This window comes from Geodermatophilus sp. SYSU D00525, assembly GCF_054050475.1.
This window is the reverse complement of record NZ_JBJGZK010000002.1, coordinates 228764-284869: the sequence shown is the minus strand read 5'-3', so window position 1 is coordinate 284869 and position 56106 is coordinate 228764. Positions and strand designations below refer to the sequence as shown.

Annotated in this window: 56 protein-coding genes (2 of these 56 only partly in view); 24 read left to right on the top strand and 32 right to left on the bottom strand. The window is 75.8% G+C overall.

The annotated features are described in order from the left end of the window. From ACI796_RS03345 to ACI796_RS03330, 4 genes are all read right to left on the bottom strand, one after another. Positions 1-305, bottom strand: the beginning of a protein-coding gene (locus ACI796_RS03345; protein ID WP_456939841.1) for a sarcosine oxidase subunit beta family protein. Its footprint begins 928 nt before the window's first position; the window shows 305 of its 1233 coding nt (coding positions 1-305); its start codon is at positions 303-305; its stop codon lies beyond the left edge, outside the window. Next, positions 302-1624: a serine hydroxymethyltransferase gene (locus ACI796_RS03340; RefSeq protein WP_456939840.1), complete on the bottom strand. Its 1323-nt coding sequence runs from the start codon at positions 1622-1624 to the stop codon at positions 302-304. Before ACI796_RS03340 ends, ACI796_RS03345 begins: the two co-directional genes overlap by 4 nt. A gap of 185 nt (positions 1625-1809) precedes the next feature. After that, positions 1810-2931, bottom strand: a complete 1122-nt coding sequence (locus ACI796_RS03335) for an aromatic ring-hydroxylating oxygenase subunit alpha (RefSeq protein WP_456939839.1) — start codon at positions 2929-2931, stop codon at positions 1810-1812. A gap of 196 nt (positions 2932-3127) precedes the next feature. Then, positions 3128-3928, bottom strand: a complete 801-nt coding sequence (locus tag ACI796_RS03330) for an IclR family transcriptional regulator (protein ID WP_456939838.1) — start codon at positions 3926-3928, stop codon at positions 3128-3130. A 125-nt stretch (positions 3929-4053) separates the two neighbouring features. Between ACI796_RS03330 and ACI796_RS03325 the strand changes: the two genes are divergently transcribed. After that, a complete protein-coding gene (locus ACI796_RS03325) occupies positions 4054-4377 on the top strand; it encodes a bifunctional 3-phenylpropionate/cinnamic acid dioxygenase ferredoxin subunit (RefSeq protein ID WP_456939837.1) in 324 nt (107 codons plus the stop codon). Further along, positions 4374-5546 (top strand): NAD(P)/FAD-dependent oxidoreductase, encoded by a 1173-nt coding sequence (locus ACI796_RS03320; protein WP_456939836.1) that lies wholly within the window; start codon positions 4374-4376, stop codon positions 5544-5546. The genes ACI796_RS03325 and ACI796_RS03320 overlap by 4 nt, the downstream gene beginning before the upstream one ends. Positions 5547-5577: 31 nt before the next feature. On the opposite strand, the gene ACI796_RS03315 is transcribed toward ACI796_RS03320, so the two are convergent. Beyond that, positions 5578-6744, bottom strand: coding sequence for an MFS transporter (locus tag ACI796_RS03315; protein WP_456939835.1), 1167 nt, complete (start codon positions 6742-6744; stop codon positions 5578-5580). 21 nt (positions 6745-6765) lie between these two features. Between ACI796_RS03315 and ACI796_RS03310 the strand changes: the two genes are divergently transcribed. Beyond that, complete coding sequence (locus ACI796_RS03310) at positions 6766-7377, top strand: TetR/AcrR family transcriptional regulator (protein ID WP_456939834.1); 612 nt, start codon at positions 6766-6768, stop codon at positions 7375-7377. 39 nt (positions 7378-7416) lie between these two features. On the opposite strand, the gene ACI796_RS03305 is transcribed toward ACI796_RS03310, so the two are convergent. Together ACI796_RS03305 and ACI796_RS03300 are read right to left on the bottom strand one after the other, a co-directional pair. Beyond that, positions 7417-9390: a BCCT family transporter gene (locus tag ACI796_RS03305; protein WP_456939833.1), complete on the bottom strand. Its 1974-nt coding sequence runs from the start codon at positions 9388-9390 to the stop codon at positions 7417-7419. 204 nt (positions 9391-9594) lie between these two features. After that, entirely contained in the window at positions 9595-9879 is a 285-nt protein-coding gene (locus ACI796_RS03300; protein WP_456939832.1) for a DUF6807 family protein, read from the bottom strand. Between the two features lie 39 nt (positions 9880-9918). Here ACI796_RS03300 and ACI796_RS03295 point away from each other — a divergent pair, with 39 nt between their 5' ends. Further along, positions 9919-10929 (top strand): glycerate kinase, encoded by a 1011-nt coding sequence (locus ACI796_RS03295; RefSeq protein ID WP_456939831.1) that lies wholly within the window; start codon positions 9919-9921, stop codon positions 10927-10929. On the opposite strand, the gene ACI796_RS03290 is transcribed toward ACI796_RS03295, so the two are convergent. Beyond that, complete coding sequence (locus ACI796_RS03290) at positions 10926-11363, bottom strand: hypothetical protein (protein WP_456939830.1); 438 nt, start codon at positions 11361-11363, stop codon at positions 10926-10928. The two genes, ACI796_RS03295 and ACI796_RS03290, sit on opposite strands and share 4 nt — an antisense overlap. On the opposite strand from ACI796_RS03290, the gene ACI796_RS03285 reads away from it, so the two are divergent. After that, a complete protein-coding gene (locus ACI796_RS03285; RefSeq protein ID WP_456939829.1) occupies positions 11259-11726 on the top strand; it encodes a universal stress protein in 468 nt (155 codons plus the stop codon). The genes ACI796_RS03290 and ACI796_RS03285 overlap by 105 nt on opposite strands. Positions 11727-11751: 25 nt before the next feature. Here the strand turns inward: ACI796_RS03285 and ACI796_RS03280 are convergent, their stop codons facing one another. Then, positions 11752-12273, bottom strand: a complete 522-nt coding sequence (locus ACI796_RS03280) for a hypothetical protein (RefSeq protein ID WP_456939828.1) — start codon at positions 12271-12273, stop codon at positions 11752-11754. 141 nt (positions 12274-12414) lie between these two features. Further along, positions 12415-13026, bottom strand: coding sequence for a hypothetical protein (locus tag ACI796_RS03275; protein WP_456939827.1), 612 nt, complete (start codon positions 13024-13026; stop codon positions 12415-12417). A gap of 241 nt (positions 13027-13267) precedes the next feature. Between ACI796_RS03275 and ACI796_RS03270 the strand changes: the two genes are divergently transcribed. Next, on the top strand, positions 13268-15025 hold the full coding sequence (locus tag ACI796_RS03270) for a GmrSD restriction endonuclease domain-containing protein (RefSeq protein WP_456939826.1): 1758 nt from the start codon (positions 13268-13270) through the stop codon (positions 15023-15025). An 80-nt stretch (positions 15026-15105) separates the two neighbouring features. Here the strand turns inward: ACI796_RS03270 and ACI796_RS03265 are convergent, their stop codons facing one another. Further along, entirely contained in the window at positions 15106-15315 is a 210-nt protein-coding gene (locus ACI796_RS03265; RefSeq protein ID WP_456939825.1) for a hypothetical protein, read from the bottom strand. A 244-nt stretch (positions 15316-15559) separates the two neighbouring features. On the opposite strand from ACI796_RS03265, the gene ACI796_RS03260 reads away from it, so the two are divergent. Then, the gene (locus ACI796_RS03260; protein ID WP_387990932.1) at positions 15560-15763 is read left to right on the top strand and encodes a cold-shock protein; all 204 of its coding nucleotides are present in this window, start codon (positions 15560-15562) and stop codon (positions 15761-15763) included. A 69-nt stretch (positions 15764-15832) separates the two neighbouring features. On the opposite strand, the gene ACI796_RS03255 is transcribed toward ACI796_RS03260, so the two are convergent. Both ACI796_RS03255 and ACI796_RS03250 read right to left on the bottom strand, forming a co-directional pair. Next, the gene (locus ACI796_RS03255; RefSeq protein ID WP_456939824.1) at positions 15833-16297 is read right to left on the bottom strand and encodes a hypothetical protein; all 465 of its coding nucleotides are present in this window, start codon (positions 16295-16297) and stop codon (positions 15833-15835) included. 74 nt (positions 16298-16371) lie between these two features. Continuing rightward, complete coding sequence (locus tag ACI796_RS03250) at positions 16372-16815, bottom strand: hypothetical protein (RefSeq protein ID WP_456939823.1); 444 nt, start codon at positions 16813-16815, stop codon at positions 16372-16374. Between the two features lie 433 nt (positions 16816-17248). Here ACI796_RS03250 and ACI796_RS03245 point away from each other — a divergent pair, with 433 nt between their 5' ends. The 3 genes from ACI796_RS03245 to msrB all read left to right on the top strand — a co-directional run bounded on the left by ACI796_RS03245 (position 17249) and on the right by msrB (position 20493). Next, positions 17249-19393 carry a sensor histidine kinase gene (locus tag ACI796_RS03245; protein WP_456939822.1) on the top strand — a complete coding sequence of 715 codons (2145 nt, stop codon included), beginning with the start codon at positions 17249-17251 and terminating at the stop codon, positions 19391-19393. Then, entirely contained in the window at positions 19377-20033 is a 657-nt protein-coding gene (locus ACI796_RS03240; protein ID WP_456939821.1) for a response regulator, read from the top strand. Before ACI796_RS03245 ends, ACI796_RS03240 begins: the two co-directional genes overlap by 17 nt. Positions 20034-20100: 67 nt before the next feature. Continuing rightward, the gene (gene msrB, locus ACI796_RS03235; protein WP_456939820.1) at positions 20101-20493 is read left to right on the top strand and encodes a peptide-methionine (R)-S-oxide reductase MsrB; all 393 of its coding nucleotides are present in this window, start codon (positions 20101-20103) and stop codon (positions 20491-20493) included. Between the two features lie 67 nt (positions 20494-20560). On the opposite strand, the gene hemQ is transcribed toward msrB, so the two are convergent. Genes hemQ through hemE form a run of 3 tightly spaced genes read right to left on the bottom strand, consistent with a single transcriptional unit; the run spans position 20561 to position 23769 of the window. Then, positions 20561-21277, bottom strand: coding sequence for a hydrogen peroxide-dependent heme synthase (gene hemQ / locus ACI796_RS03230; protein ID WP_456939819.1), 717 nt, complete (start codon positions 21275-21277; stop codon positions 20561-20563). Positions 21278-21322: 45 nt separating this feature from the next. Continuing rightward, positions 21323-22714, bottom strand: a complete 1392-nt coding sequence (hemG, locus tag ACI796_RS03225) for a protoporphyrinogen oxidase (RefSeq protein ID WP_456939818.1) — start codon at positions 22712-22714, stop codon at positions 21323-21325. Further along, positions 22714-23769, bottom strand: coding sequence for a uroporphyrinogen decarboxylase (gene hemE, locus ACI796_RS03220; protein WP_456939817.1), 1056 nt, complete (start codon positions 23767-23769; stop codon positions 22714-22716). The genes hemG and hemE overlap by 1 nt, the downstream gene beginning before the upstream one ends. A gap of 76 nt (positions 23770-23845) precedes the next feature. Between hemE and ACI796_RS03215 the strand changes: the two genes are divergently transcribed. Beyond that, positions 23846-24475: a DUF3000 domain-containing protein gene (locus tag ACI796_RS03215; RefSeq protein WP_456939816.1), complete on the top strand. Its 630-nt coding sequence runs from the start codon at positions 23846-23848 to the stop codon at positions 24473-24475. A 225-nt stretch (positions 24476-24700) separates the two neighbouring features. Then, positions 24701-25888 carry a ribonuclease D gene (locus tag ACI796_RS03210; protein WP_456939815.1) on the top strand — a complete coding sequence of 396 codons (1188 nt, stop codon included), beginning with the start codon at positions 24701-24703 and terminating at the stop codon, positions 25886-25888. 68 nt (positions 25889-25956) lie between these two features. On the opposite strand, the gene ACI796_RS03205 is transcribed toward ACI796_RS03210, so the two are convergent. The 3 genes from ACI796_RS03205 to ACI796_RS03195 all read right to left on the bottom strand — a co-directional run bounded on the left by ACI796_RS03205 (position 25957) and on the right by ACI796_RS03195 (position 29243). Beyond that, entirely contained in the window at positions 25957-27243 is a 1287-nt protein-coding gene (locus ACI796_RS03205) for a sugar ABC transporter permease (protein WP_456939814.1), read from the bottom strand. A gap of 3 nt (positions 27244-27246) precedes the next feature. Beyond that, positions 27247-28053: an ATP-binding cassette domain-containing protein gene (locus tag ACI796_RS03200; RefSeq protein ID WP_456939813.1), complete on the bottom strand. Its 807-nt coding sequence runs from the start codon at positions 28051-28053 to the stop codon at positions 27247-27249. Between the two features lie 83 nt (positions 28054-28136). Next, positions 28137-29243: a sugar ABC transporter substrate-binding protein gene (locus ACI796_RS03195; protein ID WP_456939812.1), complete on the bottom strand. Its 1107-nt coding sequence runs from the start codon at positions 29241-29243 to the stop codon at positions 28137-28139. A 241-nt stretch (positions 29244-29484) separates the two neighbouring features. Here ACI796_RS03195 and ACI796_RS03190 point away from each other — a divergent pair, with 241 nt between their 5' ends. Together ACI796_RS03190 and ACI796_RS03185 are read left to right on the top strand one after the other, a co-directional pair. Beyond that, positions 29485-30690: a thiolase family protein gene (locus tag ACI796_RS03190; RefSeq protein ID WP_456939811.1), complete on the top strand. Its 1206-nt coding sequence runs from the start codon at positions 29485-29487 to the stop codon at positions 30688-30690. Positions 30691-30763: 73 nt separating this feature from the next. Next, the gene (locus ACI796_RS03185; protein WP_456939810.1) at positions 30764-32848 is read left to right on the top strand and encodes a 3-hydroxyacyl-CoA dehydrogenase NAD-binding domain-containing protein; all 2085 of its coding nucleotides are present in this window, start codon (positions 30764-30766) and stop codon (positions 32846-32848) included. A 192-nt stretch (positions 32849-33040) separates the two neighbouring features. Here ACI796_RS03185 and dxs read toward each other — a convergent pair whose 3' ends face one another. After that, positions 33041-34957: a 1-deoxy-D-xylulose-5-phosphate synthase gene (gene dxs, locus ACI796_RS03180; RefSeq protein ID WP_456939809.1), complete on the bottom strand. Its 1917-nt coding sequence runs from the start codon at positions 34955-34957 to the stop codon at positions 33041-33043. A gap of 215 nt (positions 34958-35172) precedes the next feature. Between dxs and ACI796_RS03175 the strand changes: the two genes are divergently transcribed. Continuing rightward, positions 35173-36357, top strand: coding sequence for an ROK family protein (locus ACI796_RS03175; protein ID WP_456939808.1), 1185 nt, complete (start codon positions 35173-35175; stop codon positions 36355-36357). Between the two features lie 45 nt (positions 36358-36402). Here ACI796_RS03175 and ACI796_RS03170 read toward each other — a convergent pair whose 3' ends face one another. From ACI796_RS03170 to ACI796_RS03155, 4 genes are all read right to left on the bottom strand, one after another. Beyond that, a complete protein-coding gene (locus tag ACI796_RS03170) occupies positions 36403-36780 on the bottom strand; it encodes a hypothetical protein (RefSeq protein ID WP_456939807.1) in 378 nt (125 codons plus the stop codon). Positions 36781-36909: 129 nt separating this feature from the next. Further along, positions 36910-37137 carry a DUF4177 domain-containing protein gene (locus tag ACI796_RS03165; protein WP_456939806.1) on the bottom strand — a complete coding sequence of 76 codons (228 nt, stop codon included), beginning with the start codon at positions 37135-37137 and terminating at the stop codon, positions 36910-36912. Between the two features lie 27 nt (positions 37138-37164). Then, positions 37165-38475 carry a class I SAM-dependent RNA methyltransferase gene (locus tag ACI796_RS03160; RefSeq protein WP_456939805.1) on the bottom strand — a complete coding sequence of 437 codons (1311 nt, stop codon included), beginning with the start codon at positions 38473-38475 and terminating at the stop codon, positions 37165-37167. After that, complete coding sequence (locus tag ACI796_RS03155) at positions 38468-40513, bottom strand: APC family permease (RefSeq protein WP_456939804.1); 2046 nt, start codon at positions 40511-40513, stop codon at positions 38468-38470. Before ACI796_RS03155 ends, ACI796_RS03160 begins: the two co-directional genes overlap by 8 nt. A 169-nt stretch (positions 40514-40682) precedes the next feature. Here ACI796_RS03155 and ACI796_RS03150 point away from each other — a divergent pair, with 169 nt between their 5' ends. Then, a complete protein-coding gene (locus tag ACI796_RS03150; protein WP_456939803.1) occupies positions 40683-41348 on the top strand; it encodes a potassium channel family protein in 666 nt (221 codons plus the stop codon). Then, the gene (locus ACI796_RS03145; RefSeq protein WP_387990860.1) at positions 41348-42013 is read left to right on the top strand and encodes a potassium channel family protein; all 666 of its coding nucleotides are present in this window, start codon (positions 41348-41350) and stop codon (positions 42011-42013) included. The genes ACI796_RS03150 and ACI796_RS03145 overlap by 1 nt, the downstream gene beginning before the upstream one ends. Positions 42014-42023: 10 nt before the next feature. On the opposite strand, the gene ACI796_RS03140 is transcribed toward ACI796_RS03145, so the two are convergent. The 7 genes from ACI796_RS03140 to ACI796_RS03110 are packed head-to-tail and all read right to left on the bottom strand — an operon-like array spanning position 42024 to position 46713. Then, positions 42024-42890, bottom strand: a complete 867-nt coding sequence (locus tag ACI796_RS03140) for a DUF3159 domain-containing protein (RefSeq protein WP_456939802.1) — start codon at positions 42888-42890, stop codon at positions 42024-42026. Further along, complete coding sequence (locus ACI796_RS03135; RefSeq protein WP_456939801.1) at positions 42887-43264, bottom strand: OB-fold nucleic acid binding domain-containing protein; 378 nt, start codon at positions 43262-43264, stop codon at positions 42887-42889. The genes ACI796_RS03140 and ACI796_RS03135 overlap by 4 nt, the downstream gene beginning before the upstream one ends. Beyond that, positions 43261-44190 (bottom strand): alpha/beta hydrolase family protein, encoded by a 930-nt coding sequence (locus ACI796_RS03130; protein ID WP_456939800.1) that lies wholly within the window; start codon positions 44188-44190, stop codon positions 43261-43263. The genes ACI796_RS03135 and ACI796_RS03130 overlap by 4 nt, the downstream gene beginning before the upstream one ends. After that, the gene (locus ACI796_RS03125; RefSeq protein WP_456939799.1) at positions 44187-44936 is read right to left on the bottom strand and encodes a DUF3710 domain-containing protein; all 750 of its coding nucleotides are present in this window, start codon (positions 44934-44936) and stop codon (positions 44187-44189) included. Before ACI796_RS03125 ends, ACI796_RS03130 begins: the two co-directional genes overlap by 4 nt. 1 nt (position 44937) lies before the next feature. After that, complete coding sequence (gene dut / locus ACI796_RS03120) at positions 44938-45393, bottom strand: dUTP diphosphatase (RefSeq protein ID WP_456939798.1); 456 nt, start codon at positions 45391-45393, stop codon at positions 44938-44940. Positions 45394-45443: 50 nt separating this feature from the next. Next, positions 45444-46370 (bottom strand): hypothetical protein, encoded by a 927-nt coding sequence (locus ACI796_RS03115; RefSeq protein WP_456939797.1) that lies wholly within the window; start codon positions 46368-46370, stop codon positions 45444-45446. Between the two features lie 40 nt (positions 46371-46410). Then, complete coding sequence (locus tag ACI796_RS03110; protein WP_204693870.1) at positions 46411-46713, bottom strand: DUF4193 domain-containing protein; 303 nt, start codon at positions 46711-46713, stop codon at positions 46411-46413. 311 nt (positions 46714-47024) lie between these two features. On the opposite strand from ACI796_RS03110, the gene ACI796_RS03105 reads away from it, so the two are divergent. Together ACI796_RS03105 and ACI796_RS03100 are read left to right on the top strand one after the other, a co-directional pair. Beyond that, positions 47025-48068: a phosphotransferase family protein gene (locus ACI796_RS03105; protein WP_456939796.1), complete on the top strand. Its 1044-nt coding sequence runs from the start codon at positions 47025-47027 to the stop codon at positions 48066-48068. Between the two features lie 106 nt (positions 48069-48174). Continuing rightward, entirely contained in the window at positions 48175-48711 is a 537-nt protein-coding gene (locus tag ACI796_RS03100) for a LytR C-terminal domain-containing protein (RefSeq protein ID WP_456939795.1), read from the top strand. Between the two features lie 66 nt (positions 48712-48777). Here ACI796_RS03100 and ACI796_RS03095 read toward each other — a convergent pair whose 3' ends face one another. Beyond that, positions 48778-49590, bottom strand: a complete 813-nt coding sequence (locus tag ACI796_RS03095; protein ID WP_456939794.1) for an inositol monophosphatase family protein — start codon at positions 49588-49590, stop codon at positions 48778-48780. 60 nt (positions 49591-49650) lie between these two features. Here ACI796_RS03095 and ppgK point away from each other — a divergent pair, with 60 nt between their 5' ends. The 5 genes from ppgK to ACI796_RS03070 form a co-directional block, all read left to right on the top strand. Then, positions 49651-50394: a polyphosphate--glucose phosphotransferase gene (gene ppgK / locus ACI796_RS03090; protein ID WP_456939793.1), complete on the top strand. Its 744-nt coding sequence runs from the start codon at positions 49651-49653 to the stop codon at positions 50392-50394. Positions 50395-50641: 247 nt separating this feature from the next. After that, positions 50642-52015: an RNA polymerase sigma factor gene (locus ACI796_RS03085; RefSeq protein ID WP_456939792.1), complete on the top strand. Its 1374-nt coding sequence runs from the start codon at positions 50642-50644 to the stop codon at positions 52013-52015. A gap of 467 nt (positions 52016-52482) precedes the next feature. Continuing rightward, positions 52483-52707, top strand: coding sequence for a DUF7455 domain-containing protein (locus ACI796_RS03080; RefSeq protein WP_143108228.1), 225 nt, complete (start codon positions 52483-52485; stop codon positions 52705-52707). Positions 52708-52850: 143 nt separating this feature from the next. Beyond that, positions 52851-55130: a VanW family protein gene (locus tag ACI796_RS03075; protein WP_456939791.1), complete on the top strand. Its 2280-nt coding sequence runs from the start codon at positions 52851-52853 to the stop codon at positions 55128-55130. A gap of 82 nt (positions 55131-55212) precedes the next feature. Then, positions 55213-56106, top strand: partial view of a YihY/virulence factor BrkB family protein gene (locus ACI796_RS03070; protein WP_456939790.1) — the 5' portion only. The gene runs 177 nt beyond the window's last position; only the first 894 of its 1071 coding nucleotides appear in the window; its start codon is at positions 55213-55215; the stop codon falls past the right edge of the window.

Here is a 56106-nt window from a genome sequence, read left to right as displayed (position 1 = left end):
CCGAGGTCCTCCTCGAGCCCCTCCCACAGCTGCAGGGCGTGCTCGTAGATCGCCGAGCTCTCGTCCCACAGGTAGTTGGACCGGATGATCGTGGTGTTGCGGGCCATGTTGCCGCCGGCCAGCCACCCCTTCTCCAGCACCGCGACGTCCGTGATGCCGTGGTCCTTCGCCAGGTAGTGCGCGGTCGCCAGGCCGTGCCCGCCGCCGCCGACGACGACCACGTCGTAGGAGCGCTTCGGCTCGGGGCTGCGCCAGAGGACGTCCGGGTGCTCGGGCAGGTCCGCGCCGGGCGTGCGGGGGCTCATCGCGGGACCTCCGTCAGGTCGGGGTAGAGCGGGTGGCGGTCGGCCAGCCGGGCGACCCGCGCGCGGAGGCCGGCGAGCTGCTGCCCGTCCACCGAGGGCCGCAGCGCGGTGGCGACCACGTCGGCGACCTCCGCGAAGTCGTCGGGGCCGAAGCCGCGGGCGGCCAGCGCCGGGGTGCCGATGCGCACGCCCGAGCTGACCATCGGCGGGCGGGGGTCGAAGGGCACGGCGTTGCGGTTGACGGTGATGCCGACGGAGTGCAGCCGGTCCTCGGCCTGCCGGCCGTCGAGCTCCGACCCCCGCAGGTCGACGAGGACGAGGTGGACGTCGGTACCGCCGCTGACCACGTCGATGCCGGCCGCGCGGGAGTCGGGCGCCAGGAGCCGGTCGGCCAGGATCCGGGCGCCGGCGAGGGTGCGCTCCTGGCGCTCCCGGAAGGCCGGCTCCCCGGCCAGCTTGAAGGCGACCGCCTTGGCGGCGATCACGTGCTCCAGGGGCCCGCCCTGCTGGCCGGGGAAGACCGACGAGTTGAGCCTCTTCGCCAGGTCGGCGGTGGCCAGGATGACGCCGCCGCGCGGGCCGCCGAGGGTCTTGTGGGTGGTCGAGGTGACGACGTGCGCGTGCGGCACCGGCGACGGGTGCAGCCCGGCGGCGACCAGCCCGGCGAAGTGCGCCATGTCCACCATGAGGTACGCGCCGACCTCGTCGGCGATCCGGCGGAACTCGGCGAAGTCCAAGTGCCGCGGGTAGGCCGACCAGCCGGCGACGACGAGCCGGGGCCGCCGCTCCCGTGCCAGCTCCTCCACCTCGGCCATGTCGACCCGGTGGTCCTCACGGCCCACGTGGTAGGCGGCGACGTCGTAGAGCTTGCCGGAGAAGTTGAGCCTCATCCCGTGGGTCAGGTGGCCGCCGTGGGCGAGGTCCAGCCCGAGGATGGTGTCGCCGGGCTCCAGCAGGGCGGACATCGCCGCGGCGTTGGCCTGCGCCCCCGAGTGCGGCTGCACGTTCGCGTACTCCGCGCCGAACAACGCCTTCAGCCGGTCGACGGCCAGCTGCTCGACGACGTCCACGTGCTCGCAGCCGCCGTAGTACCGCCGGCCCGGGTAGCCCTCGGCGTACTTGTTGGTCAGCACCGAGCCCTGGGCCTCCATGACGGCCACCGGGGCGGAGTTCTCGCTGGCGATCATCTCCAGCGTGGTCTGCTGCCGGGTCAGCTCGGCGGAGATCGCGGCGGACACCTCCGGGTCGGTGTCCGCCAGCGACCGGTCGAGCACGCGGTCCCCCACGGCCGGCGGGGCGACGTCAACCTGGACGACCATGCCGGGTCCTCCCTGTCGTGGAACTGGGATGAGGACTGGTATATCAGTCGTCCAACACCGTAGGGCGGCGGCCGTGCGGGGTCAAGGGGTCCCCGGGAGGCGGGACCACGGACACCGCGACCGGCCGGACGACGGAGGGGCCGGGAGGACGTCGTCCTCCCGGCCCCTCGGCGTCGCGTGCGGACTCACCCCGCCAGGCGCTGCGTCAGCCACTCGTGGAAGAGCCCGATGTGGTGCTCGGAGGGCACCAGCACCCCGCCGCGGGCGTAGGCCCGGGAGGACATGGCCGGCTGGGTCCGCTCGCAGGCGGCGAAGTCCTGCTCGTTCACCCGGTGGAACAGCTCCACCGACCGGCTGACGTCCCTGCCGGACTCGACCACCTCGCGGGAGTACAGCCAGTCGCACTCGACGATCGTCCGGTCGACCGCCACCGGGAACATCCGGTGGAAGACGACGTGGTCGGGCACCAGGTTCACGAAGACGGTCGGCTTGACCGTGATGGCGTAGTAGCGGCGGTCCTGGTCCTCCTCGACGCCCGGGAGCCGGCCGAAGCCCTCGCCGCCGTCGACGGTGAAGCCCTGGACGTCGTCCCCGAACTCGGCGCCGTGACCGACGAAGAACTGCGCGGCGTACCCGTCGGCGAACTCCGGGAGCACCTCGGTGAGCTCGGGGTGGATCGTCGCGCAGTGGTAGCACTCCATGAAGTTCTCGATGACGAGCTTCCAGTTCGCCTTCACCTCGTAGGTGATGCGGCGCCCGACGGACAGCGAGTCCAGCTCGTAGCGGTCGATCGCCCGCGCGTCCCCGAGGCGCTCGGCGACGGCGCCCACGACGTCGTCCTCGAAGGACGGGGGCTCGTCCGCCAGGCACACCCACGCGTAGCCCAGCCACTCGCGCAGGGCCACCGGCACGAGGCCGTACTCGACGCGGTCGACGTCGGGCATCTTCGTCAGGTTGGGGGCCGCGACCAGCTTGCCCTCGAGGTCGTAGGTCCAGGCGTGGTAGGGGCACTGGAAGGCCCGCCGGACCGTGCCCGAGTCCTCCGTGCAGATCTGCGCGCCGCGGTGCCGGCAGACGTTGAGGAACGCCCGCAGCCGCCCGTCCCGGCTGCGGACCACGAGCACGCTCTCCCGTCCCACCTGGACCTTCCGGAAGGACCCGGGTGTCGGGAGGTCACTCGAGCGCACGGCGCCGAACCACATGTCCTCGAGAACGCGGGACTGCTCCAGCGCGAAGACGGCGGGGTCGGTGTAGTAGTGGCCCGGCAGGGTGGAGATGAGGCTCGCGGGCTGGTCGGTGGTGGTCATACGGCACCTCGGGTTCCGTCGGGCGGTGCGGTGTGGAGGACACGCCAGACGTCGCACGACGCATCGCCTGCGACGAACCACGGTCGCCGTCCGCGCTCAGCGCAGGACGACCGGTGTGTTGCACATTACTCAGCGGATCGCGTCAGACGCAACAGCCCGGAAGCTGTGCCGATCCTCGGGACCCGAGACCCGTGGGTCAGCGGGGCTGGCGGAAGAAGCCCAGCCTCCGGCTCAGCTCGTCGGCGCCCGCGACCACCCGCCGGGCGATGGCCGGGTGGTCCTCCGGAGCCATCCGGAACGACGGCCCCGAGACGCTGAGGGCGGCGACCACGTCCCCGTCCGCACCCCGGACGGGTGCCGCGACGGCGCTGAGCCCGACCTCGTACTCCTCGACCGTGGACCCCCACCCCTGCTCGACGATCCGGTCCAGGTCCTGCCGCAGCACCTCGGGATCGGTGACCGTGGTGGCGGTGAAGCGCTGCAGCTCGCGGGAGAGCACGCCCTTGCGGACGGTGTCGGGAGCGTGCGCCAGGAGCACCTTGCCGCTCGACGTCGCGTGCAGGGGGGTGCCCTGTCCCACCCAGTTGTGCGTGCTGAGCGCCGCCGGCCCGCGGGCCTGACTGACGTTCACGGCGCGGTCGCCGTCCAGGATGGCGATGTTGACGGTCTCCTCGAGGTCGGCGGCCAGCGCCTGGCAGATCGGCCGCCCCTCCCGGGCGATGTCCAGCTGGGCGGCGGCCGCGCCGGCCAGGCGCACGACGCCGAAGCCCAGCCGGTACTTGCCACGGTCGGCCATCTGCTCGACGAAGCCCCGGCCCTCGAGCGCGGCCACCAGCCGGAAGGCGGTGGACTTGTGCACACCGAGCTCCGCGGCGATCTCGGTGACGCCGGCCTCCCCGTGGGCCGCGAGGATCTCCAGGACGCTCAGGGCCCGGTCCACGGACTGGACGACGGCGACCGAGCCACGCTCCCCGTTCTCCTCCTGCGGCCCGCTCATGACCTCAGCGTAGGTGGCGGGCGGTGGGGGTCGTCCCGTCTCTTGACGAGGGGACACCGCGGGGCCATGCTGTTGCGCCATCAGCGCATCGTTGCAACATCCGCAACAGTGAGCCTGGAGCGCCCATGATCCTGGTCTGCCCCACGACCGCGTTGCCGCCCGGCGAGGCGATCCGCGTCGAGGCCGAGGAGCCCATCGCGGTCTTCAACGTCGACGGCGAGTTCTACGCGATCGACGACACGTGCACCCACCAGGACGCCTCGCTGGCCGACGGGTGGCTGGAGGGCTGCGCCGTGGAGTGCCCCCTGCACGCCTCCTGCTTCGACCTGCGCACCGGGAAGGTGTCCGGCCCGCCGGCCAGGACGCCGGTCCGCACGCACCGGGTCGTGGTGGAGGACGGCCTGCTGTACGTGCAGCCCGCGGACGTCGGGGAGGAGGGGGCCGCGTGACCTCCACGGTCGCCGTCGTCGGGGCCTCCCTGGCCGGCCTCTCCGCCTCGCGGGCCCTGCGTGACCAGGGCTACGAGGGCCGGGTCGTCGTCGTCGGCGACGAGGCGCACGCGCCCTACGACCGCCCCCCGCTGTCCAAGGAGTTCCTGGCCGGCGCGGCGTCACCGGACGACATCGCCCTGGGCGTGCCCGACGACGACGGCCTCGACCTCGAGTGGCGCCTGGGCACCCCGGCAATCGGCCTGGACCGCGCCACCCGCACGGTGCTGCTGGGCGACGGCACCGAGGTCCGGGCCGACGGCGTCGTCCTCGCCACCGGGGCCCGCGCCCGGCGCCTGCCCGGCGCCGAGCGGCTCGACGGCGTGCACGTGCTGCGCTCGCTGGACGACGCCGTCGCCCTGCGCGAGGACCTGACCGCCGGCGGGCGTCTGGTCGTGATCGGCGCCGGCTTCATCGGGGCGGAGGTCGCCTCCACCGCCCGCAGGCTGGGGCTGGAGGTCACCGTCGTCGAGGCCCTGCCCGTCCCGCTCGCCGGCCCGCTGGGCGCCGACGTGGGCGCGGTCTGCGCCGGGCTGCACGCCGACCACGGCACCCGCCTGATCGTCGGCATCGGGGTCGCCGGCCTGGTGGGCAGCGGCAGGGTCGAGGCCGTCGAACTGACCGACGGCAGGCGGCTGCCCGCCGACGTGGTGGTCGTGGGGATCGGGGCCGTCCCGAACACCGAGTGGCTCGCCGGGTCCGGCGTGGCCCTCGGCGACGGCGTCCTCACCGACCCCCGCGGTGCGACGGACGTCCCCGGCGTGGTCGCGGCCGGCGACTGCGCCGCGACGTGGTCGCCCTCCGCGGAGCGGCACGTCCGGACCGAGCACTGGACCCACGCCCTGGAGCAACCGGCCGCCGCGGTCGCCACGCTGCTGGGCACCGGGGCACCCGCGCCGACGCCGGTGCCCTACTTCTGGTCCGACCAGTACGGCGTCCGCATCCAGTTCGCGGGTTCGCGCCGCGAGGGCGACGTCCCCCGCGTGCTGGAGGGCAGCTGCGCCGACCGCTGCTTCCTGGTGGTCTACGAGCGCGAGGGACAACCCGTGGCCGTCCTCGGGATGGACCAGCCGCGCCTGTTCACCCGGTGGCGCCGGCAGCTGCGTTCGGCCGTGCCCGCCGCGTCCTGACCCCTGGCCGACCCCCGGCCGGTTCGGAGAGCTACCGGCGACCGCGGGGCGCGGCGAGCGCGGCCGTCGACACCAGCCCGGCGGCGGTGGCGAGGGCGGCCGGGGTGCCGGCGACGTCGGTGACGGCGCCGAGGAGGAGGGCGCCGGCGGCCTGGCCGGTGGTCAGGGCGACGAACAGGAGGGCCGTGGCCTGCGCCGCCGCCCCGGGCGCCAGCCGGCCGCCCCAGGCGATGAGCACGCCGGTCAGGGCCACGAAGCCGCAGCCGAACAGCGCCAGCGCCCCCGCGGCGACCACGACGCTCCCCGGTCGCCAGGCGAGCAGCACCGTGCCGGCGGCGGTGACCCCCGTCGGGAGCAGCCAGGCGGCGGGGAGGCCGGCGCGGCGCACGAGACTCCCGCTCAGGCCGCCGAGGAGGGCGGCCACGCCCAGCAGGCACCACAGCAGCCCGGTGGCCCGGGTGGACAGCCCGGCCCCCGTCGTCGCGTCCGGCCCGAACGTCCACACCCCCGCCCCGCCGGCCCCGGCGAGCAGGGCGGCGGTCAGCGCGCGGGCGAGGCGCCGCGGTCGCAGTCCGGCCCCCGGCCGACCGGGGTCGGCGGCGCGCGCGCGCCAGCAGGCGGACCGGTCGGCCCACCAGGTCACGAGCAGCGCGCTGCCGGCGAAGCCGAGCCAGGTCCAGCGCCACTCCCCCGGCCAGGCGAGCGCCACCAGGCCGCCGACGGCCACCCCGGCCCCGGTGCCGCTGTTCACCACCGCCTGGGAGCGGGGCTCGGCGGGCGGTGTGACCGTCCCGGCCACGGCGGCGACCAGGGCCGGGCTGGCGGCGCCCGCTCCGCTGCCGGCGACGAGCGCCCCGACCGCCAGGACCGGTGTCGTCCAGGCGGCGGCGACCACCAGCGCACCGACGGCGGCGCAGACGCCGGCGGACCACAGGGCCCGGCGGGCCCGTCCGCGATCGACCAGTCGCAGGCCCAGGACGGCCGCGACGCAGTAGGCGAGGTAGCTGCCCGCGGCGATGCCGCCGGCCACGCCGGAGGTCACGCCCAGGTCGGACCGGAACTGCGGCAGGGAGAGGCCGAACCCGTACCGGGTCAGGCCGTAGGTCACGGCGATGACCAGCAGCCCGCTGACCACCAGCGGGTGCGGCGCCGGCCGGTCGGCAGCGGGGGGAACCGGCTGTAACGATCGTTTCAGCATAACGATCGTTACACTAGGCGCGTGTCCACTGCCGCCGCGAGCCGACCGGCCCGGGAGCGCCTGCTCGACGCCGCCGGCGAGCTGTTCTACGAGAACGGGATCGCCGCGACGGGGGTGGACGCCGTCCTGGCCCGCGCCCGGGTGTCGCCGGCGACCCTGTACGCGCACTTCCCCGGCAAGGACGGGCTGGTGGCCGCCTACCTCGAGCGCCGATTCCGGCGCTGGCGGCAGGCCTGGGACGAGGTCCTCGACGAGCGGACCGACCCGGTCGACCGGCTGCTGTCCGTCTTCGACGCGGTGCTGCGCTTCCGCGCGGCCGAGGGCGGCCGCCGCGGCTGCGCCTTCCTCGCCGCGGCCACCGAGCTGCCGCCCGGCCATCCCGGCCACCGGTGGCCGGCCGCCGACTCCCGGCTGCTGACCGAGCGTCTCCACCGGCTGGCGGAGGCCGCGGGCGCCGGCGACCCCACCGAGGTCGCCGACGGCCTGCTCGTCCTCTACGACGGGGCGCTGGCCCGTCTCGCCCGCCAGGCGGTGACCGCCGGACTGGACACCGGCGACCCGGTGCAGCGCGCCCGCCGGATGGCCGCGGACTGGCTGACGGGCCGGCTCGGGGCGGCCCGCCCGTCCGCCTGATCCCGGCGACCGGCCTCCCGCCGACCCGCCGCCGGGAGGTCAGTCGCGCGGATCGAGCGGGCGGCCGATGGCCTCCGCCTCGGCCTGGTCCTGCCCCTGCGGGGGGACGGCCGTGCTCCCGGGCGGCACCACGAAGTTGCCCGTCGCGGTGACCGGCCGCCGGCCCTCCGGCTCGGCGTCGGCCGGGGACGACGGCGCCGGCACCCCGGGGGCGCCCGCAACGCCCGGCGCCGGCTCCACCACGAGGACGAAGTCGTCGCCGTGGCGCTTGATGCCGTCCATCACGGCCTGCTCGATCGCCAGCGTGGCGTAGTTGCCGCGCAGCACGATGGGGTCGCGCCGGAGGTCCTTGACCAGGCTCACCGCCATCGCCGCCATCACCAGCGCGAACGGCAGGGCCGCGATGATCGTGAGGTTCTGCAGCCCCGTCAGCGCGGCTCCGTCCTCCCCCAGGAGCAGCATGATCGCGGCGACAGAGCCCATCACCACGCCCCAGAAGACGACCACCCAGCGGCTCGGTTCCAGGGTGCCGCGCTGCGAGAGCGACCCCATGACGATCGAGGCCGCGTCCGCACCGGACACGAAGAAGATCGCCACGAGGACCATCACCAGCACGGTCGACACGGTGGCCAGCGGGTACTGCTCCAGGACGGCGAACAGCTGGCCCTCCGTGGTGCCCTGGCCGGCCACGTCGACGCCGCTGCGCTGGGCCGCGATCCCGGCCCCGCCGAACACGGCGAACCACAGCAGGCTGACCAGGCTGGGCACGAGGAGCACGCCCGTCACGAACTGCCGGATCGTCCGGCCGCGGCTGATGCGCGCGATGAACAGCCCGACGAACGGCGTCCAGCTGATCCACCAGGCCCAGTAGAAGACCGTCCAGCCGCGCAGCCAGGTGGCCATCGGGTCGCCGCCGGTGGCCTCGGTGCGCGCGGCCATCGCGCCGAGGTCGGAGAAGTAGCTGCCGACCGCGTCGGGGAGCAGGTTGAGGATGAAGATCGTCGGGCCGACGACGAAGACGAACACCGCGAGCAGCAGGGCCAGGACCATGTTGGTGTTGGACAGCCACTGGATCCCGCGCTCGATGCCGGAGACGGCCGAGGCGACGAAGGCGGCGGTCAGGATCGCGATGATCGCGACCAGGACGCCGTTGCCGACGTCCCCGGCCCAGCCGAGGATCTCGACCCCGCTGCCGATCTGCAGGGCGCCGAGGCCGAGGGAGGCCGCCGACCCGAACAACGTCGCGAAGATGGCCAGCACGTCGATGACCCGGCCGGCCGGGCCGCTGGCCCGCCGCTCACCGAGCAGCGGGACGAAGGAGGAGCTGATCAACTGGCGGCGACCCCGCCGGAAGGTGCCGTACGCGATCGCCAGGCCGACGACGGCGTACATCGCCCACGGGTGCAGCGTCCAGTGGAACAGCGTGGTCGCCATCGCCGTCTGGATCGCCTCGGACGTCTCGGGCTCGGTGGTGAGCGGCGGCGGGGCGACGTAGTGCGAGAGCGGCTCCGCGACCCCGAAGAACATCAGCCCGATGCCCATGCCCGCGCTGAACATCATCGCGATCCACGAGACGGTGCGGAACTGCGGTCGCTCCTCGTCGCGCCCGAGCGGGATCCGCCCGTACTTGCTGGCCGCCAGCCAGATCACGTACACGACGAAGGCCGAGGCCAGCAGCACGAACAGCCAGCCGAGGTTGCCGGTGACCCAGCCGAGGACCGAGCCGCTGGCGGTGCCGAGACCCGTGGGGGTCGCGAAGCCCCAGGCGACGAAGCCCAGCGCCATCACCGCGGCGATGGCGAACAGGACCCTGTCGACGGCCCAGTGCCGGTCGGCGACGCAGGGAGGCGGCTCCGCGATCGCCGGGTGGATCCCGGCCACGGTGACGTCCGCGGCGTGCACGGCGCGGTGGTCCTCCCGGGCTGCCGTGCCGCCGACCGGCGTCGGGCCGGCCTCGACCGCCTCGGGCCGGTCCGGCCGGCGGGAGGGCGGGACGGGTTCGCGTGGTTCCACCATGACGTCCCCCAATCACTGTTGCGTCATTCGAGACCCACTTCGGAAGAGGGAACCAGAGGTCTGCCCGAGGAACAAGGGTCGAACGTGACGCACACCACAGCCTCGCACCGTGACCGCTCCGCGCCACTCGGCCGCCCGTGGGAGTCGCTGAACGGGGTCGGGAGACCCGTCGCGCCGGCGCCCGTCAGCCGTGGTCCCGCCTCAGGACGCGTCCGTCGCCCACCCTGCGATCGCGTCGTCATCGAGCGCGCCGTCGGCCACGAGGGCCCGGGACCCGCGGGTGACCGCAGCCCCGGCGGGGAGCACGAGCGCCTCGCGCCCGGCCAGCTGCCAGCCGACGCCGGGGTACTCCCGCACCCGCACGAACCACGGGTCGGCCCGGGTCGCCGCGTCGGCGCCGGATCGAACCCCAGGAGCTCGACCACGTGCGGACCGGCGCAGCCTGACCCCGACGTCCCGACCCGCCCCGCGGTTGCCCGTCCCCACCGGGGGCGGGCAGCCGCACCGTTCCCCGAGGAGACCCGCGTGCGCATCGTGATCGCCCCCGACAAGTTCCGCGGCACGGCCACCGCCGTCGAGGCGGCCGGGGCGCTGGCCGCGGGGGTCGCGGAGGCCGGGCACCGGGCCGTCGTCGTCCCGCTCGCGGACGGCGGCGAGGGCGTGCTGGAGGCCCTCGGCGGCGGCACCCGCACGAGCACGGTCACCGGGCCGCTCGGCACCCCGGTGGAGGCCGCGTGGCGGCTGGACGGCGCGGACGCCGTCGTGGAGACGGCCCGCGCCTCCGGGCTGCTCCTGGCGGGCGGCCGGGAGGGCAACGACCCCTGGGCCGCCACCAGCCGCGGCACCGGTGAGCTGGTGGCCGAGGCGGTGCGCGCCGGCGCGCGGCGGGTCGTGGTGGGCGTCGGCGGGTCGGCCTGCACCGACGGCGGGCTCGGGGCCGTGGAGGCGCTCCGGGAGCTGGCGCCGCTCGACGGCAGCCGCGGCTGGACGGTGCAGGTCGCCTGCGACGTCGCGACGACGTTCCTCGACGCGCCGCGGCTGTTCGGCCCGCAGAAGGGCGCGACGCCGGAGCTGGTGCGGCGGCTGACCGGCCGGCTGCGCGACCTGGCGCAGGAGTACCGGGACCGGTTCGGGGTCGACGTGCGCGACCTCCCGGGCTCCGGGGCCGCGGGCGGACTGGCCGGCGGACTGGCGGCCCTGGGCGCCTCCCTGGTCCCCGGGTTCGACCTGGTCGCCGACGTCGTCGGGCTGCGCGCCTCCGTGGCGGCGGCCGACCTGGTCGTCACCGGCGAGGGGATGCTCGACGAGCAGTCCTTCGAGGGCAAGGTCGTCGGCGGCGTCGCCGCGCTGGCCCGGGCGGCCGGGGTGCCCTGGGCCGCCGTGGTGGGGCGGGCGCTCGTCACGCCGCCCGACGGCCGGGTGGTCGACCTCGTCGCCACCTTCGGGGAGGACCGGGCCCTGGGCGAGACGCCGTCCTGCCTGCGCGCCGCGGCGCGCGACCACCTGGGCCTCCGGGCGCGCGGGCCCGCCCGCTAGCGCCCCCGGCCCGACCGCGCCGGGCCGGTGCTGGCCCGGAGGATCAGCTCGGCACCGACGTGCACCCGGCGGGGGGCGTCGCCCGCGGCGGTCAGCACCAGGTCCATGGCGCGGGCGCCCATCTGCTCCAGCGGGAGCCGCACGGTGGTCAGGGCGGGTGCAGGTCCGCGGCCATCCACAGGTCGTCGAAGCCCCCGACCGAGACGTCCTCGGGGACGCGCCGCCCGAGGCCGTTCTGCAGCGCGTGCAGCCCCCACGGCCATCAGGTCGTCGAGCGCGAGGACGGCGGTCAGGTGCGGGTGCCGGCCGAGCAGGTCCAGCGTGGCCGAGTGCCCGCCGCCGCGGGAGGAGTCGCTCTCCGCGACGGCGACCGCGTCCCGGTCGCGCCCGAGCGCGGCCCAGGCGTCGAGGGATCCGGCGAGCCGGTCGGACACCGTCCGCAGGTCCGCCGGGCCCGTGAGGGCGGCGGCTTCGCCGCCGCGCAGGCGCGGCCGGGGCCGGGGCCGGGCCGGATCCACCACTGCACGCGTGCCCTGGGCGCGGCGGAGCGCGCCCTCGCGCTGCTGACCGGGCGGGCCGCCGACGCCGGGACCGACCTCGAGCTCCGCCAGGCCCCGCACACCGGCGACCTGCCGGACGAGGTCCTGCGGGTGGCCGACGAGGTCGACGCCTCGGTGAGCGTCATCGGCCTGCGCCGCCGCTCCCCGGTGGGCACGCTGCTGATGGGCAGCGCCGCCCAGCGGATCCTGCTGGACGCGACCCGCCCGGTGCTCGCGGTCGAGCCGCGTTCCTCCTGACCGCGGGCCGCGCGGCGGCTCCCGCCTAGCCGCCGAGGACGACCCGGAACGTGCCGTGGGTGCGGAAGTCGAGACCGGTGCCCTCGAACCCCTCGATGTGGACCTCGCCCGACGCGGAGGCGAACTCGCCGGTGCCGCCGGTCACGGCCCAGCTGCTCGGCTCCCGCAGGACCGGCGCCGTGACCCCGGTGCGGCTCACCCCCTGGACGGTGAGCGAGCCCCGCGGGCCCGTGGTGGTCGTGGTGCAGTGCAGCGTCGTGCTGTCCGTGGCGAGGTCCACCTGGTGGAACACGCAGTGCCCCCGGTCGACGGCCTCCCCCAGGCCACCGGTGCTGGCGTTGGTGTAGACGAGCTCGTCCCCGAGCGACGGCACGCCGTTCGCGTCGTGGTCGAGGAACGCCTCCTCCAGGCGGTCGGTCTCGAAGCTGCCCTCGAGGACCTGCCCGTCCGGGTCGGCCGTCGCGACCGCCGGCCACACGGCCACCCCCACGACGAGGGCGGCGGAGCCGGCGAGGGCGAGCGTGGTGCGCTTCTTCGGAGTACGCATGGCGTCCACCTCGGTGACGTCCGAGAACAGAGGGACGCCGGCCGCCTCTGACCGGGGGCTCGGGCCGGAGCACCCCGACGCTAGGAGGCCCGCGTCCCTCCGGGAAGACACCAAGGTCCCTGCCGGCGGCCGCCCGGTGGCTCAGCCCGGCGAGTGCAGCAGGGGCCCGCGGAGGTCGAGGTACTCGGGCGGTTCCTTGGCCAGCCGCACCAGTTCCTCCATGACCTCACGCCACTCCGCCGGCGGCTCCCTGCGCTCGCCCTCGCGGGCCTCGTCCTCCGAGGTGAAGTAGGCGACCTGGACCCAGCGCCCGTCCTCCTGGGTGACCATCACGGTGGCCAGGATCTCGGGGCGGAACTCCGCCAGGCGCTCCCGCGGCACCTGGCGCACGAGCTCCTTCGCGCGCTGGACGTCGGTGGTCTGCCCCTGGATCACCTGGACGAAGCCGGCGCGGTCCGGGTCGCCGAACACGTCGACGACGACGTCCTCGCTGTCGAGGAAGGTCGGCTCGCCGTCGAACAGCCGCCGGACCCCGTCCCACCACCGGCCCTGCTCGGGGCGGTCGGAGTTGCGGCGGGCGGCCTCGGCCGACTCGAACCGGGCCACGGCCACCAGCCACCCGTCGTCGGTGACCCCGGTGGTGCTGCCGAGCCACCCGTCCGCGCCGGGCGACAGCTGCGTCACCCACTCCTCGATGGCCGTGTACACGGCGTCCGTGTCCGTCGTCCTGCCCTGGATGACCTGGACGAACATGGCTGACCTCCCGCCGACGGCGTCTCTCCGGCCCCCGTGGGACCTCGAACGCTACGACCGGGCGGCGGCGCGGTCGACGGGTTCGCGCCCGGGGGCGGGGCGCGGGAGGGGACGGCGCGCGGAGGTCACGGCCCGTCGCTCCGGCCCCACGCGTCCCACGGACGCCGGGGTTCCTGTACGCGCAGGTCCGCCCGTCGCAGGATGACGGGCCGGTGCACCAGCGCACACACGGGGAGAGCACATGGCGTCGTTGTCCGACCCTGCCGTCCAGGCCGTCCTGCGGCACCACACCGGCCGGTCCCCGGGGACGCCGATGCGCGCGGTCGTGTCCAAGGCCGCCGCCCTCGGCTACGACCTCGCGCCCGAGCCGTGGGGGGACGAGCCCACGCTGCGCCTGGTGCGGCGGGCGCCGTCGGGGCGCAGCGTCACCCTCCTGGTGGACGGCCGGCAGCTCACCTCGCCCTCCCCTGCGGAGCGGGCCTTCGCCGCGGCGCTGCCCGGGGCCGACGCGACCCGGGCGGACGTCCGGTTCCCCTTCGCCGGCAGCGACCCGTTCGAGGTGCTGGTGGCCTTCTCCGACGAGGCGGACCGCACACCCGCGCCCGCGCCGGTCCTCCCGCCGGTGCCGCTCCCCGGGCCGGTCCCCGCCGGGAACACCCGGCAGCGGGCGGTGCTCGGCGTCGTCGCCGCGGTCGCCGTGCTGCTCGTCGTCGCCGGGATCGCCACCTCGGGCGTGCCCGGCGGGCTGCTCGCGCTGGGCCTGGTGGCACTGCTCGTCGGCCTCGGCGCGGTCGTCGCCGGCCGGGCGCGGTGGGCGTTCATCGCCTCCCGCCGGGTCGGCGGCGCCGTGGTCGCGGCGGGCCTCGCGGCCGTCGTCGTCGGCGGGGCGGCGGCGCCGCGCGCCGCGCCGACCGCCGCCTCGGCCCCGGCGAGCACCTCGCCGGCCGCGCCCACCACCTCCCCAGCAGAGGAGAGCGCCGCCACGGAGGCCGCCACCGAGGCCGCCGAGGACGCGCTGGCGGAGGCCGAGACCGCGGAGACCGCCGTCCCCGCGGTCGACTCCGCCACCGGGCTGCTCTCCGACGACGCCACCGACGCCGCCGTCGGGACCGCCGCCCCCACCACCGCGCTGGCCGCCCTCGCCGCCGTCCCGGTGCAGGGCCGGGCGCCGCGCACCGGCTACGACCGCGACCTGTTCGGCAACGGCTGGGTGGACACCGACCGCAACGGCTGCGACACCCGCAACGACGTCCTCGCCCGGGACCTGACCGGCGAGACGCTCAAGCCCGGCACCCGGGACTGCGTCGTCATGACCGGGACCCTCGACGACCCCTACTCCGGCCGGACCATCGCCTTCCAGCGCGGGCAGTCCACCAGCGACGACGTCCAGATCGACCACGTCGTCGCGCTCTCGGACGCGTGGCAGAAGGGCGCCCAGCAGTGGGACGCCGCCCGCCGCACGCGGTTCGCCAACGACCCGCTCAACCTGCTCGCCGTCGACGGGCCGCTGAACATGCAGAAGGGCGACGGCGACGCCGCGACCTGGTTGCCGCCGGACCGCTCCTACCGCTGCGCCTACGTGGCCCGGCAGGTGGCGGTGAAGGTCAGCTACGGGCTGTGGATGACGCAGGCCGAGCGCAACGCGGTCGCCACGGTCCTGAGCACCTGCCCGGCCGAGCCGCTGCCCGGCGGCGTGGTCGCCGCCGTGCCGCAGACGGCGGCGCCGACCACCGCGGCGCCCACGCCCCCCCGGCCGACCACGCCGGCCCCGGTGCCGACGACGGCGCCGCGCCCCGCGCCCGTCCCGGTCCCCGCACCCGCTCCGGCTCCCGCGCCGGCACCGGCCCCCGCTCCGGCCCCTGCACCGGCGCCCGTGGGGACCAGCTACGCGAACTGCACGGAGGTCAAGGCCGCCGGCGCGGCACCGATCCACCCCGGCGACCCCGGATGGGACCCGAGGTTCGACCGCGACGACGACGGCGTCGGCTGCGAGTCCTGACCACCCGGTCGTGATCGCCGGACCGACCCCCTCCCCCGTGGCGGGGGTCGGTCCGGCGTGACGGTGGGCCGCTCGGCCGCTCAGTCGGCGAGCAGCGCGGCGTGCGCGCCCAGGCGGTGCGCCAGGGCCGCGGCGGCGCCGGTGGAGCGCAGGACGTCGGCGAGCAGCTCGGCCAGCTCGACCGGGCGCTCCGGCAGCTCCCCGTCCAGCAGGGCGTCGAGGTCGGCCGTGTCGAGGTCGGCGAGCTCGACGAGCACCAGCGGCTCGGCGGGACGCGCGGCGGTCTCCATGACGGGCTCCTCGGGTCGGCGGGCCGGGCTCCGTCCCGGCACCTCCCGACCCTGACCGGCCCGCCGCAGCCCTCCCTCCGCGGAACCGCACGATTCCCGCAAGACCGGTCCCGGCAGGTCCGCGACCCGCCACGCGGGGGCCGGGGCTCCCAAGGACGCTCCGTGCGGCTAGGGTTCGTCGCGTCGGGAAGGCCCTGCGCACTGGCAGGACCCCGATGCACCATCGCAGCTAGGAGCGAGCGCAATGCCCGAAGGAACTGTCAAGTGGTTCAACGCGGAGAAGGGGTTCGGCTTCGCCACCCCTGACGGTGGCGGACCGGACGTCTTCGTCCACTACTCGGCCATCCAGACCAGCGGTTACCGCACGCTCGACGAGGGGCAGCGCATCTCGTTCGACGTCGAGCAGGGTCAGAAGGGCCCGCAGGCGGCGAACGTCACCCCGCTCTGATCGCCTGAGCCTCCGCCAGCGCCCCCGTCCGGTCCGCCGGGCGGGGGCGCTGTCGCGTCCGGGACCGGGTCAGCGGGCCCGGGGCACGTAGCCGCCGACGAGCGCCTGCATGAACAGCGCCCCGGCGTCCGGGCCCACCGCCTGCGCCGCGTCGGCGAAGGCCCGCCAGCGGTCCCGCTCGACGTCGGTCGGCGCGTTCTGCGCCCGCAGCGCCGCCTGCTCGAGCAGCCGCTCCCACTCCCCCTGCGGCGTCGGCCACAGCCCCGCCAGCCGCCGCGCCTCGGCGGAGATCCCGGTGATCCGGACGATGTCGCCGGCGTGGTTGGTCAGCGGCTCGATGTAGCCGGCGGCCGCCAGCGCCTTGGCCGCCGCGACGACGTCGGCCTTCGGCAGCCCGCTGCCCGGGACGACCGAGCCGAGCAGGTACGGCGCGCCGCCGTGCCTGGGCTCGTCGACCAGCCGGGCGACGGCCCGCAGCACGGGCAGGTCGCGGCGGAACCAGGTGTCGGGCAGGGGCCGGTCGAGCGAGGTCACCCGGGAAGTCTCCGCCGCACGCGACGGCGCCCCGCCACCCGGGTTCCGGAGTGGCGGGGCTCGGCGGTCGGGGTTCAGCGCGCGCCGGTCAGCTCCGGGCGGGTGGCCAGGACGATCCCCAGCGCGACGTACCCGACCAGCAGGTGACCGGCGGCGGTGTACGCGACGACGGACGGAGCGATCTGCGCGACGGGGATGTTGACCGGCGCCCAGCTCTCGGCGCCCAGCGGCCACCAGCGCGCGGCCCCGCTCCAGCGGCCCGCGATCGCGATGCGGATGCCGATCAGGAACATGCCGACCATCGACAGCGGCCAGAAGGCGTCCAGGGTCAGGTACCAGGCCTCCTCGGCGTGCCCGGGCAGGAACGCCGCGCTCAGCGTGGAGAGGATCGCCAGGCTCAGCAGCACGTGCTCGAGGTGGAGGGCCGCGCGGGCCAGGCGGCCGGTGCCGATGGCGCCGGTCCGCAGCTGGACGGTGACCAGGGCGACGAGCCCCAGCTGGAAGAGCAGCGCGGTCATCTCGTAGGCGAGGGCCTGCCAGCCGACGGTGGGGTCGATGCCGAAGGCCAGGATGCCGGCCGCCCATGCGGCCGAGCCGGTGGCGACGGCGATCCCGGCCCGGCGGACCGAGCGGACGGACGCGACCGGGCGGGCTGCCGGGGCGGCCGGGGGGGGGGGGGCGGGGGGGGGGGGGGGGGGGGGGGGGGGGGGGGGGGGGGGCGGCCGCGGCGCCGGGGCGTCGGTGCGGGCGGGGGCGGGGGTGGTGCTGAGGGACATCTCGTCTCCCGGGTCGGGTGTCGCGGTGCCCTGTGCACCGCCTGGGAGAACCGTCTCGGGGCGCCGTCCCGGGCCACCAGGGCGCCGCCCTCCATCGCGTCCCCGTCGCCGTCCCGGGCGACACGGGACACCTGCCTCGTGACCGGCGGGACACCGGCGGTGGAGGATCCCCCGCGTGCACGCGCAGGCCCCGGTGACCGGGCCCCCGGCGGGGGCGCCGGCTCCCCCGGCTCCCCTCCCCGAGCCCGCCCCGGGCGCTCCCTCCGCGCTGCGGGTGGCCGGGTGGTCGCTGGTCGCCGTCACCGTGGTCTCCGCCCTGGGGGCCGCCGTGCTCGACGTCCTCACCCCGGCCGCCGCCCGCGCGGCCGCCGGGACGACGCCGGGCTGGATCGACGGCCTGCCCGGCGTCGGGCTCGCGGTCCCCGCCGCCCTGCTGCTGCGCCGCGCCCCGCGCAACGCCGTGTCGTGGGTGCTCGGCGGGACCGGACTGCTGTGGGCCGCCGACGGCCTGGCGTCGTCGTGGCTGACCCTCGCCGTCCGTGCGGACCCCGCACTGCCGGGCGCCACGCTGTCGTTCTGGTTCCTCAACCGGTTCGGTGCCTGGCTGCTGCTCGGGCTGCCCCTCCTGCTGCTGCTCTATCCCGACGGGCGCTGGCCCTCGGGCCGGTGGCGGCCGGCCGCCGCGCTCAGCCTGGCGGCGACCGCCCTCCTCCCGATGCTGCTGCTCGTGATGCCGTCGGAGATCGCCGACGAGCGGGCCGGCACCCGGACCCCGGACGTGTACCGCTCGCTCGACCTGGACCCGACGAGCCTGCCGCTGCCCGGATCGGTCGCCCTCCCGTTGCTGCGGCTGGCCTTCCCCGCGGCGCTGGTGGGCGTGGCGATCGCCGTCGTGGCGGTCGTCGCCCGGTACCGGCGGGCCGGCGGGGAGGACCGGCGGCGGATGCGCTGGCTGCTGTGGGCGGCCGTGGTCGACCTGCTGGTCGTGGCGACGACGGTCTTCGTGCCCGGGGACGAGGCGTCTCTCGCCCTGTCCGTCTCGGTCACGCTCACCGGCGCGGCGGTCGCCGTCGGCATCCTGCGGCCCCGCGCGGTCGACGTCGACCGGCTGCTCGGCGGCACGCTCGTCCACGGCGGCCTCGCCGTCGGCGTGGTGCTGCTCGACCTGCTGGTGCTCGCCGCCGCCGGCGCCCTGCTCGGCGACGCCCTCGGCCAGCGCGACGCCACGCTGCTCACCCTGCTGCTCGTCGCCGGCGTCTACGTGCCGCTGCGCGCGCCGCTGTGGCGGCTGGTCCGCCGCTGGGTGCTCGGCGAGCGCGAGGACCCCTACCGCGTCGTGTCCGGGCTGGCCGAGCGGCTGGAGCGCTCCGACGGTGCCGAGGAACAGCTCATGACGGTCGCCGCCGGCATCGCCGAGGCGTTCCGCACCCCCTACGTCGGCGTCGAGGTGGACTCCCCCGACGGCGGCCGGCTGGTCGCCGAGCACGGCACCCGCCCGGCCGCGGTGCAGTCGCTGCCGATCGCCTACCGCGGCGAGCAGGTCGGCCGGCTGCTGCTGCCCCGGGACGGCGTCCGCGCGCGGCTGGTCACCCGCGACGAGCGGCTGCTCGCCGACGTCGTCCGGCAGGCCGCCGCGGCCGCCCGCGCGGGCTCGCTGGCTGCGCAGCTGCAGGCCGGCCGCGAGCAGCTGGTCGCCGCCCGCGAGGAGGAGCGCCGCCGGCTGCGCCGGGACCTGCACGACGGGCTGGGTCCCTCGCTCGGCGCCGTGGTGCTGCGCATCGACACCGCCCGCAACCTCGCCGCCGCGCGCCCCGGGGACGCCGACCGGCTGCTGCGCCAGGCCCGCGACGACGTCTCCGCCGCGCTGGCCGACGTCCGCCGGCTCGTGCACGACCTGCGCCCGCCCGCGCTCGACGACCTCGGCCTGGCCGGGGCGGTGCGCCAGCAGGCCGAGCGGCTGCTCCCCCCGCCGGTCACGGTGACCGTGGACGCCGGCGGCCTGGCCGACCTGCCCGCCGCCGTCGAGGTGGCCGCCTACCGGATCGCGTCGGAGGCGCTGGCCAACGCGGCGCGGCACGCCGCCGCCTCCCGCGTGCGGGTCACGCTGGCCCGCGCGGACGGCGACCTCGTCGTCGCGGTGGCCGACGACGGCGTCGGGATCGCGCTGGACCGCGCCGCCGGCGTCGGGCTGGTGTCGCTCCGGGAGCGGGCCGCCGAGCTCGGTGGCCGCTGCACGGTGAGCTGCCCGCCCGACGGCGGGACCGAGGTGCGGGCGGTGCTGCCCGTGGAGGGAGGAGCGACCGGTGACCGAGCCCGATGAGCCGCTGCGGGTCGTCGTCGCCGACGACCACCCGGTCTACCGGGACGGGCTGGCCCTGCTGCTGGGCTCGGTGCCGGGCCTGGAGGTGGTCGGCACCGCGGCCGACGGCGCGGCGGCGGTCGAGGTGGTGCGCGAGCAGCTGCCCGACGTCGTCGTGATGGACGTGCAGATGCCGGTGCTCGACGGCATCGAGGCCACCCGGCGGATCACGGCCGAGGCGCCGTCGGTGGGCGTGGTGGTGCTGACCATGAGCGAGGACGACGGGACGGTGTTCGCCGCCGTCCGCGCCGGCGCCCGCGGCTACCTGCTCAAGGGCGCCGACCAGGAGGAGGTGGTCCGCGCGATCACCACCGTCGCCTCGGGCGGGGCGGTGTTCGGCGCGGCGCTGGCCCGGCGGATCGCCGAGTTCTTCACCGCCGGACCCGCCGGGCCGGAGACGGCGTTCCCGCAGCTGACCGCCCGGGAGCGCGAGGTGCTGGAGCTGGTGGCCGCCGGGCGGTCGAACGCGCAGATCGCCGCGGTGCTGTACCTGTCGCCGAAGACGGTGCGCAACGTCGTCTCCAACGTGCTGACCAAGCTGCAGGTCACCGACCGCGCGCAGGCGATCGTGCGGGCGCGGGAGGCGGGCCTGGGCCGGTGAGGCGGGGAATCGGCCCGCGGCCCGGGTCGTTCCCCTGGGCATGACGACGTCCGCTTCGCAGCCGAAGGTGACCAGGACCGACGAGCAGTGGCGCGCCCAGCTGTCCCCGCAGGAGTACGCGGTGCTGCGCCAGGCCGGCACCGAGCGGCCGTGGACCGGGGAGTACGTCGACACGGAGACCGTCGGCGTCTACACCTGCCGGGCCTGCGGCGCCGAGCTGTTCCGCTCGCAGACCAAGTTCGACTCGCACTGCGGCTGGCCGTCGTTCTACGAGCCGTCGTCGGCGGACGACGTGGTGCTCCGCGAGGACCGCACCCACGGGATGGTCCGCACGGAGGTCCTCTGCGGCACCTGCCACAGCCACCTGGGCCACGTGTTCGACGACGCCCCGCAGACGCCGACCGGCGACCGGTACTGCATCAACTCCGTCTCCATCCGGCTGGTCCCCGCCGAGGGCTGAGCCCCCCGACACACGCCTGAGGGCGGACACTCGGGCCCGGGTGACCGCCCTCAGGCGTGTGTCGGCGTCAGGCCAGGTCGCGGACCAGCTCGGCGACCGGCTTGCGCATGCCGGTGTAGAACGGCACCTCCTCGCGCACGTGCCGGCGGGCGCGGCTGGCGCGCAGGTCGCGCATGAGGTCGACGATGCGGTGCAGCTCGTCGGCCTCGAAGGCGAGCATCCACTCGTAGTCGCCCAGGCCGAACGAGGCGACGGTGTTGGCCCGCACGTCCGGGTAGGGCCGGGCCTGCATGCCGTGCTCCTTGAGCATGTCCCGCCGCTCCTCGTCGGGCAGCAGGTACCACTCGTAGGACCGCACGAACGGGTAGACGCAGACGTAGCGCCGCGGCTCCTCGTCGGCCAGGAACGCCGGGATGTGGCTGCGGTTGAACTCCGCCGGGCGGTGCAGCGCCATCTGGGACCACACCGGCTCCAGCGAGCGGCCGAGCTCGGTGCGGCGGAGCCGGGTGTAGGCCTCCTGCAGCGCCTCCGGGGTCTCGGCGTGCCACCAGACCATGAGGTCGGCGTCGGCGCGCAGGCCCGCGAGGTCGTAGGTGCCGCGGACGACGACGCCCTTGCCCGCCAGCTCCTCGAACAGCCCGGTGACCTCGTCGGCGGCGGCGGTGCGCCGGTCGTCGGCCAGCGGCCGGGCGAGCCGGAACACCGACCACATCGTGTAGCGGATGAGGGCGTTGAGCTCGTTGGCCCGCTTGCCGACGCTCTTGGTCTCCGTCTGCTCGCTCATGCCCCCATTGTCGCGCGGCCGGTCAGGAGCCGGCCGCGACGGCACTCACACCAGTGCCTCGACGGCCCGGCGCGCGCCGCGGATGCAGGCCGGCACGCCGACGCCGTCGTAGGCCGCGCCCGCGACCGCCAGCCCCGGCACCGCGGCGACGGCGTCGCGCACCGCCACCACCCGCTGCGGGTGGCCGACCAGGTACTGCGGCAGCCCGCCCCCCCAGCGCACCAGCCGCGCCTCCACCGGCTCCCGGCGCTCGAGGCCGAGCAGGTCGGCCACGTCGGCGACCACGGCGGCGGTCAGGTCGTCGTCGTCGCGCTGCAGCTGCACCTCGTCGCCGTAGCGGCCCACCGACGCGCGCACCCGCAGCAGCCCGTCGCCGGACAGGTGCGGCCACTTCGACGACGACACCGTCACGCCCTTGACCAGCCGCCCGGTCACCGGCGGGACGAGCAGCCCCGACCCGGCGTCGACCGGCTGGGCGGGGAACGCCATGGCGACCACGGCCATCGAGGCGTACGGGATGCCGCGCAGCGGCTCGACGGCGTCCGGCGCCACCCCGGCCAGCAGCCGCGCGGACTTCCCGGCCGGCGCGGTGACGATCACGACGTCGGCCGCCAGCACCTCGGGCGCGGCGGTGGGCCCGACCGCCACCTCCAGCCGCCCGCCCGCGCGGCGGATCGCGTGCGCCGGCGTCCGCAGCCGCACCTGCGCGCCCGACGCCGCCACCAGTGCGGCGGGCAGCGCGCCGATCCCGTCGGCGACGGTGACGAAGACCGGCCCGTCGGCGTCGCCGCGGCTGCGGGCGCCGGCGTCCCGGGCGGCGACGGCCGCGGCCAGGACCGAGTCGGCGCGGGCGAGCTGCGCGGCCAGCGCCGGCATGGTCGCGGCCAGCGAGAGGTCGTCGGGGCGGCCGGCGTAGACGCCGCCGAGCAGCGGCTCGACCAGCCGGTCGACCACCTCGTCGCCCAGCCGCGCGCGCAGCAGCCCGCCGACGGAGACGTCGCCCTCCAGGCGCAGCGGCGGCAGCTCGGCCTCCGCGCGCACCCGGGCGACGCCGTCGGGGGTGAGCACGCCGGCCAGCCCGTCGGCCGACGTGGGCACGCCCTGCACGGTGCCCGCCGGCAGCGGGTGGCGGCCGTCGGGGAGCACGATCGACGCCTGCGTGGTGCGCGGCGCGACCAGCCGGTCGGCCAGGCCCAGGTCCCCGACCAGCTCGACCGCCTCCGGGACGCGCGCCAGCACCGCCTCGGGCCCGGTGTCGTACCAGACGCCGGCGAGCTCGACCCGGTCGAGCTTGCCGCCGATCCGCCCGCCGGCCTCCACGACGACGACCTCGTCGCCGGGCCGCCGCCGGCGCCACTCGAACGCCGCGGTGAGCCCGGCGATGCCGGCCCCGACGACGACGACGCGTCCTGCCGGGGTGCCGGGGCGGGACGACATCACCGCGCCGTGAGCTCGTGCACCAGCTCGACGACGTGGGTGAGCACGCCGGGGTCGGTCTCGGGCAGCACGCCGTGGCCGAGGTTGAACACGTGCCCGCGGGCGGCGCGGCCCTGCTCGACGACGCGGCGGACCTCGCGGTCGACGGTCTCCCGGTCGGCCAGCAGCACGGCCGGGTCGAGGTTGCCCTGCAGGGAGCGCTGCGGCCCGACCCGGCGGGCGGCCTCGTCCAGCGGCACCCGCCAGTCGACGCCGACCACGTCGGCCCCGGCGTCGCCGATGAGCGCGAGGAGCTCGCCGGTGCCGACGCCGAAGTGGACGCGCGGCACGTCCCGGTCGCCGAGCCCGTCGAAGACCGCGCGCGAGTGCGGCAGGACCCGGGTGCCGTAGTCGGCGGCGGACAGCACGCCGGCCCAGGAGTCGAACAGCTGCACCGCGGACGCGCCGTTGTCGACCTGCACCCGCAGGAACGTGGCCGCCGAGACCGCCAGCCGGTCCAGCAGCCGGGTCCACGCCTCCGGCTCGGCGTACATGAAGGCCTTGGTGCGGGCGTGCTCCTTCGACGGGCCGCCCTCGATCAGGTAGGTCGCCAGCGTGAACGGCGCCCCGGCGAAGCCGATCAGCGGCGTCGGACCGAGCTCGGCGACCAGCCGGCGCACCGCCGTCGCGAGGAACTCCAGCCGGTCGGGCTCGAGGTCGGGCAGCGCGTCGACGTCGGCGACGGTGCGCACCGGGCTGGCCACCACCGGCCCGACGCCGGGCTTGATCTCGACGTCCACCCCGGCCACCACCAGCGGCAGCACGATGTCGGAGAAGAGGATCGCGGCGTCCACGCCGTGCCGGCGGACCGGCTGCAGGGTGATCTCGGTGACCAGGTCGGGGTCCTGGCAGGCCTCGAGCATCGCGGTCCCGGCGCGCAGCGCCCGGTACTCCGGCAGCGACCGGCCGGCCTGCCGCATGAACCACACCGGCGTCCGGCCGACGGGGAGGCCGCGGGCGGCCCGCACGAGGTCCGAGTCGGCGGGGGACGGCGGGACGGCGGCTGCGGTGCTCACGACGCCCGATCCTCCCAGACCCCGCAGCGGCGGCGCGTCCGAGACAGACCGGGCCCGTGGCCCCTACCCTGCGAGCGTGGAGCCACACAGCCTGCCCGGGGACGGGGCCGGTGCGCGTGCGGGCTCCGGCGACGACCGGCCGGCCGCCTTCGTCGCGGGGCTGGAGTCCCTGGCGGCGGTGCGGGTGCGCCCCGAGGTCGTCCTCGAGACGATCCCGCCGCCGCAGCGCCTCGCGCCGTACGCGCACGCGCTGGCCGCGCGGGTCGTCGAGGGCGAGGGCGACGACGAGGTCGAGGTCGCCGTCGCCCGGTTCATCGTGCTGTACGACCCCGAGGGCCACGAGGCCTGGGACGGCACCACGCGCTGCGTCGGGTACCTGTCGGCGAGCACCGACGAGCACATGGTCGACGACGCGATGTTCTCCGAGGTCGCCTGGAGCTGGCTGACCGACGCCCTCCAGGAGTCCGGCGCGGCCTCGCACGCGCTCGGCGGCACGGTCACCCGCACCGCCTCGACCCGCTTCGGTGACCTCGCCGGTCCCGAGCACACGGTCGACGTCGAGCTCCGCGCCTCGTGGACCGCCGAGGACACCGCGCTGGGCCGCCACCTCGACGCCTGGCTGCAGGTGCTCGCCAACGCGGCCGGGCTCCCGCCGCCGGGCGTCGCCCTGCTCGGTCCGTCCGGTCCGGTCCCCGGGACGCCCTGACCGCCCGCCCCCTGACCGGCGGGTCTCCCGCGGTCTCTACCATCGGAACCGACGGGACGCACTCCCCCGGGTCCGCGCCGCTCGGCCTGCACGCCCGGGAGCCGGCGGGACCGGTGGCGCGCACGGACGGGACGGCGGGTAGGTGGACGGCAACTGAGCACCGAGCCCCTCCCCCTCGACGGCCTGGAGACCGCCCCGGAGTCCGCTCCGGAGGCGCCCGCCCCGGTGCCCCTGCTGGCCCCGCGCGACGGGCTCCCGCCGGTCATCGACACCCCCGACGCGCTCGCCCGTTACGCCGACGCCCTGCACGCGGGCACCGGCCCGGTCGCCGTCGACGCCGAGCGGGCCTCCGGCTACCGCTACGGGCAGCGCGCCTACCTGGTGCAGCTGCGCCGCGCCGGCGCCGGCACCGGGCTGGTCGACCCCGTCCCGCTCGGGGACCTGTCCGCGATCCAGGACGCGATCGCCGACGCCGAGTGGGTGCTGCACGCCGCGAACCAGGACCTGCCGTGCCTGGCCGAGATCGGCATGGTCCCGAGCCGGGTGTTCGACACCGAGCTGGCCGCCCGCCTCGCCGGGCTGCCGCGGGTGGGGCTGGCCGCCGTCGTCGAGTCGCTGCTCGGGTACTCGCTGGTCAAGGGCCACTCGGCCGCCGACTGGAGCACCCGCCCGCTGCCCGAGGAGTGGCTGGTCTACGCCGCGCTCGACGTCGAGGTGCTCGTCGACCTCCGCGACGCGCTCGCCGCGCTGCTCGAGGAGCAGGGCAAGACCGAGTGGGCGCGGCAGGAGTTCGCCGCCGTCCTCGCCGCCGGGCCGCCGGCGCCGCGGCAGGACCCGTGGCGGCGCACCTCCGGCGTGCACGGACTGCGCAACCGCCGTCAGCTCGGCATGCTCCGCTCGCTGTGGGAGGCCCGCGACGACCTGGCCCGCCGGCGCGACGTCGCCCCCGGCCGGGTGCTGCCCGACGCCGCGATGGTCGCCGCCGTCCAGGCCGATCCGGGGAGCGAGGCCGCGCTGCTGGAGCTGCCGGTCTTCCGCGGCCGGGCCAACCGCCGGCTGGTGGGCACCTGGTTCGGGGCGCTGGCCCGCGGCCGGGCGCTGCCCGAGGCCGAGCTCCCGCCGCACAGCCGTCCCGGTGACGGGCCGCCCCCGGTCAACCGCTGGGCCGACCGCGACCCCGCCGCGGCCACCCGGCTGCAGACCGCGCGCAAGGCCCTCGCCGCCCTGTCGGAGGAGCTCAGCGTGCCGGTGGAGAACCTCCTCTCCCCCGACCTGGTGCGCCGGCTCATGTGGACCCCGCCCGAGCCGCGCGACGCCGCGACGGTGGCCGCGGCCCTGCGCGCCGGCGGCGCCCGCGAGTGGCAGGTCGGGCTCACCCGCGACCTGCTCACCGACGCGCTCTCCCGCGCCTGAACCCCTGTGACGACGGAGGGGCGGCCCCGGCGTGAGCCGGGACCGCCCCTCCGCGTGCGTTCGCGGGGCTAGTGCCCCGTGGCCGCGGCCCGCCGGCGGGCCAGCGCGTCGACGCTGGCGGCCAGCAGGAGGACTCCACCGGTGATGATGAAGTTCAGGTAGGCCTCGGTGCCCAGCAGGCCCAGGCCGTTGGCGATGATCGCCACGACCAGGCCACCGAGGACGGCGTCGCGCACCCGCCCCCGGCCACCGAAGAGGCTGGTGCCACCGATGACCGCGGCGCCGACGGCGTAGAGCAGCGTGTTGCCGCCGCCGGAGCCCGGCGCCACGGAGCCGAGGCGGGCGGCCGCGACGATGCCGCTGATCGCGGCCAGCGTGGAGCCGATCACGAAGACGCTCACGCGGATCTTCGTGACGTTGATGCCGGCGCGCCGGGACGCCTCCGCGTTGCCGCCAACCGCGTAGACGTGCCGGCCGAAGCCCGTCCGGCCGAGCACGAAGGTCAGGACCAGCAGCAGGATGACCACGAGCGGGATGGCGTACGGGATGCCGGCCAGCACCACACCGGGAGCCGGGGCGCGGTCGACGCTCAGCACCGCCGTCACCAGGACGACGACCGCGGCGATCACGCCGATCCGGACGAGCACCACCGCCAGCGGGGCGTGCGCCAGGTTCCTGGCCCGCTGGACGCGGAACCGGTTGAGCTGCAGCGCGGCGTACACGGCGATGGTCAGCAGGGCGAGGACCCAGCCGAGCACGACCGGCACGTTCTTGTCGCTGATCGCCGAGATCACCGGGTCGCGCACCGGCACCGTGCCGCCCTCGCCGATGAGCCGCAGGGTGAAGCCCTGCCAGCCCAGGAACAGCGCGAGGGTGACGACGAACGACGGGATGCCGACCAGCCCGACGAGGCTGCCGGTGAACAGGCCGATGACCACGCCGGTGGCGATCGCCGCCAGGACCGCGACCCACCACGGCGACCCGGCGTCGGCGAGCAGCTTGGCCATGACCGCGGCGCAGACGCCGCTGACCACACCGGCGGACAGGTCGATCTCACCCAGCAGCAGGACGAAGACCAGGCCCATCGCCAGGATGATGATCGGCGCGGCCTGGTCGGCCAGGTTGGCCATGTTCCGCGGGGTCAGGAACGTCTCCGGCCGCAGCGCGAAGAACAGCAGCCCGAGGACGACGATGCCGAGGACGGCCGGCAGCGCCCCGAGGTCACCGCCGCGGACGCGGTCGAGGTAGGCCCGGACGGTCGCGCCGAGGGTGTCCGCGCCGCGGTCGGCCTCGAAGCCCGACGGGGCCCCGCCCGGCTCCTGCGAGCTGGTCGGCTTGGAGATGGTGCTGGACACGGGTCAGACCTCCACGGCCGCGGCGTCGGCGGGTGCGATGCCCAGGTTGCCCGACCGGCCCGCCGTGATGAGCTCGATCACCTGGGGGCGGTCGACCTGCGAGATCGGCACGTCGGCCGCCATCCGGCCCAGGTACAGGGCGGCGACGCGGTCGGCCACCTCGAAGACGTCGACCATGTTGTGGCTGATGAAGACCACGGCGTGGCCGGTGTCGGCCAGCCGCCGGACCAGATCGAGCACCTGCCGGGTCTGCGCGACGCCGAGGGCGGCGGTCGGCTCGTCGAGGATGACGAGCTTGGACTCCCAGAGCACGGCCTTGGCGATGGCGACCGTCTGGCGCTGACCGCCGGAGAGGCTGGAGACCAGTTGGCGCACGGACTTGAGGGTCCGGACGGAGAGCTTGCTGAGGGTCTCCCGGGCGGCGACCTCCATGGACGTCTCGTCGAGGAGCATGCCGCTCTTGCGCTCGCGCCCGAGGAACATGTTCTGGACGACGTCGAGGTTGTCGGCCAGGGCGAGGTCCTGGTAGACGACCTCGATGCCGAGGGCGGCGGCCTCGCGCGGCCCGCTGACCGTGACCGGCCGGCCCTCGAAGAGGAACTCGCCGGAGTCGATGGCGTGGATGCCGGCGATGGACTTGATGAGCGTGCTCTTGCCCGCCCCGTTGTCGCCGACGAGCGCGGTGACCTGTCCGGGGTAGACCTTCATGTGCACGTCGTGCAGGACCTGGATGGCACCGAAGCTCTTGTTGACGCCGCGGAGTTCCAGGGTGGGGGTGCCGTCCTGGGGACGGTCGGTGGGAGCGGACACACCGGGCCTCTCGTCGCGCTGGTGGGGCTGAGGCAGCAGCCGCCGGGGCGTCCCATCATGGGCGCCCCGGCGGCCGGTGACCACTACGAGATGCCGAGCTCCTGGCACGCGGCGGCGAAGTCGCCGGTGCACAGCTCCTCGGCGCTGACGAACTCGTCGTCCACGACGTCCTTGACGTTGTCGCGGAAGATCGAGACCGGGGTCAGCAGGACCGACGGGACCTCGCGGCCGCCCTCGGTGTCCTCGACGGTGCCGGTGGTCTCGCCCTCCTCGCCGTTGAGCAGCGAGACGGCCAGCTCGGCCAGCGCGTTGGCCTCCTCGCGGACCGACTTGTAGACGGTCATGCACTGGTCGCCGGCGAGGATGTTCTGGAGACCCTCGACGGAGGCGTCCTGGCCGGTGACGTTGGACGCGCCCGCGGCGTTGTTGCGGCCGAGGATCTGGATCACCGAGTTGGCGAGACCGTCGTTGGCAGCGACCACGCCCTGGATGTTGCCGCCGGCCTGGGTGTACATCTGCTCGAAGATCGTCGCGGCCTCCTGGTTGTCCCAGTCGGGCACGGCCTGCTCGGCCACCTGCGTGTACTGCGTCAGCGGGTCGAGCACCTCGTGGGCGCCCGCCGAGAACAGCGTCGCGTTGTTGTCGTCCGGCGAGCCGTTGAGGAACGCGATGTTGCCCTGCGCGACGCCGTTGGCCTCGAGGCACTGCTGCAGGCCCTGGCCCTGCAGACGCCCGACCTCGGTGTTGTCGAAGGAGACGTAGTACTCCGCCGAGCCACCGAGGGTGAGCCGGTCGTAGTCGATCGTCTGGACGCCCTCGGCGGCCGCCTGCTCCTGGATCTGCGCACCGGAGGCCGAGTCGAGGTTGACGATCGCGAGGACGGTGGCGCCCTCGGTGATCATCTGCTCGGCGATGGTCGCCTGCCGCTGGGCGTCGCCCTCGGCGTTCTGGATGTCGTACTCGACGCCGGCCTCCTCGAAGGCCGCCTCGAGGTAGGGGCGGTCGAAGTTCTCCCACCGCACCGAGGACTCGGTGTCGGGGAGGATCACGCCGACCTTGCCGGCGGCCTCGCCGCCACCGCCGCCGCCGCCGCCGCTGTCGCCGCTGTCACCGCTGTCGCTGCCACACGCAGCGAGGCTGAAGACCAGGGCGGCCGCCAGGGCCGTCATCGTGGTGCGCCGTCGCGCCATGGATGGGTCCACCGTTCCGTCGGGAATCTGCAGAAGTGCGGCGGCCAATATGCGCCCCGGGTCACACGGGTGGCAAGCCCGGGTCGGTGGCGTTGCCGGACCGTGACCTCCGTGCGGGTGAGCCTCCCGCACCCCGGTGCCCTCCGGGGAGCGGGTCGCCGTCGCAGCAGCGGTTACCGACCGGTAACTTCACCTGCGCCGTCCCCGTGCCCGGGCCGGCTCCCCCTGCTGCGGAGGTCCCATGTCCCGCTCGCTGCGTGAGGTCGTCTTCGTCGACGGCGTGCGCACCCCCTTCGGCAAGGCCGGCCCGAAGGGCGTCTACGCGGAGACGCGCGCCGACGACCTGGTCGTGCGCGTGATCCGCGAGCTCCTGCGCCGCAACCCGGCGCTGCCGGCCGACCGGGTCGACGAGGTGGCCATCGCCGCCACCACCCAGATCGGCGACCAGGGCCTGACCATCGGCCGCACCGCCGCGCTGCTCGCCGGGCTGCCGAAGTCGGTCCCCGGCTACGCGATCGACCGGATGTGCGCCGGCGCGATGACCGCCGTCACCACCACCGCCTCGGGCATCGCCTTCGGCGCCTACGACGTCGCCATCGCCGGCGGGGTCGAGCACATGGGCCGCCACCCGATGGGCGAGGGCGCCGACCCGAACCCGCGGTTCTTCAGCGAGAAGCTCGTCGACAGCTCGGCGCTGGTCATGGGCTCCACCGCGGAGAACCTGCACGACCGCTTCCCGCACCTGACGAAGGAGCGCGCCGACGCGTTCGCCCTGGCCAGCCAGCAGAAGTACGCCAAGGCCGTCGCCAACGGGCAGATCGGCCCGGAGCTGGTGCCGGTCGCGACCCGCTCGGCCGAGCACGGCTGGGGCCTGGCCACCGCCGACGAGCCCCCGCGGCCGAACACCACCCTCGAGGGCCTGGCGACGCTCAAGACGCCGTTCCGCCCGCACGGGCACGTGACCGCCGGCAACGCCGCGGGCCTCAACGACGGCGCCACCGGCTGCATCCTCGCCGCCGAGGACGTCGCCGCGGAGCTGGGCCTGACCGCCGGCATGCGGCTGGTCGGCTACGGCTTCGCCGGCGTCGAGCCCGAGGTGATGGGCGTCGGGCCGGTCCCCTCGACCGAGCGCGCACTGGCCCGCACCGGCCTGACCATCGGGGACATCGGGCTGTTCGAGCTCAACGAGGCCTTCGCCGTCCAGGTGCTGGCCTTCCTCGACCACTTCGGCATCGCCGACGACGACGAGCGGGTCAACCCCTGGGGCGGTGCCATCGCCGTCGGCCACCCGCTGGCCTCCTCCGGCGTCCGCCTGATGACCCAGCTGTCGCGGCAGTTCGCCGAGCGCCCCGACGTCCGGTACGGCCTGACCGCCATGTGCGTGGGCCTGGGCATGGGCGCCACCGTCATCTGGGAGAACACCGACTGGGAGGGTGCGGCCAAGTGAGCGAGCTCGCGAGCGAACCGATGAGCACAGCACCTGCGGTCACGCAGCCGACGAGCGCCAGCGAGGAGTGCAAGTGACCGCCGTCTTCGAGAACGAGGTCGTGACCACCGCCAGGGTGCGGTACGTGCGGGTGCCGGGCCTGGCCGGCGAGGTCGCTCTGATCACGCTCGACAACGGGCACGACCACACCCGGCCGTCCACCTTCGGTCCCGGCGGGCTCGCGTCCCTGGACGCGGCGCTGGACGAGATCGCCGCCCACTCCCCCGCCCCCGTGGCGATCGGCGTGACCGGCAAGCCGTTCGTCTTCGCCGTGGGCGCGGACCTGTCCGGAGTCCCGTCGGTGACCTCCGCCGAGGCCGCGCGCGAGATCGCCGAGACCGGCCACCGGGTGTTCCGGCGGCTCAAGGACGCCGGCGTCCCGACGTTCGCGTTCGTCAACGGCGCGGCGCTCGGCGGCGGCCTGGAGCTGGCGCTGCACTGCACGTACCGGACGATCGCGAGCACCGCCGTCGTCGCCTTCCCCGAGGTCTTCCTCGGGCTGGTGCCCGGCTGGGGCGGCACGCAGCTGCTGCCGGACCTGATCGGCATCGACCCGGCGGTCACCGTGATCGTCGAGAACGCGCTGGCGCAGAACAAGGTCACCTCCGGCCCGCGGGCGGCGAAGCTGGGGATCGCCGACGCGCTGTTCGAGCCCGCCGACTTCCTCGAGCGGTCGCTGGAGTGGGCCGCCGCCGTCCTCACCGGCGACGTCACGGTGTCCCGGCCCGAGGTCGACCGGTCCGGCTGGGACGCCGCGATCGAGCGGGCCCGCGGCATCGTGGCCGCGCGCACCCGCAACGCCTCCCCCGGCGCGCTGCGCGCCGTCGAACTCCTCGACCTGGCCCGCAACGGCGTCGAGGGCGAGGCGTTCACCGCCGGCACCGCCGCCGAGGACCAGGCGCTCACCGACCTGCTCATGAGCGACGAGCTGCGCGCCTCGCTCTACTCGTTCGACCTGGTCAACAAGCGCGCCAAGCGGCCGGCCGGCGCGCCGGACAAGGGCCTGGCGCGGAAGGTCACCAAGGTCGGCGTCGTCGGTGCGGGGCTCATGGCCTCGCAGCTGGCGCTGCTGTTCGTGCGCCGGCTCGAGGTGCCCGTCGTCCTCACCGACGTCGACCAGGCCCGCGTGGACAAGGGCGTCGGCTACGTGCACGGCGAGCTGGAGAAGCTCGCCGCCCGCGGCCGGCTCTCCCCCGACGAGCTGAACCGGCTCACGGGCCTGGTCACCGGCGCGCTGGACAAGGCCGTCTTCGCCGACGCCGACCTCGTCGTCGAGGCCGTGTTCGAGGAGATGTCGGTCAAGCAGCAGGTGTTCGCCGAGGTGGAGGCCGTCGTCTCCCCCGAGTGCGTGCTCGCCACCAACACCTCGGCGCTGTCGGTGACGGAGATGGCCTCCAAGCTCGAGCACCCCGAGCGCGTGGTCGGCCTGCACTTCTTCAACCCGGTGGCGGTCCTGCCGCTGCTGGAGGTCGTGCGCGCCGAGCAGACCGACGACGCGACCCTCGCCACCGCCTTCGCCGTCGGCAAGGCGCTGAAGAAGTCCTGCGTGCTGGTCGCCGACGCCCCGGCGTTCGTCGTCAACCGGTTGCTCACCCGCTTCCTCGGCGAGGTCACCGCGGCCGTCGAGCAGGGCACGCCGGTGGCCGTCGCTGACCGGGCGCTGGACCCGCTGGGCCTGCCGATGACGCCGTTCGAGCTGCTCACGCTGGTCGGCCCGCCGGTCGCCCTGCACGTGGCCGAGCGGATGCACGAGGCCTTCCCCGACCGGTTCGCCGTCGGCGAGGGGCTGCGGAGGATGGTCGAGCTGGGCAAGACCAGCGTCTGGTCCGAGCCCGGCGTCGTCGACCCCGACCTCGCCGGCATCGACGCGGGCGACGCGCCGCTGACCGAGGACGAGGTCCGCGACCGCGCCGTGCGGGCGCTGGCCCAGGAGATCCGGCTGATGCTCGACGAGGGCGTCGTCCAGGCCGTGCAGGACATCGACCTGTGCATGGTGCTGGGCGCCGGCTGGCCGTTCTGGCTCGGTGGGATCTCCGCGTACCTCGACCGCACCGGCGTCTCGGAGAAGGTGACCGGCCAGCGGTTCCTGCCGCGCGGGGTGGCCGGCCTCCCCGCCTGAGGGCGCTGACGACAGACGGCCCGGGCCCCCGCACGGGGCCCGGGCCGTCTGTCGTCTCCGGTGCGGCGCCCGGACCTCGCGCCGTGGTGCCCGACGGGTCAGCGGAACTCGCGGGTGAGGCTCTCGATGGTGCGGTCGACCGAGACGACCTCGACGTGCGAGGTGCCGCTGGTGAGGACGGGCCTCCTCCGGCTACTGCTGGGCGCCGTCCACGGGCTCGGCGGTCAGCTGCTGCTCGGCCCGCTCGGTGAGCACCGCGGTCCACTCGGCGATCCGGCGGGCGACGTCCTGCTCGGTCAGGCCGCAGTCGGCCAGCACCTGGCCCCGGCTGCCGTGCTCGAGGAACGCCTGCGGCAGGCCCAGCGCGCGCACCGGGACGTCGTGCTGCCGGTCCTGCAGCGCCTGCGACAGCGTCGTGCCGACGCCGCCGGCCCGGCCGCCGTCCTCCACGGTGACGACCAGCCGGTGCGCGGCGGCCATCTCGACGAGCTCGTCGGAGACCGGGAGCACCCAGCGCGGGTCGACCACCGTCACCTCGATGCCGTGGTCGGCGGCCCGCTCCGCGGCGGCCAGGCACATCGGCACCATCGCGCCGACGGCGACCAGCAGCACCTCGCGTTCCCCGCGCCGCAGCACGTCGACCGGGCCGCGCCGCTCCAGGGCCGGGATGTCCAGCGGCGGCGGCCCCTTGGGGAAGCGGACGACGGTCGGCGCGTCGGTGACGGCGACCGCCTCGCGCAGCGCCTCGCGCAGGGTCGGCTCGTCGCGCGGCGCGGCCATGTGCAGCCCCGGCACGACCGAGCAGATCGACATGTCCCACATGCCGTTGTGCGAGGCGCCGTCGGTGCCGGTGACCCCGGCCCGGTCGAGGACGACGGTGACCGGCTGGCGGTGCAGGGCGACGTCCATGAGCAGCTGGTCGAAGGCCCGGTTGAGGAAGGTCGCGTAGACCGCCACGACCGGGTGCAGCCCGCCCATCGCCATGCCGGCCGCGCTGGTGAGCGCGTGCTGCTCGGCGATGCCGACGTCGTAGGTCCGCTCGGGGAAGCGCTCGGCGAAGGCGGCCAGACCGGTCGGGTGCAGCATCGCCGCGGTCACCGCGACGACGTCGGCCCGCTCGGCGCCGATGCGCACCAGCTCGTCGGAGAACGCCGTCGTCCAGTCGCGGGCGACCGCCGGGCTGGCGCCGCTGTCGGGGTCGAAGACGCCGGTGGCGTGCCAGGCGTCGATCTGGTCGGTCTCGGCCGGCGGGTAGCCGAAGCCCTTGGTGGTGACCGCGTGCACGATCACCGGGCGGCCGAACGACCGCGCCCGGCGCAGCGCGGACTCCAGGACCTCGACGTCGTGCCCGTCGACCGGGCCGACGTACTTGAGGCCGAGGTCCTCGAACATGCCCTGCGGCGCCAGGACGTCCTTGACGCCCTTCTTGAGGCCGTGCAGCGCGTCGTAGAGCGCGGAGCCGACGACCGGGGCCTTGTGCAGGGCCTGACGGATGGCCAGCAGCGCCTGCTCGTAGCCCGGCCGCAGCCGCAGGCCCGCCAGCGCGTCGGCGACGCCGCCGATGGTCGGCGAGTAGGAGCGGCCGTTGTCGTTGACGACGATGACCACCGGCCGGTCCTGGGCGGCGGCGATGTTGTTGAGCGCCTCCCAGGCCATGCCGCCGGTCAGCGCGCCGTCGCCGACCACGGCGACGACGGGGCGCTTGTCACCGCGGACGGCGAAGGCCTTGGCCAGCCCGTCGGCGTAGGACAGCGCGGTCGAGGCGTGGCTGTTCTCGACCCAGTCGTGCTCGCTCTCGGTGCGGCTCGGGTAGCCCGACAGCCCGCCGCGCTGGCGCAGCCGGTCGAAGCCCTCGACCCGGCCGGTCAGCATCTTGTGCACGTAGGCCTGGTGACCCGTGTCGAACACGATCGGCTCGTGCGGGGACTCGAAGACCCGGTGCAGCGCGATGGTGAGCTCGACGGTGCCGAGGTTCGGCCCGAGGTGGCCGCCGGTGCGGGCGACGCTGGTGACCAGTGCGTCACGGATCTCCGCGGCCAGCGCGGGCAGCTGCTCGGGGGGCAGGGCCCGGAGGTCTGCGGGGTCGCGGAGCGAGCGCAGGAGCGACACGGGGCGGCGGTGTCCTCTCTGTCGGCGGCGGGGCACGGCCCTCCGACGGCCGCCGACCCACTGTAGTCGCGCGGCGGCGCGGACCTCCTGTCGAGCCGGACCCGAGACGGGACGGTTCCGTCACCCTCGACACGCCGCACCCCGCTCACCCGGCCGATGCGCCTCCCTTCCGTCGGTGATTGACAGAACGCGGGCGCGCTCGCACGATGCCCGGCATGGACCCCCGCCCGTGGCTGCCCGATGTCACGGGCCCCTCGCGGCGGCTGGTCGAGGCGCTGCGGGTGAGCGGCCCCTCGACGCGGGCGCAGCTGGTGGAGCGGACCGGGCTCTCCCGCGCCACGGTGTCCGGCTACGTGGCCGACCTCGTCGACCGCGGCCTGGTGGCTCCCGCCGACGACGCGGGGGCGGTCGAGACCGGCGGCCGGCCCGCGCGGCTGGTGCACCTGACCCGGCGGGCCGGTGTCGTCGTCGGGGTCGACATCGGGCGCACCCACGTCCGGGTCGCGGTGGCCGACCTCTCGCACGAGATCGTCGGCGAGGAGACCACCACGCTGCCGGTCGCCGACTTGGACTCCGACGCGGTCCTCGACACCGTGGCGGGACAGGTGCGGGCCGAGCTGCGGCGGGCCGGCGCGTGCACCGAGGACGTCGCCGGCGCGGTGGTCGGCCTGCCGACGCCGGTGGTCGGCCGGGCGGCGAGCGCGCGCGGCACCGTGGCGCGGTCGAACATCCTGCCGACCTGGTCGGGCCGGACGCCGGCGCCGGCGCTGCAGGAGCGGCTCGGGGTCCCGGTCATCGTGGAGAACGACGCCAACCTGGGCGCCGTCGCCGAGGTCCGCTGGGGCGCCGGCCGCGGCTCGCGCGCCACCCTCTACCTGAAGATGGCCACCGGCGTCGGCGGCGCGCTGGTCATCGACGGCGACCTGCTGCGCGGCGTCACCGGCACCGCCGGCGAGATGGGCCACGTGAGCCTGGACCCGACCGGCCCGCTGTGCCGCTGCGGCAACCGCGGCTGCCTGGAGCTCACCGCCGGCGGCACCGCCCTGCTGCGGGCCGTCCAGACCGCCGCCCCCCACTACACCGACCTGCGGTCGCTGGTGGCCGGCGCCCAGGACGGCGACCAGGCCTGCCGGCGGCTGATCGCCGACGCCGGGTCCTCGGTCGGCTTCGTGCTCGGCGGCCTGGTCAACGTGCTCAACCCCGACCGCATCGTCGTCGGCGGCGAGCTGGGCACGGCCGGCGACCTGCTCGTCGACCCGCTGCGGCGGGCGCTCGAGCAGTCCGCCATCCCCGCCGCGGCCGAGCAGCTGACCGTGGTCCCCGGCTCCCTCGGGGCCCGCGCGGAGGTGCTCGGCGCGCTGGCGGTCGCGCTCCGGGAGGCCGACCGGCTGACCGGCTAGGGCCCCGGGGGCCCGCGGACGACGACCGGGCCCCCGGGTGCCGCTCTACAGGCGGGGGACCCAGACCTCGCCGCGCAGCGCCCCGGCGACCACCTCGACGCCGCGCGCCGCCGCGGCCAGCCGCGCGCCCTCCCGCTCGTAGGCGGCGACGGCGGCCTCGATGGCGTCCGGCGGCAGGTGGTCGGCCAGCTCGACGCGCACCGTGCGCCAGCCCGCCCGCGCCGCCTCCAGGCCGGCCGCGACGTGGTCGCCGGCGAACCGCGCGAGCAGCAGCGGGTAGCGGCGCAGCACCGCGTGGGCGCGGTAGTCGGGCGGGACGAGGTCGAACAGCCAGGCCACCGCGGAGCGCTCCCAGTCGGGCGCGCCCGGGGGCCGCACCTGCTCCGGCCAGCCCGGAGGGACGCTCGCACCCACGACCGGCATCCTGCCGCAGGTCGAACACGTGTTCGACCGGAGGCGCGCCGTCGTCACCCGGTCGTGATCACCGACGCCCCCGGCCCCCTGCAGGGTCCCGCCGCGAGCCCGTGAGTGGCGGGGGGCAGGGGGTCCCTCTCAGTCCTTCTGGCGCTTCAGCCAGAACTGCTCGAAGCCCCAGGTGCCCGCGCCGCTGGAGTGGTAGCTGACCAGCTCCCAGCCCTCGCCGCCGAGCCGGTTGAGCACCGAGCTGGTGTCCCCCTGCTGCCGCTCCAGTGAGCCGCCGGGCAGCTTGACGCTCACCCCTGCGCGCTGCGACTCGGTGTCGTTGGCCGTGATGACCGAGGCGTACTCCCAGGTGGTCACGGAGAGCACCGTAACGAAGGCCCCGGATCAGTCGCCCGGCACCAGCAGGGCGACGCACTCCACGTGCGCGGTCATCGGGAAGGCGTCGAAGGCGCGCAGGGCGGCCGGGCGGTACCCCGCGCCGGCGAAGGCGGCGACGTCGCGGCCCAGCGACGCCGGGTCGCAGGCGACGTAGACGACGGCGCGCGCCCCGGTGCCGGCCAGCACCCGGCTCACCGCGGCGCCGGCCCCGGCACGCGGCGGGTCGAGCACCACGACGTCGGGGACGCCGCCGAGCTCGTCGAGCAGCCCGGTGAGCCCGTCGGCGTCCACCTCGCCCTGCCACACCTCGGCCTGCGGCAGGTCGCCCAGGTTGACCTCCGCCGCGGCGCACGCGTCGGCGTCGGCCTCCACGCACACCACCCGGCCGGACTCCCCCACCCCGGGCGCCAGGGCGCCGCCGAACAGGCCGGCGCCGGCGTACAGGTCGAGCACGGTCTCCCCCGGCCGCACGCCGGCCAGCGCGGACACCGCGCCCACGAGCGCGTCGGCGGCCGACTCGTGCACCTGCCAGAAGCCGGTGCCCTCGACCTCCCAGTCCCGTCCGGCGGCGTGCCGCCCGGCCCGCCCGGCCGGCTCGGCGGGGACGTCGTCGCCCGGCCGCAGGACGCGGGTCGACGTCGGCACGCCGCGGCGGTCCAGCCGCGTGGTGGTCACCGTGCCCGCCGAGTCGACGGCGACGTCCACCGCCCCGGCGCCCGGCCAGCGCCGCGACAGCACCGCCCGCGCGGCCGGCTCGACGGTGATCGGGCAGTCGTCGAGGACGTGCACGTCGTGCGAGCGGTGCCGGCGCAGCCCGGGCACCCCGTCCCGGGCGACGGCGAACCGCGCCCGCGACCGCCAGCGCAGCGGCCCGCCGGGCAACGCCTCGACGGTGAGCCCGGCCAGCACCGGGTCGGCGGCGTCCAGCCCGCCGAGCCGGGTGAGCTGCTCGCGGACGACGTCGGCCTTGAGCCGCCGCTGACCCTCCCAGGAGACGTGCTGCCAGTCGCAGCCGCCGCAGCGCCCCGGGCCGCTGTGCGGGCAGGGCCGCTCCACCCGGTCGGGCGCGGCCTCGAGCACCTCGACGGCGTCGGCGCGGCAGTACCCGGGCTGGCGGTCCTCGGTGACCCGGACGACCACCCGCTCACCGGGCAGCGCGTGCCGGACGAACACCACCCGGCCCTCGTGCCGGGCCACGCAGTGCCCGCCGTGCGCGACCGGGCCGACGGTCACCTCGAACTCCCGGCCGGTCCAGCCGGCGCCCCGGTCGGGCCGGGGCGGCCGGGCCGCCCGCCGGGGAGGGCGCCGCCTATCCATACGGCGTGGCCTCGACCTGGTCGTCGGTGAGGCCGCGGCGCAGGTCGCCGGGCATGGGGCCGGCGCGGCGGTCGTCCTCGTCGCCGCGGCCGATGGAACTCTCCAGCTGCCACGGCACCGTCGTGATCATGACGCCGGGCTGGAACTGCAGCCGGGCGCGCAGCCGCAGCGCGCTCTGGTTGTGCAGCACGTTCTCCCACCAGTGGCCGACGACGTACTGCGGCACGAACACGATGACCAGCTCGCGCGGGCTGTCCCGGCGGATGCCCTTGACGTAGTCGACGACCGGCCGGGTGATCTCCCGGTACGGCGACTCGAGCACCGTCAGCGGCACCGGGACGTCGTAGCGCTCCCAGTCCGCCTGCAGCGAGCGGGTGTCGCCCGGGTCGACGTTGACCGTCAGCGCGGTGAGCTCGTCGGGGCGGGTGGCGCGGGCGAAGGCCAGCGCCCGCAGCGTCGGCTTGTGCACCTTGGACACCAGCACGATCGCGTGCACCTTGCTGGGCAGCAGGCGGGCGTCGGTGTCGGGGACCAGCTGCTCGGCGACGTGCGAGTAGTGCCGGTTGATCGCCTTCATGAGCAGGAACAGCACCGGCATCACGAGGATGACCAGGTACGCGCCGCGGGTGAACTTCGTGACCACGATGATCAGCAGGACGACGGTGGTGAGGCTGCCGCCGATGGTGTTGATCACCTGGGAGCGGCGCATCCGCCGCTTCTCGGCCGCGTCGCCCGACAGCCGGATCTCCCGGTTCCAGTGCCGGACCATGCCCCACTGGCCGATCGAGAAGCTGGTGAAGACCCCGACGATGTACATCTGGATCAGCCGGTTCGGGTCGGCCTCGAAGGCGAGGATCAGCAGCGCCGCGAAGCCGGCCAGCAGCAGGATGCCGTTGCTGTAGACGAGCTTGTCGCCGCGGGTGTGCAGCTGGCGGGGCAGGAACCGGTCCTGCGCGAGCACCGAGCCCAGCAGCGGGAAGCCGTTGAAGGCGGTGTTGGCGGCGAGGACGAGCACCAGCGCGGTGGCCGCCTGGATGTAGAAGAAGCCGACCGACTGGTCGCCGCCGAAGGTGGCCGCGGCGAGCTGGGCGATGACCGTGCGCTGGGGGTCGGTCTCGCAGTCGCCCGGGAAGCCGATGAGGTCGCAGGTGTTCTCGGCGTAGCGGACGTCGCCGAACAGGGCGAGCGCGGTGACGCCGGCGAACATGGTCGCGGCGATCCCGCCCATGAGCGCGAGCGTCGTCGCGGCGTTCCTCGACTTCGGCGGGCGGAACGCCGGGACGCCGTTGGCGATGGCCTCGACGCCGGTCAGCGCGGTGCACCCGGAGGCGAAGGCGCGCAGCGCGAAGAACACCAGCGCGACGCCGCCGAGGTCGTCGTAGCCCGCCTCGGGCAGCACCGACCAGCCGGCGCTCTCGGCGATGACCGGGGAGTCGGTGAAGAAGTCCCGGATCAGCCCGGTGACGATCATGACCATGATCCCGGCGACGAACAGGTACGTCGGGACGGCGAAGGTCTTGCCCGACTCCCGCACCCCGCGCAGGTTGGTCGCCGCCAGCAGCGCGACCAGCCCGACGGCGATGAGCACGCGGTGCTCGTTGAGCGCGGGGAACGCCGAGATGATGTTGTCGGTGCCCGCCGACACGGACACGGCCACGGTGAGCACGTAGTCGACCAGCAGCGCGCTGGCGACGGTCAGCCCGGCGAACTGGCCGTGGTTCTTCATCGCGACCTCGTAGTCGCCGCCGCCCGAGGGGTAGGCGTGCACCACCTGGCGGTAGGACAGCACGACGGTCACCAGCAGCAGCACGACGACGACGGCCAGCCACGGCGCGAGGAACAGGAACGCGGTGCCGGCCAGCGTCAGGACGATCAGGATCTCCTGGGTGGCGTAGGCCACGGAGGAGAGCGGGTCGCTGGCGAAGATCGGCAGGGCCAGGGACTTCGGGAGCAGGGACTCCCCCGCACGGTCGCTGCGGACCGGCCGGCCGACGACGAGCCGTTTGGGGAGTTGTCCGAGGTCGGACAGCTTGGGCACGGCGGCGATGGTACGGACGCGGGGGCACCCGGTGCCGTCCCGCGTCGGGCGCCCCGCCCGGAGGGGGCACGCCGTCCGGGCGCACCCCCGGACCGCCCGCGCACGGGTGTAGCTTCGCGCCCTGGACCGCGGGCGGACGGCGCCCGTGCGAGGCATCCGGGAGCGACACGTGCACGTGGTCGTCATGGGCTGCGGCCGTGTCGGCTCGGCCATCGCGCGACGGCTGGAGCAGATCGGCCACAGCGTCGCGGTGATCGACCAGGACCCGGAGGCCTTCCGCCGGCTCGGGCCCGAGTTCACCGGCCGGCAGGTGACCGGCCTGGGCTTCGACCGGCAGGTGCTCCTCGACGCCGGCATCGACTCCGCCGGCGCCTTCGCCGCGGTCAGCAGCGGCGACAACTCGAACATCATCAGCGCGCGCGTGGCGCGGGAGACCTTCGGCGTCCAGCACGTCGTCGCCCGGATCTACGACTCCAAGCGCGCCGAGGTGTTCGAGCGGATGGGCATCCCGAGCGTCGCCACCGTGCCGTGGACGGTGAACCGGCTGCTGCGCGAGCTGCTGTCGGTGAAGGTCAGCGAGATCTGGCGGGAGCCCACCGGCCGGGTGCTGCTGATGCGGGTGACCGTCACCGACGGCTGGGTGGGCCGCAAGCTCTCCGAGCTCGAGGCCGCCTCCGGCGCCCGGGCCGCCTGGCTGGTCCGCTTCGGGGAGGCGCAGCTGCCCACCTCCTCCACCGTGCTGCAGGACGGCGACCAGCTCGTCGTCGCGGCCACCGACGAGATCTCCGACCGCGTGCACCAGACGGTCGAGCACCCCGAGGGGAGCAGGGCCTGATGCGCGTGGCCATCGTGGGCGCCGGGGCGGTCGGCCGCTCCATCGCCGGGGAGCTGCTCAACAACGGGCACACCGTGATGCTCATCGAGAAGGACGGCCGCAAGGTCCGCACCCGCGCGGTGCCGGGCGCGGAGTGGGTCCAGGCCGACGCCTGCGAGGTCTCCTCGCTCGAGGAGGCCCAGCTGGCCACCTGCGACGTCGTCGTCGCGGCCACCGGTGACGACAAGGCCAACCTCGTCGTCTCGCTGCTGGCCAAGACCGAGTTCGCGGTCAACCGCGTCGTCGCCCGGGTCAAGGACCCGCGCAACGAGTGGCTCTACACGGAGGCCTGGGGCGTCGACGTCGCCGTCTCCACCCCGCGGGTGCTCGCCGCGCTGGTCGAGGAGGCGGTGACCGTCGGCGACGTCGTCCGGCTGATGAGCTTCCGCAAGGGCGCGGCCAACCTGGTCGAGATCACCCTCGCCGAGAACACCCCGTGGGCCGGCCGGCCGCTGCGCGAGGTGCCGCTGCCGCGCGAGACGGTGCTGACGGCGATGCTGCGCGGCGACCGGGTCATCACGCCCACCCCGGACGAGCCGCTCGAGGTGGGCGACGAGCTGCTGTTCGTCACGCACGCCGACGTCGAGGAGCAGCTGCAGCAGGTCCTCTCCCCGACTGCTCTCTAGGCGCCGCCGGCTAGGAGCTGCCGGCGTCCGTCTCCACGCGGTGGCGGTGCAGGCGGGCGACGACCCATAGGGTGAGCGCGAGGGCGGCGGCGGTCACCGGCAGGCCGAGGACGAGCGAGGCGACGCCGAGCAGGTCCTCCTCGTCGGCGAGGTAGAGCGGCGTCTGCACGGCGACGCGCAGCAGGAACGTCAGCGCCCAGACGACGGTCAGCCAGCCGTAGGCGCGCACCATCCGCGGGTCGTCGCGCCAGTGGCGCTCGGGCTCCGGGTCCACCGGGCGCCCCGACTGCGCGGGCGCGGGCTCCGGCGGGGGCGGCTGGTGGTGCAGCCGGGCGCGGGCGCTGTCGACGCGGCGGCGCAGGCCGGGCAGCGAGTGCGCAGCCATCGACCCCAGGTGGCTCGGCGCGAGCCACTCGGCGACCACGCCGACCAGCGGCCAGCGCAGCGGCACCGAGCCCAGCAGCACCACGCCGATGACGGCGTTGCGGATGATGCCCGGCACGAAGTAGTTGCGCGCCTGCCCCGAGGCGGCGGCGATGGCGACCGCCACCGCGACGCCGAACAGGCCGCTGAACGCCTGCTGCACGCTCTCCCGGCGGACCAGCCGGACGAGCAGGATCAGGACGGCGGCGCCGATCGCGGCCCAGATCCCGGTGCGCAGGTCGCCGATCGCGTTGGCGACGATGAAGGCCAGCGTGGGCAGGGTCGCGTCGACCATGCCGCGCCAGCCGCCGAGCTGCTCCAGCACCATGTGCCGGTCGAAGGTGACCCCTCGGCCCGTGTCCTCGGTCGTGGTGCCGTCCGCGTGCGTGGGCTCCTGGTGCGGTGCTGCTCCCCCGGGATCGCGCCGGCCGTCGTCGTCGGCCGCCGGGATCACCCCGCGCTCAGCTCGTACCAGGGGTTGTAGATGACCTTGCGGCCGTCGAAGCTGGCGAACCGGCCGCGGGCGGTCAGCGTCCGGCCGGGCTCGATGCCCGGGATGCGCCGGCGGCCCAGCCAGACCAGGGTGACCGAGCCGGAGCCGTCGAACAGCTCCGCCTCCAGGGTGGGGACCGTCTCGCGCGGGGTGTAGACGACCGACTTGAGCCGGCCGGTCACGGTCACCACTTCCCCCTTGCGGCAGGCGCTCACCGGCTCGCAGCCGGCGCGGTCGGACTCCTCGCGCAGCTCCTGCGCGTCGATGGCGGAGTCGTCGGCGGTCAGCCGCTGCAGCGTGCGTGCGAGCCAGCCGCCGGGACGGGTCTGTGTCACGGTTCCAGGGTAGTGCGGCGGACCCGGCCGGCGGCGTGTTCCCCCAGCCACGCGCGGACCACCGCCCACGCCTCCCCCGCCGGGTCGATGGGCACCCGGTGACCGCCCGGGACGGTGCGCACCGTCACCCGGTCGCCGGCGCCCGCGGCCACCGCCGCGTACCGCTGTGACTGCTCGGGCGGCACGACGTCGTCGTCGGTGCCGTGCAGGCACAGCACGTCGGCACCGGTGGGCAGCAGCCCGGCCGGGTCGGCGACCGCGTAGCGGCCGGGCACCTCCCCCGGCTCCCCGCCGAGGAACTCCTGGACGGCGCTGCGGCCCAGGCGCTGCTCCGCCGCCCGCGCCAGGTCCACGACGCCGGCCTGCAGGACCGCCGCGGTCACCCGCACGCGCGGCCCGGCGCCGGGGGCGCCGTCGGGCAGCCGCGCCCGCCCGGCGGCCCACGCGGCCAGGTGCCCGCCGGCGGAGTGCCCGACGACGGTGAGGGAGCCGAGGTCCAACCGGCCCGCGTCCGGGAGGTCCGGGAGCGCGTCGAGCGCGGCGGCGACGTCCTCCAGGGTGGCCGGCCAGCCGCCGCCGCTGCCGACCCGCCGGTACTCCACGGCGACGGCGGCGTACCCGGCCGCGGCGAGGTCGGCGGCCAGCGGGCGGGCCAGCTCGACGCCGTACGCGGCCCGCCAGAACCCGCCGTGCAGCACGACGACCACGGGCGCGGGGTCCTGCGCGACGACCATCGGCGCCGGGTCCTGCGCGACGACCATCGGCGCCGGGTCCTGCGCGACGACCATCGGCGCCGGGTCCTGCGCGACGACCATCGGCGCCGGGTCCTGCGCGACGACCATCGGCGCCGGGTCCTGCGCGACGGGCAGGGTCAGCTCGAGGAACTGGTCGGGGTGCGGGCCGTAGGCGACGACGGCGGGGGTCACGCGGGGGGCCGCGGCGGGGCGGCCGGGCGGCCCGGCTGCTGCCCGACCTGCTGCTGCCCGGCCTGCTGCTGCCCGGCCTGCTGCTGGCGGGCCAGCTGCGCGGCGGCCTGGGGCGGGAGGGTGAGCGGCAGCTGCTCGCGCACCGGCATCGGCGAGGTGCCCCGGACGACGACCACCTTGCGGAACACGTCCTCCAGCACCGCGGCCGCCTCGGGCGACTCGGCCGCCGGGCCGCTGATCATCCCGCGGAGGAACCAGCGCGGACCGTCGACGCCGAGGAACCGCGCGGCCCGGCGCACCGGCTTCGGCGGCGGGCCCCCGGGCTGCGCCGGCGGGGTCACGACGACGGTGCCGGCCAGCTCGGGGCCGAACGGGCCCTCGGTCTCCTGCAGCCGCCCGCCCTGGCCGGAGGCGCTGCGCGCCAGCTCGGCGCGGACGTCGTCCCAGATGCCGGCGGCGCGCGGCGCGGCGAAGGCGGACACCTGCAGCAGCGAGTCCCCGTAGCGCAGGGTCGCGCCGATCACCTTCTGCTGCTGGTTGAGGTCCACCCGCAGCTCGGTCCCGGGGACGGCGGGCAGCCGCAGCGCGCCCAGGTCGACGCGGGGCGTGCCGTCGTCGGGGGCGTCGGCCTCGTCGTAGGGGCCGGTGGTCTCCTCGACGTCGCGCTCGCGGTGCTGCGGCTCGGGCGGGACGCCGCGCTCGCGCAGGCTGCGCTCGATCCGGTTGCGCCGTCGTCCGAAGGGCATCTCAGGCCTCCTGTCCCGCGCCGGTGGACCCGTGGCCGCCCTCGCCGCGGACGCTCTCCGGCAGCACGTCGACCGGCACGAAGCGGGCGGGGACGACCGGCTGCACCACCAGCTGCGCGACCCGGTCGCCGGCGCGCAGCGTCAGCGGGGTGGCCGGGTCGAGGTTCACCAGGTTCACCTTGATCTCGCCGCGGTAGCCGGCGTCGATGGTGCCGGGGGCGTTGACCAGGCTCAGGCCGTGCCGGGCGGCGAGGCCCGAGCGGGGGTGCACGAACCCCGCGTAGCCCTCGGGGATGGCCACGGCCACGCCGGTGCCCACGAGCGCCCGCTCGAACGGCGCCAGGTGCACGTCCTCGGTGATGGTGAGGTCGGCGCCCGCGTCGCCGGGCAGCGCGTAGCGCGGGGGGATCGCCCCCGCCGCGGTCAGCCGGACGGGGACCTCGAGGGGGTCGGCCACGACGGCGACCCTAACCGCGCCGGAGCGGGGTCGGCGGACCGGCCGGGACCTCAGGCCGGACCGCGGCGCAGGTCGGCGCGGACCCGGCGGGCGAGGGTCTCGGTGGCCTTGAGGTTGCCGCGGCCGCCGAGCGCCGCACCGACGAACAGCGGCGCGGCCGAGCCGAGGCCGCGGGCCATCCGGCGCGACAGCCGGCGGCGCAGGGCGCGGAACCCGGCGGTGCCGAGGACGACGCCCAGCCCCTCCCGGGCGCCGCTCTCGACGGCGCGCTGCTGGGTCCAGCTGGAGAGGTAGGCGGCGGCGCGCTCGGCGTGGGTGCCGCCGGCCGGCCGTCCGGCGAGCTCGTGCAGCTCCCCGAGGAGGACGACCTCGACGCCGGCGGTGAGCAGCGTCTCGGCGGCGAGCTCCAGCGGCAGCGCCACCAGCGACCCCGGCATGAACCAGTGGGCCGCCGAGAGCCCGCCGGTGGCCGCGCCGACCGCGGCGGTGAGCCGCGCCGAGCGGGTGACGAGGGCGTCGGCGATCTCCTCGTCCGACCTCCCGGGGTACGCGGCGCGCAGCCGGGCGGCGTCGCGGACGGGCAGCCGCGGCGCCGCGGCGGCGAGCAGCTCGCCGAGCACCCCGATCGGGCCCCGGGCCGGGTCCTCGTCGTCGGCCCCGTCCCCGGCCGGCGGCCCCGGACGGCGGGCGGCGCCGGCCGCGGCGGCGCCCAGGGCGGTGATGACGTCGCGGACGACGCCGGCGGTGGACCGGCGGGCGTCCGGCTGCCCGGGGGCGGACGCCTCGTCGGCGCCCCCGCCGAGCAGTCGGGACACGGCGTCGGCGACCGTGCGGGCGGCCCGGCCCAGCCCGGTGTCCTCGGACAGCCAGGCCGGACCGTCCCCCGACCGGTCCGGCCCCGGCGGCGCCGGGGCCTGCACGGGCCGGGGCGGGGGGACGTCGCGGGGCGCGCCGATGCGCTCCCTGGGATCGGTCATCGGCTGCTCCCCCCGTGTCCGGCCATCGCGGTGGTGCTGCCTATGCGGCGCAGTCGCGGCAGTACATCTGGTCGCCACGGGTGGCGGCGAGCCGGCTGCGGTGCTGCACGAGGAAGCAGCGCGAGCAGGTGAACTCGTCCTCCTGCTTGGGCAGCACGCGGACGGTCAGCTCCTCGTTGGACAGGTCCGCACCGGGCAGCTCGAGGCTCTCGTTGAAGTCGGTCTCGTCGACGTCGACCGAGGCCGACTGGGCCTCCGCCCGGCGGGCCTTGAGCTCCTCGAGGGAGTCCTCGCCGAGCTCGTCGGCCTCGTTGCGGCGCGGGGCGTCGTAGTCGGTGGCCATGGGGTGTGCCCCTCCTCCGGGGTAGTTCGCGGACGCGCTGGGCGCCCGCCTCGTCCGACGGCGGCGGGGTCCGCCGTCGGCCTGGCCGGCCGCCCGGGGGCGGCCGCTGGTCACGGGACCGGGCCTGCTCCCGTCCGACACGGGGTCGGCTCGGGTGCGGGACCGGCAGCCCCCCAACGCCGTGCGACCCCGGTTTGTGCCCGCCTGTCCGCGGGGGACACACGGGGACGGACGACGGCCCGTCCGGGGCGCCGGGAACCGGCCCGGGCGGGCGGTCGGGAGGCGGAGTGCCGGAGGTTACCCTGCCGCCCGTGTCGAGTCCCGTGGGAGCTGACCCCGCCGTCGTCGGTCCGTATCTCGCCTCCGTGTTCGGTGACGAGCGCTGGCGGGAGGTGACCGTCGAGCTGATCGCGGCGGGCATGTCCAACCTCACCTACGTCGTCACCCCGGCCGGCGGCTCGGCCGACGACGCGGTGATCCTCCGGCGCCCCCCGACGGGCGCCGTGCTCGCCACCGCCCACGACATGGTCCGCGAGCACAAGGTCATCTCCGCGCTCGGGCCGACGTCGGTCCCGGTGCCGCGGACGCTGCACCTGTGCACCGACACCGGGGTGCTGGGCGCGCCGTTCTACGTGATGGAGCGGGTCGTCGGCCTGCACGTGGTGAACGAGATCCCGGCCGGCTACGCCGACACCCCGGAGCGGCGGCGGGAGATCGGCGACGGGCTGATCGACGTCCTGGCCGACCTGCACGCCGTCGACGCCGACGCGGTGGGCCTGGGCGACTTCGGCCGGCCCGAGGGCTTCCTCGCCCGGCAGGTGCGCCGGTGGACCAAGCAGTGGGACGCCACCCGCGACCGCGACCGTCCGCACATGGACGCCCTCGCCGAGCGGCTGGCCGCGACCGTGCCCGCCACGCAGCGCACCGGGATCGTCCACGGCGACTACCGGCTGGACAACTGCCTGCTCGACCCGGAGCGCCCCGGCGGCATCCGCGCCGTCCTCGACTGGGAGATGTCGACCCTCGGCGACCCGCTCACCGACATCGGGATGCTGTTCGTCTACTGGCCCGAGGCCGGGGAGACCCGCCCGGTGCTCAGCCCGGTGACCACTCTGCCGGGCTTCCCGACCCGCCGCGAGATCGCCGAGCGCTACGCCAGGCGCAGCGGCGTGGACCTCTCCGACCTCCACTGGTACGTCGGGTTCGCCTTCTTCAAGTTCGCCGCGATCGTCGCCGGCATCGTGGCCCGCTCGGCCGCCGGCGCGATGGCCGGCAAGGACACCTCCGGCTACGCCGACCGCATCGACCCGTGCGTGGAGCTGGGACGCGCCGCGCTGGAGGACGGTGCCCTCTGAGGTCCGGCGGCCCGCCTAGACTCCGCGCGACCCGACCCGGCCTCCGCGCGGCCCCACCCGGCGCGGCCCGCCGGACCCCTCCGGGTCGCCGCCGAGGAGGACGACCGTGAGCACCAGCACCGCCACCCCGCCGGTGCGTCCCCGCAAGGACCGTCGCTACCTGCCGCCGCTGGTCTTCCTGCTGCTGCTGGCCCTGGTCGCGCTCGGGGTGTGGTGGAAGGTCTTCTCCGACGAGGGCGCCCGCGACGCGGCGCAGGCCGCGGCGTGCGAGACCGCCGAGGCGGCGCCGCCGTCGCTGGACCCCAGCACGGTCACCGTGCGCGTCTACAACGCCTCGGACCTCGCCGGCAAGGCGCAGGAGGTCGCCGGCGAGCTGACCGCGCGCGGCTTCGTCGTCGAGGAGGTCGCCAACGACCCGACCGACCGCGAGGTGACCGGCGCGGGCGAGATCCGGCACGGCGCGCGCGGCTCCGACGCCGCCCGGTACCTGACGCTCTTCCTGCCGGACGCCGGCTCCTACCAGGACACCCGCGCCGACGCCCGCGTGGACCTGGTGATCGGCCCGCAGTTCCCCGGGCTGGCCACGGCCGACCAGGTGGCGGCCACCCTCACCCCGATCGCGAGCGCCGAAGCGGCCTGTTGAAGGACCCCGTCCCTCTCACCCCTCGCGAGCTCGGGGTGAGCCTCCGGACGGGGCCGTTCCGGCACCTCATGAGTGGAGCCGGTCGAGCAGCGCGAGCAGCGGCCCGGCCACCGTCTCCGGGACCGCGACCGCCATCGGCTCGGCGAACGGCCGGCCGGGCAGGCCGGTGACCACCAGGCCGGCCTCGGCGGCGACCAGCGCGCCGGCGGCGTGGTCCCAGGGCTTGAGGTCCAGCTCGTAGTAGGCGTCCACCCGCCCGGCGGCCACCGAGCACAGGTCCAGCGACGCGCAGCCCTGGCGGCGGATGTCGCGGACCTCGGGCAGCAGCTCGGCGACGACGGCGCCCTGCGCCCGCCGCTGCTCCACCCGGTACCCGAACCCGGTGGCCACCAGCGTCTGCCCGAGGGACGCCGGCCGGTTGCCGGCCAGCCGCACCGGCTCCGGCCGCGCCGGGGTGGAGAGGAACGCCCCGCCGCCGGCGGTGGCGGTGAACAGCTCGCCGGTGGGGACGTCGAGCACCGCGCCCGCCACCGTCACGCCGTCGACCTGGGCGGCGATGGAGACGGCGTAGCCGCGCAGCCCGTAGAGGAAGTTGACGGTGCCGTCGATGGGGTCGACCACCCACCGCACGCTGCTGGTGCCCGCGCGGGAGGCGCCCTCCTCGCCGAGCAGGCCGTCGTCGGGGCGGGCGGCGAGCAGCCGGCCGGTGATCAGCCGCTCGGAGGCGGTGTCGACGGCGGTGACGACGTCGGTGGGGCTGCTCTTGACGTCGACGGCGGCCGCGGCCGACCCGCGCTCGCGGGCGACCAGGTCGGCCGCCTCCCGGGCGGTCGCGACGGCCAGGTCGAGCAGCTCGGCGGGGGACGGCGGGGCACTCACCCGGGCGATCCTGCCCGAGCCACCACCCGGGGTGCGGTGCCGGTCACTAGGGTGACCGCCGTGCAGGGGTTCGGCGTGGACATCGGCGGCAGCGGCATCAAGGGGTGCCTGGTCGACCTCGAGGCCGGCGCCCTCGTGGGCGAGCGGGTGCGGGTGGAGACGCCGCAGCCGTCCACCCCGGAGGCGGTCTACGAGGTCGTCGCCGGCATCGTGTCGTCCTTCGGCTGGACCGGCCGCATCGGCGTCACCTACCCCGGGGTCATGAAGCGGGGGGTCGCGCACACCGCCGCCAACATGGACAAGGCCTGGATCGGCACCGACGTCGACGCCGGGCTGAGCGCGCTGGTGCCCGGGACCGTCGAGACGCTCAACGACGCCGACGCCGCCGGGCTGGCCGAGATGCGCTACGGCGCCGGCCGGGACCAGGACGGCGTCGTCCTCATGCTCACCTTCGGCACCGGCATCGGCAGCGCGCTGTTCGTCGACGGACGGCTGGTGCCCAACACCGAGTTCGGCCACATCCAGGTCGACGGCGAGGACGGCGAGAAGCGCGCGTCGGCGGCCGCCCGCGAGCGCGAGGACCTCAGCTACCCGCACTGGGCCAAGCGCGTGGACCGCTACCTCGACGTCCTCGAGGCGGGGCTCTGGGTCGACCTGATCATCGTCGGCGGCGGGGTGAGCAAGAAGGCGCACAAGTGGGTGCCGCTGCTGAGCACGCGGACGCCGGTGGTGCCCGCGCAGCTGCAGAACGACGCGGGCATCGTCGGGGCCGCGCTGGCCGCCGCGGAGCGACTGGAGCCCTGACCGGGGCACGGGCCCGCCCTTCCGGGCGATCCCGCACCGTTCGAGGCGGTGGTCACACCGGCTCCCGTCGCTACAATGGAAGCGCCCCAGCCCGTCACCACCCAGCCGGGAGTCATCCCCCGTCCGAGCAGCGGCGAAACCCGTGCCGGACTCTGGGGCCCTCCCCGCTCCGCGGCCGACGGCCGGGGCCGCTGCCCGGGAGTCACACCGCCCCCGGGGAACGCACCCAGCACGGGAAGGATCCTGAGTGCCCGCCGACAAGCCTGCACCGGACGACGCCGCCGCGAGCAGCACGCGCTCGAGGACGGTCGCCGCGAGCACCCGGTCTCCCCGGGCCAGCGCCACCGTCGGGGTCGCCGACGACGCGCAGGCCAAGCCCGCCGCACGCAAGCGGGCCGCCACGGGCAAGACGGCCAAGACGGCCGCGCCCAAGGGAGCCACCAAGCCGAGCATCAGCCCCTCCCCCGGTACCGGTGAGGGCGCCGTGCTGACCGCCGTCGCCTCCGAGGACTCCGCCGTCGCGGTGGTCGACGCCGGCGCCGAGGGTCTGTCGATCGACGAGACCGTCGTCGCCGGCCCGGACGGCGCCGAGGCCGAGGCGCCCGCCGCCGAGGAGACCGCCGAGGGCGGCGACTTCGAGTGGGACGACGAGGAGGAGTCCGAGGCGCTGCGGCAGGCCCGCAAGGACGCCGAGCTCACCGCCTCGGCCGACTCGGTCCGCGCCTATCTCAAGCAGATCGGCAAGGTCGCCCTCCTCAACGCCGAGGAGGAGGTCGACCTGGCCAAGCGCATCGAGGCCGGCCTCTACGCCGCCGAGCGCATGCGCCAGGTCGAGGAGGAGGGCCAGAAGCTCTCCCCGCAGATGCGCCGCGACCTCAACTGGATCATCCGCGACGGCGAGCGCGCCAAGAACCACCTGCTGGAGGCCAACCTCCGCCTGGTGGTCTCCCTCGCCAAGCGCTACACCGGCCGCGGCATGGCGTTCCTGGACCTGATCCAGGAGGGCAACCTCGGTCTGATCCGCGCGGTCGAGAAGTTCGACTACACCAAGGGCTACAAGTTCTCCACGTACGCCACCTGGTGGATCCGGCAGGCGATCACCCGCGCGATGGCCGACCAGGCCCGCACCATCCGCATCCCGGTGCACATGGTCGAGGTCATCAACAAGCTCGGCCGCATCCAGCGCGAACTGCTCCAGGACCTGGGCCGCGAGCCCACCCCGGAGGAGCTGGCCAAGGAGATGGACATCACCCCGGACAAGGTGCTGGAGATCCAGCAGTACGCCCGGGAGCCCATCAGCCTCGACCAGACCATCGGCGACGAGGGCGACAGCCAGCTCGGTGACTTCATCGAGGACTCCGAGGCGGTCGTCGCCGTCGACGCGGTCAGCTTCACCCTCATGCAGGACCAGCTGACCAGCGTGCTGCAGACGCTGTCCGAGCGGGAGGCCGGCGTGGTCCGGCTGCGGTTCGGCCTCACCGACGGCCAGCCGCGCACGCTCGACGAGATCGGCCAGGTCTACGGGGTGACCCGCGAGCGGATCCGGCAGATCGAGTCCAAGACCATGTCGAAGCTGCGCCACCCCAGCCGCTCCCAGGTGCTGCGCGACTACCTCGACTGACGAAGGACCTCCTCGCCCCCCGACCCTCGCCTGGCGCTCGGGCCGGGTCCCTGCGAGGAGGCCGTTCCAGCACGGCACCAGCGACGGCCGGCACCCAGCACGGGTGCCGGCCGTCGGCGCGTGTCGGCCGCGTTGCGGGATGGTCACGATCTCACCCCGGGGGGCGGACGGCGCGGTGTACCGCGGCACCGGCCGGGTAGACGGCGTAGCGTGGGCGACGTCGAGACAGCAGCGGACCCACAGCCGGAAACCAGCCCGGCGCCCGGAACGACCCAGCACCACCAACAGACCGGCACCACCCAGAGGTCCCTGCTGAACACCGTCCCCACCGGTCCCAGCGGTCACCGGCTCACCGGCACCCGGCGAGTCGCCCGCAGTGACAGGAGGCACGGGAACAGGAGGATCCATCCTGGCGCTGTGCAGGAGGCCGATCCGCAGCAGCGGGTCCGTGCGGTAGAGAGCGAGTGATGACCCAGATGACCCAGACGCTGACGACGACCCCCGCCGCCGACGACCTGGTCGTGCCCTTCCACTGCGACCGGTGCGGCGCACTGGCCAAGGTGCGTGTCGTGCTCGCCAGCGGCAGCGACCTCGTCTTCTGCGGGCACCACGCCCGCGAGTACGAGTCCAAGCTCCGCGACATCGCCGTCGACATCATCGAGACCGACGGCGAGCAGCGCCTCGCACACTGAGAGAGGCGCTATCGTCGCTCACCGCGATGATGCCCTCACCCGACGCCGCCGCCGGCGTCCCCGATCCGCCTGACGCGGACGGGGACCCGGCGGCTCCGTCGTTCCCGGGGACCCCCGGTCGACGGCGACCCGAGGAACCCCCGATGCCGCAGCACCCTGCCTCCTCCCCGTCGACCGGCACCTCCCCCGAGGTGGACGCCGACCCCCACGCCGGCCTGTCCGACGAGACCCGCCCGGTCCCCCGCGACCGCGGGCCCGTCGGCCCCGACGCGCCCCCTCTGCCGGCCGCCCCCGCCGGACCGCCGGAGCAGCCCGGCCCGGACACCCGCGACACGCCCGGGCCGGACCCGGTCCACGACACCGTCGCGCTGACCGGCGGCCCGGCGGCACCGCAGACCGGGCAGCGGACCACCGAACCGGTCGAGCTGTGGAAGCCCGCCACCGCCGACGCCCCCGCCGCGGACGCCTCGGACACCGTCGTCCTCGGCGGCGCCGCCGTCCCGGCCGACCCGCCGGCCGCGCAGCCCCCCGCCGCTCCTCCCGTCCCCCCGCCCGGCTCCGGCGACGGCTCCGGCGGCGGCCCGGGCGACGGCTCCGGCGGCGGCCCGGGCGACGCGGGCGGCCCCGGGGAGCCGCCCGCGGGCGCCCGCCGTCCGCGCTGGCGCCGTCCCGCCGTGCTGGCCCCCGTCGGCCTGCTCGCCGTCCTCGGCGTCGCCTGGGGCGTCGACGTGCTGGTGGCCGGCGACGACGTCCCCCGCAACACCGTGGTGGCCGGCGTCGACGTCGGCGGCCTGTCCCCCGCGGCCGCGGCCGAGCGGCTCGAGCAGGACCTCGCCCCCCGCGTCGCCGCCGACCACGTCGTCGTCGCCGACGACGTCGAGGCCACCCTCTCCCCCGCCACCGCCGGCATCACCCTCGACGTGGACGCGACCGTCGACGCCGCCGACGACCAGCCGCTGAACCCCTGGACCCGCCTGGTCTCGCTGTTCACCGAGCGCGAGGTCGACCCGGTCATCACCGGCGAGGACACCGCCCTGGCCGCCCAGGTCGACACCATCGCCACCCAGGTGGACCGGGTGCCGGTCGACGCGACCATCGCGATCGAGGGCACCACGCCGACCCTGGTGGAGCCGGTGGACGGCCGGACGCTGGACCGCGAGGGCGCGGCGGCGGCCATCACCGCGGCGCTGGCCGCCGGCGGCGACCCGGAGACGCCGATCGAGCTGCCGGTCGACGTCGAGCCGGTGCGGGTGGGCACCGAGGAGGCGCAGCGCGTCCTCGACGGGACCGTCACCCCCGCGCTCGCCGCGCCGGTCACGGTGACCAGCCAGGACGGCGGTACCTCGGTCGAGGTCCCGGTCGAGGCGATCGCGGCGTCCCTGACCTTCACGCCGCAGGACGGCGGTGAGCTCGCCGTCGCCGTCGACCCCGCGGCGCTGCAGTCGGCGATGGCCGAGGAGTTCACCGCCTTCGGCGAGCCGGCCCAGGACGCCCGCTTCGAGGTCGTGGGCGACGGGGTGCGGGTCGTCCCGTCGGTCGACGGCACCGGCGTGGACCCGGCGGCGCTGTCCGGGCAGCTGCTCGAGGTGCTGGACGACCCGGCGCCGCGCACGGTCACCGCCCGGCTGGGCCCGGTGCCGGCCGACCTGACCACCGAGGAGGCGCAGGCGCTCGGCATCGTCGAGGAGGTCAGCTCCTTCACGACCACGACGACGAACAACGCGAGCGGCACCAACATCCGGGTGGTGGCCGAGGAGGTCGACGGCGCACTCGTGCTGCCCGGCGAGACGTTCAGCCTCAACACCTACACCGGCCCGCGCGGCACGGCGCAGGGCTACGTGCCGGCGAACGTGATCAGCGGCGGCGAGCTGTCGACCGCGGTCGGCGGGGGGATCAGCCAGTTCGCCACCACGATGTTCAACGCGGTCTTCTTCGCCGGTCTCGAGGACGTCTACCACAAGCCGCACAGCTTCTACATCAGCCGCTACCCCGCCGGCCGCGAGGCCACGGTGTACGAGGGCCAGATCGACCTGCAGTGGCGCAACGACTCCGACACCGGCATCTTCGTCGACACCCGGTGGACCCCCGGGGCCTCCGGCGGGTCGATCACGGTGACCTTCTACGGGACCAAGCGCTACGAGATCGAGGCGATCGAGAGCCCGCGGACCAACTACCGGCAGCCGGCGGTGCAGGAGAAGGTCGACGACGGCGATTGCATCGCCCAGTCCGGGGTGCAGGGTTTCGACGTCACCGTGACCCGGGTGTTCCGCGACCTGCAGAGCGGCTCGGAGATCCGGCGGGAGACGTTCGAGACCAGCTACGCCGCCGAGGCGGTCATCCGCTGCGTCGCCCCGCCGCCGGCTCCCGACCCGGCCGCGCCCCCCGCCGCCGGCGGCACGCCGCCGGCGCAGCCCACGGCCTGACCGGCCGCCCGATCGGGTTCCCCGGCGCCCGACCCCGCCCCGTCGGCGGCGGGGTCGGGCGCCGGGCGTGCACACTGGCCTGGTGAGCACCGTGCGGGCCGGCGGGCGGTCCCGCGCCGACGGGGCCGCGGAGGACGCGCAGGCCCCCGCGACCGCCCCGCCTCCCGCCGGCGCCAGCCGCGCCGACCTCGCGGCCCCCGGCCGCCTCGACCACTGGCCGCCGGTGGTCCGGGTGCCCCTGCAGGTGCTCGGCCGCACGGTGGCCAAGGCCTGGCAGGACCGCATCCTCGGGCTGTCCGGCGAGGCGGCGTTCTGGCAGATCCTCTCGGTGCCGCCGCTGCTGATCGCGCTGCTCGGGTCGCTGGGCTTCCTCGGCGACTGGATCGGCGCGCAGTCCGTGCAGACCATCGAGGACACGCTGGTCGACGCCTCCAGCGAGGTGCTCACCGCCGACGTCGTCGACTCGCTGGTGCGGCCCACGCTCAGCGACATCCTGACCTCGGGCCGGCTCGACGTCGTCAGCGTGGGCTTCCTGCTCACCCTGTGGGCTGGGTCCTCGGCGACGGCGACGTTCATGAACACCATCGTCATCGCCTACGACCAGCGCGACGTCCGCGGCCCCATCGCCACCCGGCTCATGGCGCTGTGGCTGTTCGTCGTCGGCCTGGTGCTCGCGGTGGTCATGCTGCCGCTGCTGGTGCTCGGCCGCGGGGTGCTCGTCGGGCTGCTCCCGCAGGACTGGCACGAGACGGCGACGGTGCTGATCAACGCCGTCTACTGGCCGGTGGTGGTCGTGGGCCTGCTGCTCGCGCTGACGAGCTTCTACCACGTGGTCCTGCCGCGGCGGCTGCCGTGGCGGCGGCACCTGCCGGGCACGCTGCTGGCCGTCGGGTTCTTCATGGTGGCGGCGACGGTGCTGCGGCTGTACGTGTCCGACATCCTCGTCGCCGCGCTGCCCTACGGGGCGCTCGCGACC

What these genes read in the sequence shown, in the direction of transcription:
- ACI796_RS03335 (WP_456939839.1), bottom strand. Translation starts at nt 2,931, where the DNA reads ATGACCACCACCGACCAGCCCGCGAGCCTCATCTCCACCCTGCCGGGC.
- ACI796_RS03270 (WP_456939826.1), top strand. Translation starts at nt 13,268, where the DNA reads ATGGCGTCGTTGTCCGACCCTGCCGTCCAGGCCGTCCTGCGGCACCAC.
- ACI796_RS03110 (WP_204693870.1), bottom strand. Translation starts at nt 46,713, where the DNA reads ATGGCCACCGACTACGACGCCCCGCGCCGCAACGAGGCCGACGAGCTC.
- ACI796_RS03195 (WP_456939812.1), bottom strand. Translation starts at nt 29,243, where the DNA reads ATGGCGCGACGGCGCACCACGATGACGGCCCTGGCGGCCGCCCTGGTC.
- ACI796_RS03260 (WP_387990932.1), top strand. Translation starts at nt 15,560, where the DNA reads ATGCCCGAAGGAACTGTCAAGTGGTTCAACGCGGAGAAGGGGTTCGGC.
- ACI796_RS03315 (WP_456939835.1), bottom strand. Translation starts at nt 6,744, where the DNA reads ATGCTGAAACGATCGTTACAGCCGGTTCCCCCCGCTGCCGACCGGCCG.
- ACI796_RS03160 (WP_456939805.1), bottom strand. Translation starts at nt 38,475, where the DNA reads ATGGATAGGCGGCGCCCTCCCCGGCGGGCGGCCCGGCCGCCCCGGCCC.
- ACI796_RS03145 (WP_387990860.1), top strand. Translation starts at nt 41,348, where the DNA reads ATGCGCGTGGCCATCGTGGGCGCCGGGGCGGTCGGCCGCTCCATCGCC.
- ACI796_RS03175 (WP_456939808.1), top strand. Translation starts at nt 35,173, where the DNA reads ATGGACCCCCGCCCGTGGCTGCCCGATGTCACGGGCCCCTCGCGGCGG.
- hemQ (WP_456939819.1), bottom strand. Translation starts at nt 21,277, where the DNA reads ATGAGCGAGCAGACGGAGACCAAGAGCGTCGGCAAGCGGGCCAACGAG.
- ACI796_RS03080 (WP_143108228.1), top strand. Translation starts at nt 52,483, where the DNA reads ATGACCCAGATGACCCAGACGCTGACGACGACCCCCGCCGCCGACGAC.
- ACI796_RS03325 (WP_456939837.1), top strand. Translation starts at nt 4,054, where the DNA reads ATGATCCTGGTCTGCCCCACGACCGCGTTGCCGCCCGGCGAGGCGATC.
- ACI796_RS03125 (WP_456939799.1), bottom strand. Translation starts at nt 44,936, where the DNA reads ATGCCCTTCGGACGACGGCGCAACCGGATCGAGCGCAGCCTGCGCGAG.
- ACI796_RS03075 (WP_456939791.1), top strand. Translation starts at nt 52,851, where the DNA reads ATGCCGCAGCACCCTGCCTCCTCCCCGTCGACCGGCACCTCCCCCGAG.
- ACI796_RS03115 (WP_456939797.1), bottom strand. Translation starts at nt 46,370, where the DNA reads ATGACCGATCCCAGGGAGCGCATCGGCGCGCCCCGCGACGTCCCCCCG.
- ACI796_RS03250 (WP_456939823.1), bottom strand. Translation starts at nt 16,815, where the DNA reads ATGACCGCGCTGCTCTTCCAGCTGGGGCTCGTCGCCCTGGTCACCGTC.
- ACI796_RS03265 (WP_456939825.1), bottom strand. Translation starts at nt 15,315, where the DNA reads ATGGAGACCGCCGCGCGTCCCGCCGAGCCGCTGGTGCTCGTCGAGCTC.
- ACI796_RS03340 (WP_456939840.1), bottom strand. Translation starts at nt 1,624, where the DNA reads ATGGTCGTCCAGGTTGACGTCGCCCCGCCGGCCGTGGGGGACCGCGTG.
- ACI796_RS03190 (WP_456939811.1), top strand. Translation starts at nt 29,485, where the DNA reads ATGTCCCGCTCGCTGCGTGAGGTCGTCTTCGTCGACGGCGTGCGCACC.
- hemG (WP_456939818.1), bottom strand. Translation starts at nt 22,714, where the DNA reads ATGTCGTCCCGCCCCGGCACCCCGGCAGGACGCGTCGTCGTCGTCGGG.
- ACI796_RS03330 (WP_456939838.1), bottom strand. Translation starts at nt 3,928, where the DNA reads ATGAGCGGGCCGCAGGAGGAGAACGGGGAGCGTGGCTCGGTCGCCGTC.
- ACI796_RS03275 (WP_456939827.1), bottom strand. Translation starts at nt 13,026, where the DNA reads ATGTTCGTCCAGGTCATCCAGGGCAGGACGACGGACACGGACGCCGTG.
- ACI796_RS03170 (WP_456939807.1), bottom strand. Translation starts at nt 36,780, where the DNA reads ATGCCGGTCGTGGGTGCGAGCGTCCCTCCGGGCTGGCCGGAGCAGGTG.
- ACI796_RS03280 (WP_456939828.1), bottom strand. Translation starts at nt 12,273, where the DNA reads ATGCGTACTCCGAAGAAGCGCACCACGCTCGCCCTCGCCGGCTCCGCC.